Below are 54,418 nucleotides of genomic sequence, written 5' to 3' on the forward strand. Positions count from 1 at the left end.
TATCCCCGTTTTTCCTTGATCTAATTGGATTCATGATTTGTTCAAAGTCGTTCCGTGAATATTTCAGGTATAAATATATTACCGAAGGCGGGTCACAAAGTTCAGAAGAAGCGTCGGGCAGTGCAATGAAAAACATACGTTACCTGTTAACAAAACGTAAGGTGTGGGCAGTATTTATTGGATTTGCAGCCTATGGATATTCATGGTTTTTGTTCCTAACCTGGCTTCCATCATACCTCGCAACTGAGATGAACATGTCAATCTTGAAATCTGGCGGGTACGCGGCGATTCCATGGATTGTAGGTACAATCACAGAAATTGTGATCAGTGGCTGGCTCGTTGATCGTCTCATCAATAAGGGCTATAATAGAACACGTGTGTTCAAAATATTTTTAGTCACGGGCATGATTTTCGGTTTGTCAATCATTGGTGCAGCGTTCACCCATAGCCCAACTATTGCTGTATTTTGGATTTCAATGGCACTTGGTGGTCTTGTAGTTACGTCCGCGGTTGCGTATAGCATCCCAACTTTTATTGCTCCTAAGGGAAGTGTGGGAACTTTGACAGGACTTCTAACCTTTGGAAACATTCGATGGCAATCGTAGCTCCAATTGCCACAGGATTTATCGTTCAAGCCACAGGATCCTTTATGTACGCGTTCCTGGTAGCAGCGATTATTCTGGTCTTCGGGATTCTGAGTTATGCTTTCCTCCTCACAGATTTGGAACCGCTTCCACCTGCGGCTACAGAATCGTCTCAGCATGTCCAGTATGCAAACTAAATGGACAGAAAAGTCGGCTATGTTTCAGTTGGCAAAGGAAAAAGAGATAGAGGACATAAACATCCCCTTTTTTATGCCTTTAAAAAAGAACAAGGCCATCCCCTTAGGATGGCCTTGTTTGTTTTGACATTAGATTTCGAAATCTGGATAAGGTTCGAAGATTAATCATTGTGTGGCTGATAAATATCCCAGGCAAGTTTCAAGGATTCCACAATGTAATCGGCAACTTCCTCAGGATTTAAATTGTCTGTTGAGATTTTCGAATTATGGAGAGAGTATGCAGTTCTTCTCGTTCGAAATACTTGTTCAATCTCTTCTATCGTTTTATTTTGCAATACTGGACGGTTATCAATTATTAACGGAATCCTATCCTGCCAGGAATCCCAGGATAAATCCAGAAAAAAGACGATACAATGAGATAAACAAATTTTTCGAACTTCCTCTTGCAGATAAGCGCCACCTCCTAAAGAAATCACATTTAGACGTGTATTAAGGCAAGTATCAATTATTAGATCCCTTTCGATTTCACGGAATTTCTTCTCACCAAGATCTTCAAAAATTTGAGTAATTGGCATATTGCATTTGTCTTCGATTTCTTTATCTATATCAATAAAGCCTCGATATAATTTTTTAGCCACAAGTGTTCCGATTGTAGTCTTGCCCACACCCATGAAGCCGATCAATACAATGTTTTTTTCACGAATAGGTATCTCACCGATCATTTGTTAAGCTTCCCTTTCAATCCAAAAGTCGATAATACAATGTATACTTATCATAACAGCTTCACACTGAGTGGGCAAAGATTGATTATGATAGTAAAGGAAATATCCAAGCGAGTTCAATTCTATCGCTTGGCCGGTGCCGGATGTCAACGAAAGGAATGACCTTTATGGATGAACCGATTCCGCAGAAGTTTCTTGCGTATTTGCAATATATGAATGAAGAAGACTATTTTGAAGCTCACGAAGTCTTGGAGGATTTGTGGCACAGTGATCGAATCGATTTTTACAAAGGCATGATTCAGGTCGCGGTCGCGATCTTTCACTTGCGAAACGGGAACATCAAGGGGGCGAGATACCTTTTTTCCAGGGCGAAGTCACTAGTAACTCCTTACTTGCCGCATTATAGGCGAATCAACGTGCAGCAGGTGATTGCGTATATTGATGATTGTTTGAAAAAAATTCCGGACGTGATTGAAATGGAACGGGAGGAAGTGGACATGCTGGGAATTAAGGGAATTCGTTTGGAACTTATGGAGGAATCGAGGTAGATGATGAAAAAAGCAACGGTAACTATCTTGCCGAACAATAAAACAGTGAATGTACGTGTAGGTTCGATGTTTCTGACAGCTGCCATGTTGGGGAGGGTAGCAATCCAACACCGCTGTGGAGGGAAAGGAAGCTGCGGAACTTGTAAGGTCAAAGTGGAGAGCGGCACCCCTTTAATTCCACCGACAGAATCTGAACATCGTTTGCTCAGCGAGGAGGAATTATCCGGCGGGTATCGTTTGTCCTGCCAGTGTAAAGTTTCAGGTGATGCAGTGATCACCATTCCGGAATCTCCTCTTGAACGGGTGATCAGACAAAAAATTGAGAGCAGAGATTCGGATTAGCTGCTGGCAGGGATGCAGGTGCTATGATATATTTTGGTAAAATCCGGTTGGGAGACAGAGATGGCCTACGTATACATAATCGAATGCAGCGATGGATCACTTTACACCGGGTATACGGTTGACATACAAAAACGACTGGATGAGCATAACAAGGGCGAAGGGGCAAAATACACACGTGGGCGAGGGCCGGTTCGTCTTCGTTATGTTGAGACCTGCCCGGATAAGTCTGCCGCTATGCGGCGTGAACACGTGATCAAGCAGTTGACTCGTAGACAGAAAGAAGAGTTAATTCGGTCGGTCTGTCTCTTGACCCGAAATGAAGAAGGAGATGGAGTATGATTCAGAGGATTTTAACGATTATCTTGGTTGTTTTTCTCCCCTTAACTGTTATCGGGAATCTGATGCATTTTGATGAGGTTTTATTATTCGCACTGGCTTGCATTACCATTATTCCATTGGCCGGCATTATGGGCCGGGCCACAGAGAGCATTGCCATTCACAGCGGACCGCGTATCGGGGGACTGCTCAATGCAACTTTTGGCAATGCGGTGGAGTTGATCATTGCCTTTCTTGCGCTGCGGGAGGGGCTGACCCAAGTTGTGCAAGCTTCACTGACCGGATCGGTGATCGGAAATTTGCTGTTGGTGGCAGGGCTCAGTTTTCTGGTTGGAGGAATAAAGTACCCGGTCCAGAAGTTTAATCCGTCAATTGCCCGCACTAATTCTTCCATGATGATGTTGGGGGTGGTGATTGCCCTCATTATCCCGGCGATTTTCTCTGCGCAAAATCCGAATATAGCAAATAATTTAAGCATCGGTGTGGCTGTCGTGTCACTGGCTTTGTATTTGTTGGGATTGTACTTTGCTTTGATTACGCATAGGCACGTGTTTCACTTTGCGGGGGATATGGAAGAGGAAGTGGCTGAGTGGTCGATGAAGAAAGCCTCCATCATATTGGCTCTGGCCACTTTGGCGGTCGCCTATGTTTCCGAAACGTTGGTTCACACGATAGAAACCGTTTCCCATACATTGGGCTGGTCAGAAGTGTTTATCGGTGTGATCATTGTGGCTATTATCGGGAATGCGGCTGAACACAGCTCAGCGATATTGATGGCTTGGAAAAACCGAATGGATTTATCCATGGAAATCGCTGTCGGCAGCTCCCTGCAGATCGCTATGTTTGTGGCACCTCTTCTCGTATTTGCCGGCTGGTTTTTAGGTAACCCTTTACCTTTGGTATTCTCCTGGCCGGAGCTTGCGGCGATGAGTTTGGCCGTTTTACTGACAGCCTTTATTGCTAATGACGGGGAGTCACACTGGCTTGAAGGTGCCATGGCGCTAGGTGCTTATTTGATTATCGGAATCGGGTTTTACTTTTTGTAGAGCGAACTTGAAGAAGCAGTTTCTTTTGTACAAGGAAACTGCTTTTTTTATTTTTTTCAAAATGTGTTCAGGCTTACAATTCCAGAAGGATCGGTTGACATTCGTCCCGGAGTTCTATAAAGTAAGTATCATATTAGAATTATTCTAAAGCAAATAAGGTAATGGAGATTCGGGATTATATAGTACGAATCAAAGGAGGAAGCACGCGTTATGAAAAAAGCGATTGTATATTCCAGCACTGGCTGTCCTTATTGTGAGAAGATCAAAAACGATCTCAAGAATTGGGGTATTGAATACGAAGAACGGAACGTTACGGAAAATCCGGATTACTTCAACGACTTGCACGAAAAAGGCATGTTCTCGACACCTGTTACGTTTATTGACGGGGAAGCGTTTATCGGATACCGCCCGAATAAGATGAAGGCATATCTGGGGGTTGAGGAAACAGCAACTCCAAAGAAAAATGATCCCAACCAGGATACGGATGAAATTTTCTCCGTTCTCTCCGATGACATGTTTAAAGAAGTATACGATCTGGCCATCATAGGCTCCGGTCCGGCGGGTGCATCAGCTGCGGTATATGCGGCACGCGGCCGAATGAAGACCATTGTTCTGGACAAAGCGCCGGGAGCGGGGGCACTCGCGATTACACACAAGATTGCCAACTATCCGGGAGTGAATGAAGAAGTAACCGGCTTGGAGCTTGTGGATCGGATCCGCCGTCAGGCGAAAGGATTTGGGGCCACTTTCGTAAGAACATCGGTGCTTTCGACCAACTTGAAAGACGACATTAAAGAATTGAAAACTCCGGAAGGAGTAATCAAGGCAAAGACGGTGTTCATTGCAGTCGGAGCACGAGGAACCAACAAGAAACTAAAAGGCGAGGAAGAGTTTACAGGTCGGGGAGTCAGCTATTGTTCAACCTGTGACGGGGCATTTTTCCAAGATCGGGTTGTCGGTGTATCCGGTGATAATGAGGAAGCTCTGACGGAAGCGATTGCTCTTGCCAAATTTGCAAAGCAGGTGTATTTCTTTATTCCGACCAAGAAATTGCAGGGCGAAGCGGATATTAAAGCGGTCGAAGGCTACAACAACATTGAGGTTCTTTGGCAGCACCGGGTTCGTGAAGTTGTGGGAACCGATAAGTTTGAAGGAGTACTGGTGCAAAAGCCGGATGGCGAACAGGTAACGTATGAGCTTGACGGTGTGTTCTTCTACATGGCGGGGAATAAGCCTAACACCGAGTTTCTCGGCGATGAAATAAAAAGGGACGCAGACGGATATATTGAAGTGGATGAGTTCTTGAAAACAAATATTGACGGTGTATTTGCAGGCGGAGACGCTCGCCGGACACCAGTCAAGCAAGCCGTTGTGGCGGCCGCAGACGGTGCAATCGTTGCGATGGGTGCAGATGCGTATGTGAATAACAGAAACAAACTGCTTCCGCAATACAGCTAAATTATCTGGACTGAACAGACCCCCTGTTTTAGACTCATTGTCTGAAAAAGGGGGTTTCTTTTATGCCAACCCGTGATAATTCTTGAGTATGTTCGCAACATAATTGCGGGTTTCGGTAAACGGCGGGATCCCGTTATACTTGTCCACGTTTCCGGCACCGGCATTATAGGCAGCCAGGGCGAGCGAGACGTTTCCGTTATAGCGGTCCAGCATTTTTTTCAGGTAGCGGGTACCTGCATCAATATTCTGTGCAGGATCATAGGCGTTTGTTACCCCGAGCTCCTTGGCGGTCGACGGCATGAGCTGCATCAGGCCCATTGCGCCGACGGGGGAGGTGGCATCCGGGCGAAAATTGGACTCCTGCCGGATGACCGCTCGGACCAACTTGGGATCAACCCCGTGCTTGGTGGCCGTTTTCTCAATTAAAGCATCGATGTCGCCATGGGTTTGTGAGAACGGCTGCACACGCTTCGAGGAAGCAACTGCCGGAAGCTGTTTCACCATCGATTTCGGGCTCTGTGGAAGTTGAGAAGAGGGGATGCTTGTCTGGGACAGCGCCTGGTCAGCAAGCAAAGTGGTCAGATATTCACTGAATAGCTCTGCGTACCCGGATGGCTGTTCAGAAGAGAGAGGCATTACTTGCAATGCTCGAAGTTGTATGTATGCGCTGATGGTTTTTGGATCCATTGCCTCGTTCGCTCCTTCGTCGGAATCATTACCAACAGTTTACTAGAGAAGCGGATACAAGGTAAACTGAATAGAGTCATAGGTCTTTTGGTATAGGAGGTTCCGGATGAAGCGATTCATGAAGTATTTTGCGAACGGTATTATTACGACCGCGCCGATTGCCCTGGTGTTGTATGTGGTGATTGAGGTGTTCACTTTCCTGGATAACCTGTTGGGGCAATTTTTGAGAGAGCGTTACAAGGGATACATACCGGGGATCGGCTTGTTGATCAGCGTTATCCTCATTACATTGGTGGGATGGTTGGCCACTCGATATATTTCGAAGTCCGTTCTGGGCTTGTTTGAACGTTTTCTCAGCCGGATTCCTGTGGTGAAAAGTTTGTATTCGATCGTGAAGGAGACGATTCAGTCATTCTTTGGAGAGAAGCGTTCTTTTTCAAAGGTTGCGTCAGTACGACTTGCCAACACGTCTATGCGGATGGTTGGCTTTGTTACTTCGGAAGAATTGGAAAAACTGTCCCGTGATTTGGAAGGGCATATCGCTGTCTATGTACCGCAATCGTTTCAGATAGCCGGTTTCACGGTACTGGTTCCGAAAGAGGATGTAGAGATTCTCGATCTGGCTCCGGAGGATGCGATGCGATTTATTCTGTCAGCAGGAGTGAGCGGCCATGATGGAAGCAGGGGAACAGCGTAAAATTTCACTGATTTTGTCTGCGCTGCCGTTTGTCGTGTCCATCGTATCTTTATTTGCCGCACTCTTTCTCTTTCACGATGTCCCGATTTATTTGGCGCTTTTGGCCGGGTGGTTTACAGCCCTGATTATCGCTGTGGCTCATAAATGGAAGCTGCCATCTCTTCTGCTCGCGAGTTATGCGGGGATGAGAAACACTTTTATTGTGGTTACGATTTTACTGTTAATTGGTGGAGTCATTGCGGTTTGGATGGCCAGCGGCACTGTCGCAGGCCTGATCGTCTATGGGATGGGGTTGGTGGTTCCCCAATTTCTGGTGGTGATTGCTTTTCTCCTTACCTTTGGGATGTCCATGCTGCTTGGAACATCTATCGGTACCCTTTCCACTATGGGGATCGCACTCGCGGGATTGGCTCATGTGGTTGGGATTCCAAGTGGCCTAATCGGAGGGGCTCTCATTTCCGGGGCAATGGTGGGGGATCGTACATCTCCGTTGTCCGGCACGTTGCACTTATTGGCTGCCACTGCGAACATCAAGTCAGATGAGACATTTCGCCATATCGTAAGGTCTGCGGTGCCGGTATTTCTGATCTGCCTTGTACTTTATACTTGGCTTGGGTATCAAGCGGTTGACTCCGGTGTTTCTGTGGACGGGAGCGAGCGGGAGATTGCAGGACTGCAGTCTGTTTTCCATCTCCCGTGGGTTGTTTTAATCCCGCCCCTGTTGGTTTTGCTGCTTGCAGGATTGCGAGTGCCGATTCGAACCAATTTGATCTTGGGAATCTTGTTGGGGGGCAGGATTGGCATACTATGTTCAGGGGCGATCACTGGCTGAAATTGCGCTTTTGCTTTGGAACGGATTTTCGATTCGGGCGTCAGATGGAAGTGTGTTACTGCAAGGCGGAGGCATCTGGAACATGTTTCACGTGGTGCTGATCATCTTGTCTGCCGGGGCATTAAACGGAATTTTGGAAGCTTCCGGCATGATGCAGCGCTTGATAGGTGGATTGCTGGAACGAATCGAACGGGAAGGAAGCTTGCTTGTAGCAACCGCGTTGACTTCAATAACCGCAGGTCTGATTTTCTGCAATCAAACGTTGATGGTTCTAATTCCAGGTCGAATGCTGCAGACGAAGTATGAAGAATTACGGGTGAAACCGAAAAATCTGGTCCGCACTCTGGCGGATTCCGGCGTTGTGGTATCTGCGCTAATTCCCTGGAATTTGCATGCGATCCTTTGCTCGACAGCAATGGGGATTGCCACGTTGACGTACTGGCCGTATGCTTATTTTCTCTGGATGCTGCCTGTTTTGACGATTGCCATGGGGTTATTGCGAAGAACTCAATCCAGCCCGGAAGTTCCGGGCACGTATTAAGCAGTTTGACATTGGAACAATAAAAAGATTAGAATTATGTTAAGATATTAAGAAGGGCAGGTGAAGACGATGCAACGGATGGGATTTGAAGAAACAATCGCGGAGCTTCGTGCAAATGGTGTTCGATTAACTCCTCAACGGCAGTGGATTCTGCGGTACCTGAAAGAAACCCACAGTCATCCGACGGCCGAACAGGTTCACCACGAAGTTTCCAAAGCATTGGGCGGCATATCCCTTGCTACCGTCTATAACACCCTGCATACTTTGACCAAAATGGGAGTCATCCGGGAACTGTCCTACGGAGATGGTTCAAGTCGTTTCGACGGGAATGAAACGGAACATGCACACTTGGTTTGTGATCAGTGCGGAACTGTCATTGATATAGAGTCACCCGAGGTAGAACAGATTCTTTCCCCGGAGGCCACAAGAAATGGATTTAACATACGAGCTTACCGGCTCGAGTTCTATGGAGTATGTGAAGATTGTCAAAAGGAACAAGCTGTCGAAAACTAACTGATGTTGATCGCCTGCCTGACAAGACGTGTACCGATGGTGCATGTCTTTTTTGGTGCATTCTGCATATTTGTTTCCTGTATAGTCTATATTGTTTGATAGCCGTGATGGTGGAAATTGTTCGATCACCTGCATGAAGGAGGCATCTGATCATGAAGCAGAGACGCAAAATGAGACCTCGTGATAAGATGATCCTATGGGTCTCGCTATTGTTTGGATTGAGCGGCGCCGGGTATATGCTGTATCTCCAATATCTATATTCAACAGGCAGTATATAAAAAGCTGAATCCCTGATGGTGATTCAGCTTTTGTTTTGGAAACGAACCATTTTAATTCGGCAGCGATCCGGGTAGATCTGCCAGGTGACCCCAGTTTCCATCGATCCCATATAGTTCCCGGCTATATCATTCACATTTCTAGTCGTTACGACTAGTGAGTGTAATTCGCAAATTAAAAATATGGCCGTCAAGGATCTGGAGGAAGGAGATTTTTTGTAAAGTAGGGAACTTTTTCTTATACTGAAACAGGGGAGGGTGTTCAAATGAAGATTCACCATTCGTGATCCGGATGGGAATCAATTGGGTTTTGTGAAAGGGTAATAAATGAAGGAGGGACGATTTATGTTCAAAGACACAGGAAAAACCCCCTGTGAATTGCTTGAAGGGGGTCAACTTCCTAGAACAATTTTTTGGTTCCCTGTTCGTCTTTCAGGATTTCGACCGCCTCGCGGAATCGTTGAGAGTGAATGACCTCCCTTTCACGAAGGAACTTCAAAGCGTCCTGCAGATCCACATCATCGGTCATATCGATCAGCCATTGATATGTGGCCCGGGCTTTTTCTTCTGCCGCAATATCTTCATAGAGATCGGCGATTGGATCACCTTTTGCCTGAATGTAAGCGGCGGTCCATGGCACTCCTGCTGCATTGCTGTAAAAGAGGGCTTTGTCATGAACTGCAAAATGGGCCCCCAATCCGGCAGCTTCCATTTGTTCCGGAGTGGCGTCTTTCGTCAGTTTGTAGATCATCGTTGCAATCATCTCAAGATGAGCAAATTCCTCTGTTCCGATATCCGTCAGAAGGCCGATTACCTTTGGGGGGATTGTGTAACGCTGGTTCAGGTACCGGAGGGCGGCTGCCAGCTCCCCGTCCGCTCCGCCGTATTGCTCCATCAGAAATTTGGCCATCATCGGATCGCATTTGCTGACTCGAACGGGGTATTGAAGCTTCTTTTCATAAATCCACATGTTCGTTCCTCCTTAGACCCTAAACCTCCCAAGGCCATGGGGAATTATTCCACTGCCACGGAGTACCGGAATAGCTGTGACCAAAATGGGTTAACGGGCCATAGTGAGCTTCAAACTCTTGTGCAACTTTCCAACGATCCTGAACGTGTCGGTTATACTGCTGGATGGCATCTCGATCCAGCGGATGGGTATCCAAATACAGGTTGAGTTCAACAAGTACAAAGTCCAAGGCTTGCAATTGCTGAAGAAGTTGATAGTACCGGGGATCCATTGTGCGCTGTTCACTCATTTTTCTCCCTCACTTCCAGAGCATCTCCCCGTCCTTCATAGGGACTGTACAAAATCGGCCACAGAACGCCATGCTTTAACGCTTCCATCGGGGGAAACTGCGGCAAATTCGGCGGTTGGAAACCCAAGAACAGATTGGGAGGCACAATGTAGGTCTTAATGAGTAGGGGAGGGCACGGATCAAACGGACTGACGTAGGGGTGGTAAGCCCGTATCTGGGAATACATAGGATGCAACATCGAAACCTCCTTGCGGGTCAGAGTAGACACTTTACCCTATGTCAAACACCTATGTTCCGGTGATGGGCAGATGCCCAATTTTGTGAACTTACTCTCTTATTGGCTTCCTGTGCTTGCTTCCCCACCGGCAAACCGGGAAGCATGCTTGCTGAGTAGACCGGAGTTTCTTGGTGAGGTCGCCGGTTTCATCCGCTGGATTCCTTGGGAAAGAAACCATGCTATAAATAATTTTATTTTTCATTTTTCTTTTCACCCTCCACTTGAACCTTTGGATTGTACAAATTATTTGTTCGACAAGTATCGGGAATAAAGATCGAAGGTATCGAGTACTTTCTTCATGTTAGCCCGTCTTTGTTCGGTTGAAAGGTCCGAAGCGTACATACCCGCGTTAGCTGCGAGTTCGTCTATATATGCCACGAATGGGATAACGTCTAAATGCCTAATTTTTTCGTAAGTTTCCGTTTCTTTGTCACCGAATGGGAATGCGGGCGCGGGGTCTGGAAGTCCTTTTTCACGCGCTTTTCCTTGCAAAAGAATACGTTGATTCTCAAACTTTGCTTCGGGTACTACTTGCATTAGACTATCAATTTTACTCATCATGTTCGGGGTATCTGCTTCGCCTTTGTCAATAAGATCGCGCATTTCGGCAAGAATCCGCGATACTTCCGATTTCCGAGATACTTCCGATTTCCTACCCAGCTCTGAAACAACCTTGTCCATATCTATAGTCCGTCCGTAAAATGGTTCAGTTTATTCTCGGACTCTTTTTTATAGTTTGAGCGTTTTGCAGAATTAGCAATTCTACAAAAAGCTAAAAGAAAGAGCCGTTTGTAATGGATAGTGTCGCTTTCGTTCTTTAAAGGGTGACAGTCAAAAGGGCATACCTACAGAATTTTAGATTTTGGATGTTTGTTTTTGGTTTAAGCAGCCTGATTTTTAGTTTTTGCCTTAGCAATGGCTAACACCGTTGCCAGCAAAACAATCGCATTGAGATACACATGGGTTTTCACTTTCTCAATGCCTCCAACATGCACATCGTTCGCTGTGAGATACTCTTTCAACCGTGAATTGCAACGCTCTACAGCGGTTCGTTCATTGTAAAGAAGTTTCCAATTCGTTGTATCCCGGTGAGGATTGCAAAACCTACGGATATCCTCCTTAACGTTGACCTTCAAGACCATTCCGTAGTTGGAAGGTGAGCACCAAGTAGTGCCGTGCGGACAGTCGACTTTACCGACCGCATGCGGACAACGGAACTTCAACCAATCACCGTGTGCTCCCCAATAGGTCATCTCGTATCCCATGGAACAACGGGGAGTTCCGTTTGAGGAGAAACCGGCTGGCGGTTCCTTCTCATTCCGAAGATTCAGTGGAATGACCGCTTGAGCTTTATGCTTACGAGCGGCTTCATAATTCTTGAGCTGGTCATACCCGGCATCCATGATGAAGTATTTGACCGTTTTGCCTACCTGTGCAACCACTTTGCTCATCAGCGACGGCGCCATATCTCCGTCATTGACATGGGCGGGCGTCACTTCCAATGCGATGGGCAATTCACTTTTCGTGTCCACGGCAAGATGAATTTTATAGCCAAACCATGTGATCTTATTCCCAAATGAGTCAAATTTGGCATCCCATGAAGCATTTCCGGTTAGTTGACATCGGGATTTCGGCTGTTTTCGCTCAAACGCTCCGATGCCAGCCGCATCGATGGCCGTATGATTCCCGTCGATGATTCCTTCCAATCGACACTGTTGAACAAGATCGTTGAACAGTTTTTCTGCGAGTCCTTTTTGAACAATCCGCAGAAACACACGGCTAAGTGTCGAGACAGAGGGGGCTTCCTGGTCCAAACGAAACCCACATTGGTAGCGAAACCGCAGATCGGAAACAAGTCGGTTCCGAAGGGCAGTAAAAGTAGAAATGCCTTCTAGCGGAGCCACCAGGAGGGCTCGTAATATCGCTTCTCGGTTACAACCTTTGGCTCCTCGGGGTGATGGACTTCTCAATTCCTTGGCATACGGTCGAAGATCTAAAGCAGCAAAAGAATAGGTTTAATCGCTCATGTGACTCAAGTTTTAACAAATCTTCGAAGGAAAATAAGGATTCTTGGAGAATATACAAGTGACTTCCCTCCATGGTGAAAGTGGATGGTTTGCTCACTTGAAACTTTCTCCAAATTGGGGGTGAAGTCCTTTTTTATTCCTCTGAAAACCTTGTGTCACAAGGGCTTAGAATTATGCAAAACTCTCAGTTTAATAACCCATCTTTTGATGTGTTTATTTTTTTTTTTTTGTATGATTGAATTGGATTAAAGGTAGGCTTATTTTCTTGAGAGGCGTTAGCTATTCCAAATCCTATTCCGGATACTAACAGTAATGTTGCTAGTAAAGATTTGTATTTCATAATCCCAAATTTCGAAAGCCCATTATAGAGAGCCTCGATTCGAATGGGAGTTTGTGGGTTGGTCTGGAAATTGGAAGCGTTTTTACATGATATGGTAATTATTTCTCGTTTTTGGGCACACTTCCCCCCTCCCCACCGATACGGGCTCTCGTAGTTTCCATTAAGTTTTTCCCAATTCACTCCAATTGGGCTACCCTTACCATCATCTGCTCCAAGATCCAACGATTGCTGAAAGAATCGGCGATTTTGAGGATCACGGTTCTGCTGTGACTCACCAATATCCCTGCAACTTGTAGAAAGTCCTGACGGAACCGTTGTATCGTAAACCCTTGGTGGATGGGATCACAACAGTCTTTCTTGAAGCGTTGAAACAGGTTATAGGTGAAAAGCTTGATGAGCATGTCGACTTCATTGGCTTCAAAATCGGAACTTGCAATAGCATGTATGGAGAACCCGTTCTTGGCTTCTTTGATCGAATTCTCTACACATGCCCGTTGGTTGTAGAACCGCCAGACATCAATCGGTGACCAATCCAGGTTGGTCACAATCGCTTCGTATTCCCAAAGAAAATCGTACAGTTGCAATTGATCCAAATCATAGCGTTCGGCTTTCCGGATTATCGCAACACGCCGGGGTTTCTTCCATGTGGTAGCCTGATAAATCAGGGCGACTCCTTCAATGACTACATCCTCGTCGACATAGCGCTTCCAATGGTTACAAGTAGAAATCGCATCTTGCAAACGATTTGTCCATTTAAGCTTTCCTACATAGCCGATTCGTTTCTGTTCTCAAAACCGGTAAAACTCTTTGTGAATTTTCACATTGATCCAGCATTGTATTTGCAAAATAAAGCAGCATGAAAGTGGTGTTTTTATGCTCTGTTTTGCAGTTTATTCGAGTATGATTGAAATGGGATTTTCACATTATCACGGTAGTTCGGCTCAGGTTTTTTTCCATAAATAAGCAATCAGGAAATATCCTGACTGCTCGTTTGTCCTTATAGCCCTTGTTTATTGAACAAGATCGCTGTATACTCGCTCTATTCTACTCGAATCCAGTAGCTGACCTCCGGATGCAGATGAAATCGGGTGTTGAAGAAGTAAATCACCCAATCGTGATCTAACTCGATTCGACAAGGAAGAAAAACCGTTCCGACTTTCATCTCAAACGACTCCCCGCAATGCAGAGGAACGGGGTTGGCATAGACGTCATGGATTTCCCAGCGGTCTGTCCGGGTACAGTACAATATTCGGGCCGTCTCTATGGGTTCGCATCCTGCGCGTCACATCCCGTTCTCTTGCGCTGCGATGCGGATCATGTCGGCATCGATTTGTTCGGCCTTACGCAAATACCCGTGCAGGAGGGCGTGTGTGCCAAGTTTGTTGATGAGTCGGGGATACCCTTGCGTTGCAGCCGCAATGGCTTCCATGGCAGAATCGGTGAAGATCGGGTGTTTGGCTCCCGCAGCGTTCATATGGTGTGTGATGTAGCCTTTCACTTCCTCCTTGCTCAGCGGTTCGACATGGTGACTCACAAGCAGCCGCTGGGCAAGCGGGCGGTTGTGGTTCAGCGTCAGCCGATCCCGTAAATACGGTAAGCCGCAAAGCAAAAGCACAAAGGGGTTCGACGAATCCATCTGAAAATTAAACAGCAGGTTCAAATCGCTGAGAAACTGATCCCTGGCCATTTGCATTTCGTCCAGAATGAGCACGGGCGTGATCTTTCGATCTTGATACAAGGTCGTAATCGCCTGTTGAATTTGACGGAACAGATCCACCTTGCAACCAGCCGACTACAAGATAGAGAAGAATCTTCCAGAAAGGAAAGATGGAGTTACCACCTTTGGCACAGTCGAGTTGTCGAAACGCAGCTTCCAACTTTATTTTCTCAAGGAAATCCAAGACAACCTTGCCACCAGCGTAAGAAGTGGCGTTTTTTAGGGTAAATTCAGTTTTAATTTGGGAGGTATTTGTGGTAGACTTCACCTAAAGGGTGCTCCTTTCTTTGGGTGATGTTGTTCTCTCAAACACCATTCTACCAAAGATTAGGGCACTTTTTTAGCAATTTAAAGCTATGTCACTTTCGAAATTCGGGATAAAGCTAACCAAAAAAGCAACAAGTCCAAACATAAACTTTGAAACGTGAATCGTGAAAAATAGGCGAGCCGGACAAATGAATAATTCGTAAGGTATAGAGTGAATTTTGAAGGGAGGAAGATAGATGTATTGGTATCAGCAGTATAGTTATTATCCGGTTGAAGATTTTCGTCAGGTGAGCATGCCAGATATGGAACGAATGCGCCAGATCATGGAAAGACATTTTGTTGTGACAAATGAAATTCTGGGTGTTGTTCGTGACAATAACCGAATGTTGAGGGCAATCCAGGCTCACTTAACCGGTCTTCCTCCCCGGGAACCTGAAGCGCGAGATTCATCCACGGAAGAAGGTGACATTGCTAACTAAGTTAGAAGCGTTAAGATGATGTTACCCCTGTCAAGTTAGACCGTGATCAATAAGGGGTGTTACTGTGCAACCTTAGTCTGGTATTCTGCCGGGCTAAGGTTATTTAGTTTGGATTGAAATTGAACTGATTGATAGTTCCATACATCCTTCTCTGTTTCAAATGAGGTGAACATATTGCGACTTCGGAATTATTGCGATTCGTTCGGAAAGGTGGTATGATGTGTTTGAAGGAAATTCGGAATATCGGAAAGGTGGAATATACGTGTCGAAAATTGTAGGGAATATTCAATTGCAAAAGAAAAATCTTGTGAACCTTGGATTGCTCAAAAAACATCTTCCTATTGAGGAAGGAGATTTGTTTCAGGTTGAAATCGAAGAGAACGGGCGGGTGATTCTCACGCCGATGAAGACGATCCCGGCTGATCAGGTATGGTTCTGGACGAAAGAATGGCAAGAAGGGATGAGAGAAGCGCGTGAGGATTTCCAGGAAGGAAGATTTAAAACTTATGGCTCCATGGATGAATTGGTGGAAGAACTTGAGAAGGAGTCGGAATCATGAACATTGTCAGCTCCAACCGATTCGTAAAAGATTTTAAAAAACTAGATTCTAAAGAGGAACAAAAACGAATTATTCGTGCGTTGGAACTGATGGGACACGATATTCGCCACCCGTCGTTACGAGTCAAACGAATCCAAGGGACAGAATCGTTATGGGAGGCCTCTGCATCGATGGATCTTCGAATTGTGTTTGAGATGACGGAGGATGCCATCTATTTATACCGATGCGGGCATCATGACATATTGAATCGTCTGTGATTAATAAAGAGGCCATAGCTGGTCTCTTTATTGGTTATCATTGATAACTATAGTGTTCCAATTCTTCGGTTCCTATATCTGTTAGAAGGCCGATTACTTTTGGGGGGATTGTGCAACGCTGATTGAGGTACCGGAGGGCGGCCGCCAGTTCCCCGTCAGCACCGCCGTACTGCTCCATCAAGAATTTAAGGACAAAGTCTAACGCTTGGAGTTGATGCAGGAGATTGTAGTAGCGTTGATCCATCGTTCGTTGTTCACTCATTTTTCTCCCTCGCTTCGTGACGTACTACCTGACCGTCATAGGGACTATACAAAATCGGCCACAGTACGCCGTGCTTTAACGCTTCCATCAGGGAAAATTGCGGCAAATTCGGCGGTTGGAAATCCAGGAATGGAAGCGGTTTCTCACTTGTTTTGCTAAAGGATTCGACAAGTCGCAGATAAGAGTCTGGGGGGCATGGCTTGGGATCGAATCAGGATTGGAAGTGTTGGGGAATCGATAGACGAAGTGACAAAGCGAGAAAGGGAGTTACTTTCACGGCACTTTACGATGCTGCCGGGAGGGGGCCACGGCTCAATTGGAGTCGATCGACAGAAGAAACGTCACCCGGACTTCCCCAAAAAGTTCAAGGGTGACCTACTTCTTTTTATTCTGAGACAGCATCGTCGCAACCAATATCCCAAATGCAATCATCAGGGACAATGCTTCGTATACCGTCATGGCATCACCCCCTTTCAAAGGGGATTAGCCTTGGTCACCCTTGAGAGCCGATTCTATTGTACGCAGATAGTATACCAAATATTGGGCCATTGTTGGCCCTTTTATTTTTTACCGGGCCATCATATAATACCGGCCTCTTTATTTGATCATCTGCGGTAAATTCGGCGTTTGAAAACCCAACAGTAGGTTGGGGGGACAATACGTTTTCAAACACGCACGTTCCTGTGATGGGCAGATGCCCAATTTTGTAAACTATTCTGTTCTTCGCATCCTGTGCTTGCTTCCCCAACGGGACATAACATCAAGAACCTCGCGTAGGGTTTTCCCGTATTCAGTCAAAGAATATTCCACTTTTGGAGGCACTTGGATGTAGGCTTTGCGATGGATAATCCCATCCTGCTCCAATTCACGCAATTGCTCGGTTAACATTTTTTCCGTAATCTCAGGCATTTCCCGCTTTAATTCGCCGAATCGTTTGGTGCCTTCCTGCAGATGACAGAGGATCATGGGTTTCCATTTGCCTCCAATCACCTTTAATGTAGCTTCTACCGAATTCTTAAAATCTTGATCTCCCATTCACGTCAAACTCCCTAAAAGTATGTTGTAGGATACTCCCTTACGGAAAAGTATGTACTTTACCAAACGAATAATAAAATCAATAATAATCGTATCATAACTTCTATTGAGTCACTCGCAAAAAGGAGGAGCCCATGAAAATAAGAGTGTCGGCAGTCCAATACCATCTGCATACAATCCGGTCCTTTGAGGATTTTGCGAGGCAGGCGGAGCATTATGTCAAAACAGCTGAAGAATTTGGAGCGGAGTTTGTCCTGTTTCCTGAATTTTTCACAACGCAACTGATGTCGATTGGAAATGACCAGGGACATGCCTTGAGCATTGAGGACCTCCCGGATTTTACGGAGCAATACCGTTCTCTGTTTTCGAATTTTGCCAAGCAAAGAAAACTGCATATTATCGGGGGGACCCATGTCATCCGTAAAGGCGGCAATTTATATAATGTAGCCCATTTGTTCTATCCGGATGGAAGAATTGCGGAACAACCCAAGCTTCATATTACGCCAACCGAGGTTAAGGAATGGAACATGTCGCCCGGTGAAAGCCTGGAAGTGTTTGAGACGGAGAAGGGCACGATTGCCATGTTGACTTGCTATGATATTGAATTCCCTGAAATCGTCCGGATGGCAAAGGCAAAGGGAGCGGATGTCATTTTCTGTCCTTCGTGTACAGATGATCGCCATGGTTTTTACCGGGTCCGCTACACAAGCCATGCCCGGGCTGTGGAAAATCAAGTGTATGTGGTAACTACAGGTACGGTGGGGTCTTTGCCAACGGTCGATTTTATGCGGGCGAATTATGGGCAGGCGGCTGTGATTACGCCTAACGATATTCCATTCCCGCCCCGCGGGATTATGGTGGAAGGTGAAATCAATCAGGATATGGTGGTTACGGCGGACCTTGATCTCGAATTGTTATATCAGGTTCGCGAGAGCGGTTCGGTTACCACTTGGCGTGATCGACGTACCGATCTTTATACGGACTGGAAATAACAAAAGGAGACCACTTGGTATCCACAGTTAGGAGGTAGCGGAATGTATCGAAAGGAGTTATTTGTTTTCGATCGTGATCGTGATCACCCTATGCCAGCGGTCATTCGAAACTATAAGGAAGAGGATTTTGCAAGTCTGATCGGTGTTCAGCAGGAGTGCTTTCCTCCGCCTTTCCCATCTGAACTATGGTGGACAAGGGAACAGCTGCATAACCATGTCACTCTGTTTCCGGAAGGTGCCTTATGTGTCGAGATCAACGGAGAAGTTGTTGGATCCATGACGGGGCTGCTGGTGGATTTTGATCCTGATCATCCGGAACACACATGGGAAGAGATCACGGACAGAGGGTATATCCGCAACCATAACCCGAATGGAAATACGCTTTACGTTGTTGACATCAGTATACGACCTTCCTTCCGAAAATTGGGATTGGGCAAATGGGTAATGCTCTCCATGTATGAGGTGGTTGTGCACAAGAATTTGCACCGCTTGTTAGGGGGAGGCCGAATGCCCGGCTATCATAAAAAAGCTGAGGAAATGACAGCAGAACAATATCTCCAAGCAGTGGTGAAAGGCGAACTGAAGGACCCTGTCATCACTTTTCTGCTTCGCTGCGGCCGCACTCCAGTAAAAGTTGTGGCTAACTATTTGGAGGATGAAGAATCCTGCAATTACGGGACTCTTATGGAATGGAAAAATCCCTTTTATGGCTAAATCTTTCTACGGGGAGAGTGTTGAAATGGAATATCGCCGGATTACAAGTATTGACGATCCTTTGTTTAAAAAAATGCACCAATTGATGCAAGAAGTGTTTCCCCCGGAGGAAGTGTTGGAATTTGACCTTTGGAAAGAGCCTTTGGAGGATCCGGGTATCCGTGTGTTTGTTGCCGTCAAAGATGGAGATGTGGTAGGTGCCACTGAGTACCGGTATTATGAAGATTTTAATGTTGCGATGACTGATTTCACCATTATCGGAAAGCCCGGCTTGGGAATCGGTCGCTTCTTATACCAGAAGAGGCAGGACGACCTGCTCGATTTGGCTGCCAAAAACGGAAAGCAGTTATACGGCGTGTTTGCTGAAATCTATGATCCCTATAGGGTCGAAGGTTTTGAATTTGGAGGAATCATGCCGATGAATCCATTTGTTCGTCGGGAGGTCTTGTCTCATCTCGGGTATAGACGTTTGGACTTCCCTTATGTCCATCCATCATGGAACAATGACGGGGAGGCTGTCACAGGATTAGACTTCTGTTTTCTCGCTATGGACGACAACGTGGAAGCACTGCAAACAGATCTGGTGGTACAATTTCTCAAACGATATTATTCCGTTCTTTCGAACAAACCCAACTCTTGGTTTGACATGATTGAAAATCTGGAGGCAAAGGATTCCGTGCAGCTGCTGCCGATTTAAATGTTATCGGGCGTCAGACGTTAAGTCTCCGCCCGGAATGTTTTTCCCTATTGGATCTCCACTTCAAATTCCTTTACATACACCGCTGTCCCCGCAATTTCAACATGAAATTGATCGCCTGGTCGGGTGACGTGAACTTGAACTCGACCTTCCCGCCCGATCTCTTGCCCTTGTTCCACGATCAGTTGTTGTTGGAACTCATCCCTTTTTATGTACTTCGCATAGTAGGCGCCCATTACTCCCGAAGCCGTTCCGGTTACCGCATCTTCTACCGTCACGGAGAAGGGAGAGGAGAAGTGGCGACCGTGCATATCAGCTGTCGGATCAAAGGTTTCCAGACAAAAAGGGTGAACGGATGCACGGGGCATCTCGTTTAACAAGGAAGGGAACCGCTGGTTGTCGGGAACCATCTTTTTAAAGGCGTCGAGTTTCCTGATCGGAACCAGTAGGGTCCAGATTCCGGTGCTGCCGTATACAACCGGGAGGGAAAGATCCAGATCGTCCATTGTCAGGCCGATTGATTGCGCAAGGTGATCGAGTGAACCTTCGAATGGGATGAATTCTGCCGGAGTTTGTTTCATCCAAACAAGCGTCGTTTCATCTGCAGACGTCTCAATTCGGATTGGCAGGGTTCCCGCTTTTGTCTCTTGCGAGAATTCAGCAGAAGAACCATTCCCATGCAAAAAACCTCTTGTTTTTAAAGCGTACCAAGTTGCGATGGTTGCATGACCGCAGAGATTCATCTCATGTCCTGGCGTGAAAAAACGGATTCTGTAATCCCCAACTTCAGATTCCAGAACGAACGATGTTTCATTGAAACCGACCTTCCGGGCGATCTCTACCATTTGTTGATCCGTCAAATCTTCCGCCTCAAAGACAATTCCTGCCGGATTGCCTTTATTGGGAACGGTGGTGAATGCATCGTAATGATAGACTTTGATTTTTTGCATGTACAGGCCCCTTTTCCAGGAAACTGGTCTTTTTCCGATGGAATATAATAGCAACATCTTACCATAGGTACTATAAGAATAAAAGAATAGGGGATTTACCGTTGTTCGGCAAATCCCTGTCAGAATTGAGATAATCTTATGTTTAGGTTTTCCTTGGTTGAAGAGTCGCTATGATCACTCCGGCCACAATCAAGACCCCACCGGCAAAAAAGTTCCAGTCCAAATGTTCGTTGAGCAGGAGCCACCCCAAAAACGAACCGACCACCGGCTGAAAAAAGAAGAACAGAGAACCGGTCCCCGCGTCCATTAACTTCATTCCCTTATTCCACAAAAAGAAGGCACCCGCGGTGGATACAATCCCAAGATAAAGGATACCCCACCATACCAACGGACTTGAGAGGAAATCCGCAGGCTGTGTCTCAAGTTCCCACATCATCACCGGCGTGGTGAACACGATCGCAAAAAGCAGGGAGTAGGTCGTAATCGACAAAGGGGAGTACCTTTCCGATCCTTTTTTGGCAAAGACGGACAATAGCGCCCACGTAACGGCGGCAATCACCAGGGAGATGTTCCCCCAGAAATTGCTGTCGCCCTTTATACCCCAGCCGATCACCGTAACCACTCCTACGGTGGACAAGAGAAGGGAGATCAGTTTCCGGGCGGTCAACGACTCTTTTAATAACAGGCGGGCAAAAAACAGAATAAATGCCGGAGCAGCCGAGGTAATCAAGGCCCCGGTGTGTGCGTCCGAATACTTGGTTCCGACAAATTGGGTGCCTACGGATACGAAATAGCCGATAAATCCGATCCAGACAAAGAGCGGCCAATCCTTTTTCTCTACCTTATAGTGTCCCGTCACAAACAGAATTGCAGCCAACAGAAGGAAAGCAATCACATAACGCAGCCAAAGAAGAGTAAATGGGGGGATGAATTCCAGGACATACTTGCTTACTACGTACATTCCTCCCCAAATGCTTGCGGCTAACGATAAACATACGGTTCCAAAGACAGAACTTCTCATCGAAAAAATAACCTCCGTTCCAGTAGGGATCATGTGAATCCCCAAGACGGAGCATGACAATCAACTGTTCATCCCCGTCTTAGAGATGGGAATGAACTACGGGTTGATCGTTCTCAAACAAAGTGAGACACATGCCAGTTCCTCCCTTCGGTGAAATGTAAGTACGTGGAATCCGGTAGCAACATCTTACCAGATTACCCCACCTCTTGCGAATCTTTGAACAGCCACTCGATCAAAATAAGATCTCCATCTTTCAGCGGAGCTGAGAATTCGGCCTTTTCTCCGTTCAGTTCCATCCGCAAGTTTATGGCGTTTGCCGGGCGGTCACGGTCAATATGAACGTATTGAAATATATGTGAAAATACAGGAATCCATGGTTCCCGGCGAACGGTGAGAGTGGCAAACTCCGGTACCAAATCATCCGGGGCGGCGGGTTTTCCGTTAAGCTCCAACGACGGGGCCGGGCCAAACAATTGGACTCTGTTGCCGTTCACGATGACTTGAATACTCTGCCTCTCGTATTCTTCAGCATTGAGAACGTCACGAAGTCGAATTTCTGAACGTTTTTCTGAGATAATCGCAAGCTGATCACCGGGCCTCAGAGTTGAATGCAAGGGTACAGGAGTTCCGTTATTTAAAATTTTGCCGCCTTCCACACGTACGGTTCGAATTTCCCCATTTATAGTTACGGAGGCCGAATGGTCCCGAAAAGCTTCCGGTTCATAACCAAGCACAGGCAATACATCGATCAAAGCTTCCGGCAGGTGCATCGTAATTTGAGCCCGGTCCGCCAGCGGAGTGTCCGGTGTTACGATTTGCCCGTTCATGCGGATCACCGGATGAATCAGTCGTTCCTCGCCATTCACTGTGATCGTATAGGGTTGGCAGTCGGGAAGTACATCCGAAATAACTCCCTGCGCATCCATCCCGGGTTTCCCTTCCATAATCTCAATTTCGTCTCCATGCTGAACCGTATCGTCCAGATGAGCCGGTTGATTGTTCAAAAGGAGGGAAGCGGGAGTTCCGAGCGTTCCCTTTAAAGTTTTCATCAACCCGTGTACTTCCACGGTCAGCGCCATGCCGGGCCGTCCATGCAGTTTCCTGATTTCAATATCGGCAGCCAGCAGGGCATCTCCGATTGTGACTTGTCGGAATTCAAATAATCGGACCGCTTGTCCATTCACACGAACGGACACGGACGAGACCGGCGCATGAATGGCTGCCAACGCAATTCCAACCGGGGTAACGGCATCGGGACCGGACAATTTTTCATTCTTGGTCAGAAGCTGTCCGATTGCATCTGCACCACGGATTGCAACACGTTCTTTAGGAAGCCCGAGAACCTCGGCAAGTCGTTGGGGAAGAAGCGGGGTCTGTGAGCCGCCCCCTACCAACATAACGGCTTGTGGGAATTTTCCATTTAACTGGCGGATCTCATTGGCAATCCGCCGGGCCAGATCCGTTACTTCCGGATCAATCGATGCGATTACGTCACGGGAAGGCAGTTCGCTTTCAATCCCCAAAACATCGGTAAAAGAGACGCTGCCATTCAACAACAGCCGGCGTTTCACCGATTCTGCCACCGGAAAATCGAGCAGATATTTGTGCGACAAAGCCTCCGTAATTTCATCTCCTGCAAACGGAACCATGCCATAGGCCGTTACGGTTCCCTCAGCTGTTATTGCGATATCCGATGTTCCGGCTCCTATATCCACGAGGACAAGGTTTAATTTGCGCATCGAAGGAGGAATCAGTGCATTGATGGCAGCAATAGGCTCAAGGGTGAGTGCCGCCATCTCAAGCTCGGAACGCTCGAGAGCGAATTGTAAGGAGTCAATTACCACACGCGGCAGGAACGTTGCGATGATTTCCACGCTTGCGACAAGCCCCGACTGATCGATGAGTGACCCGATTGGCGAGTCGTCAAGGAGATAATGAATCACCGTATAACCGACACAATGGTAGCGGGCTGCATCCGGCATCGTAGCTTGCAGTTGGCGTTCAGCCTGCTGAACGGCGGATAGTTCCATCGCCAGGACAAGATCTTTGGTCATTCGTTCCCCGTTGGTTTCCCGCTCCACTTTGGAACGAACGGTCTTTAATGCGCGGCCGGCGGCGGCTACTGCAACCTTATGCAAGGGGCCGACTTGCTGTTCCAAGGATTGTTTCACCTTTGTAATAACGGAGGCAACTTGCACAACATCGTGGATCTGCCCGTCAAGCATCGCGCGGTTGGCGTGCTCCATTTGTTCAGTTGCAAGAATTTCGAGTCCGTTGTCTCCATAACGCCCCACAAGCCCCACTACAGAACGTGTTCCAATGTCCAGCGCAAAAATCAGGTCTCTGCCCGCCATCTTTTCTCCTCCCACAACAGCCCAACAAAGTGAAGTGAAGCTGAGAAGCTTAGTCCAAGTACTCTGTTGGGGGCACAGAAAGTCAAATTTAAGTACACTTACCGGATGGTGTAAGTAAAACCGGCATCACCCAGTCTCTTAAGAATTCGTTGGATGTGCTTCCGATCCCTTGTTTCCAGATTCACTTCGACCTCCGCTTGTCCAAGAACGATTCGTTCGCCCATCCGGTGATGATGAATGGAAATGACGTTTGATTTTTCCTCAGCGAAAATTTTGGCCATCGTAAGCAAAACGCCCGGCCGGTCCGGAACAGTAGTGACGAGCCGCAAGTAGCGGCCCGCTTCGACCAACCCCCGCTCGATAATCTTGGACAAGAGGTTCACATCCACATTGCCGCCCGATAGAAGCACCGTTACTTTCTTTCCTTTACCGGCAATTTTCTGATCGAGAACAGCAGCCAAACCTACGGCGCCTGCTCCCTCAACAACCAACTTGCTTCTTTCCATTAACAAAAGAATTGCTTTTGTGATTTGGTCGTCATCCACTGTGACGACATCGTCCACATATTGGCGCACCAGATCAAAGGTCAGGTCGCCGGGACGTTTTACCTGGATTCCGTCGGCAATGGTTTCTACATATTCCAGGGTATGGACTTGTCCGGCTCTGAGAGACGCCAGCATACTCGCAGCTCCCGACGCCTCCACACCGATCACTTGGATGTCCGGTTTCAGCAGTTTGGCCGCCATAGCAACCCCGGCTGCGAGCCCGCCGCCCCCGATCGGGGTTACGATCACATCCACATCAGGCAATTGTTCCATAATTTCCAAGGAAATTGTGCCTTGACCCGCAATCACGGCAGCATCGTTGAAGGCGTGAACGAATGTCATCCCGTTGGCTTCCTGAAGCTGCAGGGCGTATTGATAGGCAGCATCATAATTGGGACCGTGCAAAACGACTTTTGCCCCATAACCGGTTGTGGCTTCTACCTTGGTGAGGGGAGCTCCTTCCGGCATCACAATCGTGCATGGAATTCCCATCCGCTTCGCGCCATAGGCCACCCCTTGGGCATGATTTCCCGCCGATGCGGCAATCACTCCCCGTTTTCGTTCCTCGGGTGAAAGAGTGGCGATTTTATTGTAAGCTCCGCGAATTTTGAAGGAGCCCGTTTTTTGCAAATTCTCCATTTTCAAAAATACTTCGTTGTCAGACAGCTGGCTAAACGTGCTGGAACGTTCAAGAGAAGTTGTATGGATAACGCTTGCGAGATTCTGTCTGGCGGTCTGAAAATCCTTTAGTGTAAGCATGTTGAACCTCCTGGTTGGTTGGGCGATAGGCAGTTGCCTTTTTAACAAAAAGGTGATTGTCTGAAAACACGAATTTGTGGTACGATACGTTCAATATACCAAAAACATTCGGTTGTCGGGAGAGTGGGAGATAATGACTGATACTATTCTAAAACATGTACGTCCATCGCTGCATGATTTGAAGCCGTATATTCCCGGAAAACCGATTGCGGATGTGCAAAGAGAATTAGGGATTGACAACATCATCAAGCTCGCTTCGAATGAGAATCCGGCAGGTCCGTCAAAAAGGGCACAGGAGGCGATTCAGCAATCGCTGTTCGACCTGCATCGTTACCCGGACGGAGGGCAGGTCGTTTTAAAAAGCGAGCTGGCCGCGTATCATAATGTATCCGAGGATATGTTGTTGATCGGAAACGGATCGGATGAAGTAATTTCGTTTTTCTGCACTACTTTTCTGGAACCAGGCGATGAAATTGTAGTCCCGAGCCCCTCTTTTTCGGAATACAAATTTGCATCTACATTAATGGCCGGCAGAACAGTTGAGGTTCCTTTGGGTGAAGGATTCGAGTACGATTTGAACGATTTTGCCAACGCGGTTACGGATCGGACACGAATTGTATTCCTTTGTTCCCCGAACAATCCAACCGGCACTTATATCCGTCAGTCCGACCTGGAGGCTTTCCTGCAGCGGATTTCTCCTGAGATTCTGGTTGTGATTGACGAAGCTTACAATGAATATGTCGAAGCACCCGACTACGCCCAAGGACTCGATCTTTTGAAGAAAGGGTACAATGTGGCGGTCATGCGTACATTCTCCAAGCTGTTTGGCTTGGCAGCTTTGCGGGTTGGCTATACCATAACGAAACCGGAGATCGTGAACTACGTGAACCGGGTTCGCGAGCCGTTTAACGTGAATCATTTGGCACAGGTGGCTGCTGTTGCCGCGCTGCATGATGAAGAGCATATCGAGGTAAGCCGCAAGGTGAATTCCGAAGGGAAACAAGCGCTTTATGAAGGGTTTCGCCGGTTGGGCATGAAGTACATACCGACGGAAACCAATTTTATCCTTGTGGATACCGGTGTTGACTCCAAGGAGCTCTTTCAGGCTCTCTTGAGGAAAGGAGTTATCATCCGGGATGGCGGTTTCTTCGGACTCCCAACCTGGATTCGGGTAACCATCGGGCTGCCGGAGGAAAACACTCGATTCTTAGCGGCATTGGAAGAATCGGTAAAAGAGATGAAACTTGAAGTAAAGTAAGGATGGAGGAGAAACCATGGGGAAAGAGAGATTAGCGGAACTTCGTTCCCAACTGGATGAAATTAACATTGAGATTTTGGAACTGTTGTCCCGCCGGGCTGAACTGGTACAAGAGATTGGTGAACTCAAGAAAGCAAAAGGAACTGACCGATTTGACCCGATTCGGGAGAAAGAAATGCTCGACAAGTTGGTTGCGGCAAATCCGGGGCCTTTTGACGACAATACGGTTCGTCATTTGTTCAAACAGATTTTCCAAGCATCTCTTGGCTTGATGGAAGAAGAAAAGAAGGTACTGCTTGTGTCCCGGAAAAAGCGAATGGAAGACACAGTGGTTGAAGTTAACGGCCTCCGAATCGGTGCAGGCCAGCCTGTAATCATTGCAGGTCCCTGCTCGGTGGAAACACCGGAACAGATGGATACGGTGGCAGCAGGTTTGCAACCGCATGGGATTCAGCTGCTTCGGGGCGGTGCCTATAAACCGAGAACTTCTCCTTACGACTTCCAGGGTCTTGGCAAAAAAGGTCTGGAACTGATCCGGAAAACGGCTGATAAATACGGAATGTCCGTGATTTCCGAAATCGTATCCCCGTCCGATATCGAGATGGCTCTCGACTACGTCGACGTCATTCAGATCGGTGCCAGAAACATGCAAAACTTTGAACTTCTGAAAGAAGCGGGCAACGTCCGCAAGCCTGTGCTTTTGAAGCGGGGTCTTTCCGCTACTATTGAAGAATTGCTCTTCGCTGCCGAATATATCGTATCCCGCGGAAATGATCAGGTCATTCTTTGTGAGCGGGGCATTCGGACTTATGAGAAAGCAACCCGGAACACACTTGATATTTCGGCGGTTCCGATTCTTAAACAGGAAAGCCACTTGCCGGTGATCGTGGATATTACCCATTCTACCGGACGAAAAGATATTATGTTCCCGATTGCTAAAGCCGCACTTGCTGTTGGCGCAGACGGATTGATCGTGGAAGTTCATCCGGAGCCCAGCGTGGCGCTGTCGGACGCGAAGCAGCAGATGGATTTGCCGCAGTTTGAAAAGTTCATGGAGGGGCTGCGCACGAGCGGGTATCTTCCGAAAGAAAATTTGATTCCGGTAAAGTAAATAGCTGTAAAAGGAGAGCCGGTCACAAACCGGCTCTGAACATTTTTCACACTTGTCTTGCCATGTTCGTGGGGACTCATAAAAATAGCCCCTGTAGAGAGGGGAGGAGTGAAGATGAAAGGGTGGCATTGGCTGCTTTTGGCAGCTGCGGTTGGGATTTTTATTGCAGAGCAGTTGATTTCAGCATCCCCCAATCAGGCGGGCCGTTATCTTCTGTTTCATTACATACTCGAAATCGCGTACTTCATTGTTTTGCTGATACTTGGCACCGCAATCGGCCGTCTGGTTCAACAACGTTTGCGCAAACGACAGGATAAGGCAGAATATGTGAAGAGCATCCGAACCTATCGTTTTCTTGCGTTTTTATTTGTGGTGGCTGCCGGCTTGTATATGATGACCGGCTGGATACCTGGATGGATCGGGAAGCACGTGATCTTTATCGGGGGGTATTACTACGGATTGTCCCGATTAAGAGAGCAGGAGTAATTAAGTGGAGTTTCTTGTATAGGAAAAAAAGGTGAACACCGAAGGGTTCACCTTTTCATCGAGCAGCAAACACGTGGTTCCCGATTCGTTTAATCACGCGGAGAGTACGAATCCATTGATCTGTTGCAATCGTGGGATTGTAGAAATAGAGTGCACCAGGTACCGGATTTTCTCCTTCCAGTACACGCTTTGCTGCTTCCATCGCCGAAGGAACCGGTTCTTGTTCAATGGTTCCATAGCGTACCGGGTCGAACTGCCCCTTTGCGAAAATCACGTCCTTAATGGTTTTCGGAAAGCGCGGATCATTTACCCGGTTGAGGACAACTGCCCCTACTGCAATTTGGCCTTCTAAACTTTCTCCTTTAGCTTCAGAAGAAATCTCTTTGGCCAACCAAAACAGATCTTCCTGCGAATAGGAAGGCTTTGGCGGTTCTGCCTTTCTGGCCGGAGCTTGTCCGCTTCGTGAAGCTAGTATCTCGGCGGACTGAATGTCTTCTTGAGCTTTCTCTTCCGTTTCTTTGACATTCTCGGATGCGGGCTGTTCGGTAACTGAAGCGGCCATGTTCACAGTCGAAGATGTCTCTTTCCACGGCAGAGAGAGGATGACGCGTTCCCTTTGAACACTGGCTTGACTTGGTGTCAAAACCGGGTTCAAGGTGATGGTGAGGGCGATAAGTACCGTCATCACCAGCGTCATCGCTGATGTGTTTTCCCTCATTGAATTCCCCTTTCCACATCCCCAGCAACTGCGTTCGCAGTTGAGGTGATGTCACTTTTTGCGTTCCCCCCCAGGAAGCAAAAAGTAGTGTTTTCGGTAAAACCATTCCGCGTGACCGGAGTCCTACGACACCTTTACCAAAATAAACTAAAATAAACCTCTTGTCAAATTGACAAGAGGAAAAGTTAAATACACGCATAATATTAAGGGTTGAAGAAGTTTAAAATCATTCCACTCTTAATCTTGAACCGCGATATGATCGGCTCCAAAGTCACTGAAAATTTTTTTTACATTTTCTGCGTCATGTTCTGAAACTTCCGCTGATACAAGGAACTTTCCCGATTCTATAGCTTCCGTGAGTGTTTTGGCAGAAGTTGGATTGACTCCGATATCGATCAACCCTCCCAAAATACCTCCAGACATTCCCCCATATAGCAGACCGAAAAGAGGTCCCCACCCAGCCATTAAGGGAGTTCCACCTGGGAGAGCAATCGATCCTCCAACAAAGGCCAGGCCAATGGCCCCCCCTATAGCTGCACCAATCAAACCTCCGTCGACAGGCAAATCCGTTTTTGGCGTTTCATTTTTGGGAGAGAACTGTTCAGGTTTGGTAATGAGAGATATTTTTTCTTTTGGGATCTGATTCTGAAGCGCTTGGATCAGTCCTTCCGCTGTTTCCTGTTTCTCGAAAGATCCAATAACATGTTTCAAGACCGTCACCTCACTTTAATGTATCCAGGTACAGTTTCAAAGCCCTGATTTGATCATCGTTTAGACCCAGTGAGGGGGGAGCTGGCATCCCCCGTTGCGGCCTGCCGTTGTGAAGAACATTCTCCAATTCTTGATCCCCCAAACGGTCTTTGACTCCCGCCAATCCAGGGCCTACAAGCCTTTGCGTGGTAACCGCATGGCATCCGGCACAACTGGTGTTAAAGATTTCTTTTCCGGCTTCTGCCGTGACTTCCACCGGGGTTACTGCGTCTGTTCTGTCATTGATTGTGGTGGCCGTGATTGCGTAATAGGCTGCCCATCCTGCCAAAATCACATAGATGGACTTTAGAAACTTCGGAACCCTCGTGTGTTTCACTTTAATTCCTGATACTGTATCGTAGTGTTTTGAGGGGCGGTTTTCATCGTGAGCCATCAGTAGCCCTCCCGCTCATCATCTTGAAGAATTCTGTATTTAATTTCTTCAACATTCTCAAATTGACCGTTTTTTTTCGCCCAGAAAAAGACGAGACCGGCGCTGGCTGTTAAGGAAAGCATCACGAGGAGCAATGTCCATCCTTGTATGGTCATATAGGACCCTCCTATCTTCCCGCCGCCCCGGCTTTTGCAGCGGGAGCGGGTTTCAAACTCATCAGGTAAGCCACAAGATCTTTTTTATCCTGTTCGGAAAGGTAGTTGTATTTTGGCATAATCGATCCATTATAGAATTTCTGCGGATTGTTCAGATGTTCGTATTGCCATTCCGGGCTGTACCGGCTTCCTACCCAGGTTAAGTCAGGTCCTGTTCGCTGGGTCATGATTAAGGGGATTTTGTCGTAATAGTAGTCACCGGGTACCGAGACAGGTCCCAATTTCGAATCGGCTTTGACCGGTCGAACGGACTGGCTGTGACACCAATAACAGCCTTCTTTTATATACACTACACGTCCACGGGCTTCCGCCGAGTTCGGAAGGTAATTCTTAAGCTTAGCCGTCGCTGTTGGCGTATTTATCGAAGAATCGAAAAACGGCAATACACAGGTGCCAATGATTCCGATCATGAAAACGGCAATTGCTCCCCCCAATAACGCTCCAATATTCTTCTCCGACTGGTTGGCCAAATGTAGTCCCCCCTTGAACTAATGTTGTTGGAGCCCAACTATTGCAGTACAGGCATCGGTTCTTCCGCTTCCGCTTGTTTGCCGGCTGTAGCCGTTTTGTAAATGTTCCAAGCAAATGCAATCTGCCCAAGGAACATGAATGTTCCCCCAATCGCACGAGCAATCAGGTACATATGCAGAGATTCCAATACCTTCACAAAAGCGGCCCCTACCTGATTGCCGTCCATCCAGCCAAATCCTTGCAGGATCCCGGCTAACCACATGGCAAAACCAAAAATTAAGAATCCGACGACCGAAAACCAATAATGCCAGTTCATTAGGGACCGACTATAGATTTGGCGCCCGATGATACGGGGAAGTGCATAGTAATAACCGGCAAAGGCAACGAGTGAGAATCCGGCAAATAAGGGCAAGTGGGCATGTCCGACGGTCCAGTATGTAAAATGCAGGATCGCATTCGGTCCCATTAGTGCCTGAAAAGGTCCTTGAATGCATGCCAGGAAGTAAAAGAGAGTTCCAGTCATCATGAACTTGAGTTCAATGTTTTCCGAGATTTTGTGCCAAGCGCCCTTCATAGTCCCAATCACATTGGCCAGAACGGTCCAAACCGGAATAATCAGCAAAACACTTGGTATGATGCCTGCTTTCATCAGCCAAAGCGGGATCGGTCCGTTGACCAAGTGATGAGGTCCGTTCCAAATATAGAAGGCACCGATTGTCCAAAATCCGATCAGAGACAATTTATGACTGTAAATCGGTTTACCCGAAAGCTTGGGCATTAAGAAATAAATCGTTCCAACACCCGCTGGGGTAAACCACATGCCGATAATATTATGCACCCAAGTGTACGCAATGGAGGCTTGACCGATCCCTGACAGATACGCTCCAGGTATGTTCCCCACGATATAAATCATCGGGAGCCACACCATCGTTCCGAGAAAATACCAGAGAGTGACGTACAAAATCCGTTCTTTACGGTTCATAATGGTTCGAGCCAGGTTGTATACCATCAGTCCGGTAATGAGGATAATGGGAATGTCAATAACGAGAGGCATCTCCGAATATTCGACCGGTACTTGTCGGCCCAGAAACAGCATCACCATGCCGATTGCATAGACAACGTTCCATGCCCAAACCGTGAATACACCGAGTCGTTCACTGTATAAGGGTGCTTTTGTCAATACGGGGACTATGTAAAACCACATGGCGAAAAAAGCAGGGGTTAACCACCCGAAAAGGACTGTATTCGTATGAATCGGCCGCAGTCTTCCGTATGTGAAGTATTCTTGCCACCAGCGGTTGATGGCTAAAAAATCGGGATTGACCGACTTGACTGCAACCAGAAGAGCAACCACCATTCCAATCAATAACCAGACAATGGATGTGTACATAAACAGTTTCGAGGTTGTATAGGGGCGTATTGTGGCAGTGGACATTCGAAAATCTCCCTTCAGTTCCAAAGTCAACGTCCAGTGGGTTTCCATCAAAGTTTTTCCTGAATGGGAGAAATTATGTACCTCGCCACAAGCGATTGCCGGTCTGTTTTGAATAAGAAAAAGCACGGGGTTTCCGTGCTTTTTCCTTATTTACAGTGCCTACAACAAAAACGGTGTTCCCATCATCGCCCGCCGCACAGTGATTTGATTCTTCTCTTCGATTTCCGACCGCCGGGGAATCGGGGGAAACAGATCTGGCGGGTCAAGAAATTTGGTTGGCAAAGGAACCGGAGATTCGGACTGCCAACGGTTGATCCACGCCTGCGGGATTTCATCAGGAAGCGGTTGGCCCGATAATTCGGCCCACAGCATTGTCCACGCACGCGGAACCACACGCCAAATGTCATAACCGCCGCCGCCGACCGCAATCCATCTGCCATCGCAAACTTCATGAGCCAATTCGTGAACCATTTTCGGGATCTCCCGGTAGATCCGGGTGGTGGCCGAGAGATGAGTCAGAGGATCGTATTGGTGAGCATCGCAACCATTTTGTGAGATCACCACATCAGGATTAAATTTGCGAAAGACATTCGGTAAAACCGAACGGAGTGAAGCGATCCAAGAGTCGTCCTCAGTAAAAGGTTCGAGCGGGATATTCAGAGAATAACCGTAGCCGCGTCCGTTGCCCCGCTCATCTATCTCCCCCGTCCCGGGGTACAGATATTTGCCCGTCTCATGAAATGAAATGGTGAGTACCTCGGGATCATCATAGAACATCCATTGCACTCCGTCTCCATGATGAGCATCGGTATCAAGATACAGAACCCGGGCATTGAAACGTTCACGTATGTAGGCGATTGCTGCTCCGATATCGTTATAAACGCAAAAGCCGGATGCTTCGTTCCGACGGGAATGGTGCAGACCACCGGCCAGATTGAGCGCATGTTCCACAGCCCCTGACATGACCAGCTCAGCCGCCAGGACGGTTCCTCCCACAATTAAACTGGTGGCTTCATGCATATTCGGAAAAATAGGGGTGTCTTCCGTTCCAAGTCCGAAACCAATTACGGAAGAATCGGCGTCACGAGACAATGTGGATGCTTTTTTTACAGCCTCAATAAATTCCCGGTCATGAACCCGGAACAACTCTTCCGGCGTAGCCGGTCTTGGGGGAACTATATACGATTCATCCAACAATCCCAATTCTTGAATCAAATCCCAGGTCATTTGCAGACGTTTCGGATTAAACGGGTGTTCTTCACCGAATTTATAATTCAAAAAAGACTCGCTATGAATGAAAGCTGCCCGGTGCTTCATACTCTACCCCTGTTTCCATGCAGGCGGCTGGATCACTGTATAGCCCGCATTCTCCACGTCGTGAATAAACCGGCGCGGATCCATCGTTTTCAACCACAAAATCAGGGTTTTCTGCCCTTCGGTTGGACTCGGGAAGACCATCACGCTTGCTACATTTGTTTTTCTTGCTCGAAGAAAGTCTGCAACTTCGGCGAGCATTCCGGGACGGTCTGGGACTTGGATTTCAATCCGGGATGTTGGAGTGGAGACGCCCATCATTTCGACCAAGGTATGCAAGATGTCCCGTTCGGTTATGATTCCAACCAATTTTCCACGGGAGACTACCGGCAAACACCCAATCCGTTTATGGTAGAGAGTGCTTGCGGCATCTTCCACAAAATCCAGGGGATGTGCGGTTATAACGTTTGTGATCATGATGGAACTGACCGGTGTCCCTTCGACAGGAAGGCTGTCAGCTTCAACCAAACAGGAAGGCATCGCATTGCGCAGGTCGCGGTCAGAAAGAATTCCAACCAGTTCTCCGTCCTTGACGACCGGCAGATGTCTTATCCGCTTGGCGGTTGTAATCGCAATCGCTTCCGAGATCGGAGTATCAGGCGAAACGCAGATGACGTCGGAAGTCATGGCTTGTTCGACTAGCATTCTACCCCTCCTTTGCGTACTAAAACATGAATCGATTTTTAAAGCGAATATCGTGAAAACGCTCAATTGACTCTCGTGGAACTCGACTGCCGATTCGCCCCATCAGCATATTGGCCGGGTGACAGGTAATCTCGGGATCATCGGTTGTAAACACCTCCATCCCGACAGACCCCATGACCTTTTTCATCACTTCCTTATAATCCCAAACCGACAGCCCGGTTCCGTTGAGGTCCCAATGCCAGTAATACTCGGTTGAAATTACGATATAATCGTTCATTGCATCATCCATAAACGAAACTTCGAGCAGCGCTTTGGCTGCTCCGCCGTGCCGAAACTCCGGAATGACTTCGATCGCGCCTAGCTCCAATAAATTATCGAGATGCGCTTCCGACCAACGTTCCAGGGGATCCGGATAGACATATGTGACATATCCAACGACTGTTTGGTTGTGCCGTGCAATTATAATGCGCCCCTCAGGTAACCCGGCAATCTCCACCAATGCCCGGTGCTGCCGGGGGGCAGGGCGAAACGCTTTTAACCCTTCATGAAAATGAAGGGAAGCGAGCGTCTCGGGTGAAACCGGACCTTCTATATGAAGTTCTCCGTTTGGAGCAGACAGGGTTTTCGAATAATACGTTTTTTTATGTTCAAAGGCTGGCATTCCTACCACCTCCACTTGTTATTGTTATTATACAGCATGGTTTTCAAACTTGAGCAGTTGGAATATGAAAAAAAGGTGAATTGTAGTGGAAAATTCAGTGTGCTAAAATAGACACAGAAATTTCAATAAACTAAATTTTGATAGTTTGGGTGAGGAGGCTGGGATTCAATGGCAGAACAAGTTCGTGAACAAGAATTGATTCCGGTAATGACATCTGGGAACAACTTGAAGGATTACGAGGAAGCCTATGCCAATTTTAAATGGGAAGATGTTGAAAAAGAGTTTACCTGGTCAAAAACAGGAAAAGTAAATATCGCCTATGAGGCGGTGGACCGTCACGTGGACGAAGGGCGCGGGGATAAACTGGCTCTTCTGTTTAGTGATCCGACGCGTGATGAATCTTATACATTCTCCCAAATGAAAACCCTTTCAAACAAGTTTGGAAACGTATTGCGTTCACTTGGTATTCAAAAGGGAGATCGTGTTTTCGTATTTATGCCTCGCACCCCGGAACTCTATGCCTCTTACGTTGGTGCCGTAAAAATCGGGGCAATCGTCGGACCGCTTTTTGAAGCTTTCATGGAAGCGGCTGTCAAAGATCGTTTGCAGGATTCCGAAGCGGTTGCAATCATCACCACACCCAAACTGAAAGATCGGGTGCCCGTTGCTGAACTTCCTGCCCTGAAGCATGTGATTCTGGTTGGGGCGGAAGGCGAATTGGGAGAACGCGAATTAAGCTTTGAGCAATTAATGGCGGAAGCTTCCGACCAATTGGATATCGAATGGGTTGACCGGGAAGACGGTCTGCAGCTGCACTATACATCCGGTTCCACAGGCAAGCCGAAAGGTGTCCTGCACGTTCACAATGCGATGATTCAACACCTGCAGACAGGGAAATGGATTCTTGACCTGCAGGAAAACGATATTTACTGGTGCACAGCTGACCCCGGTTGGGTTACAGGGACTGTGTACGGCATGTGGTCACCCTGGTTGAACGGTGTGACATCCGTAATTCGCGGCGGACGATTTTCTCCGGAAGATTGGTATCAAACGATTGAGAAATACAAAGTTACGGTGTGGTACTCCGCACCCACGGCGTTCCGAATGCTGATGGGAGCCGGGGATGATCTGGTGAAGAAATTTGATCTTTCTTCTCTCCGCCATGTATTGTCCGTAGGAGAACCCCTGAACGCGGAAGTAGTTCGCTGGGGATTGAAAGTGTATGGAAAACGGATCCATGACAACTGGTGGATGACGGAGACCGGCGGGCAGTTAATCAGCAACTATCCGTCCATGCCGATTAAGCCGGGGTCTATGGGAAAACCGTTCCCGGGCATCTATGCGGCGATTGTGGATGATCAAGGCAATGAACTGCCGCCAAATCGGATGGGGAATCTTGCCATTCGTGCTCCCTGGCCGTCCATGATGCGTCAGATTTGGAAGAATCCGGCGAAATACGAAGAATATTTCCGTATGGAACCTTGGTACATTTCAGGGGATTCCGCCTATAAGGACGAGGATGGATACTTCTGGTTCCAAGGCCGTGTGGACGATGTGATTAACACATCCGGTGAGCGGGTGGGACCATTTGAAGTTGAAAGCAAATTGGTGGAACATCCGGCGGTAGCGGAAGCCGGGGTTATTGGCAAGCCGGATCCGCTTCGCGGCGAGATTATCAAAGCATTTATCTCACTGCGTGAAGGGTACAAACCGTCTGATGAGTTAATCAAAGAGATTCAGGAATTTGTGAAAAAAGGGCTGGCTGCTCATGCGGCACCCCGTGAAATTGAGTTCCGAGACAAGCTGCCGAAAACCCGCTCCGGAAAGATCATGCGGCGCGTTCTGAAAGCATGGGAATTGGGGCTGCCGACCGGCGACCTGTCGACGATGGAAGATTAAAAATTGCAAAAAGGGAAGACCATGAGGGTGGTCTTCCTTTTGGCATTTGAAAGGAGAATAAACATGTGGCCTAAGACGCGAGTAACGGATCGCTTGGAAATTGATTTTCCCATTGTGCAGGCTGGAATGGCAGGGGGAGCCACTACCCCGGAGTTGGTGGCAGCTGTATCGAACGCCGGAGGACTTGGAACGTTAGGGGCCGGATATATGTCACCCGAGCAGATTCGTACGGCTGTAGGAGAAATACGTAAGCTGACCGACCGGCGATTTGCCGTCAATCTCTTCGTTCCGGAACCTATTCCTGAAGTTGATAACGAAATCGAGAATATGAATGGAATTCTGCAGCCTTTTCGCAGCGAATTGGGAATCGACTCTACAGCTACTGTTACAAAATATGCGGAGTCATTTCAGGAGCAATTGGCAGTTGTAATCGAAGAACGGGTGCCTGTGTTCAGTTTTGCTTTCGGTATTCCGACCGTTGAACAGCTGAAAGCGTTAAAAGAAAACAAGATCACTGTCATCGGTACGGCCACAACTGTAAGAGAAGCGGTGGAGCTGGAGGAAAAAGGGATCGATCTCATCGTGGGGCAGGGAAGCGAGGCGGGGGGCCATCGCGGAACGTTCCTTGGTTCTTTTGACCAGGCACTGGTTGGAACTATGGCGTTAATCCCCCAGATTGTAGATCACGTACATATACCTGTCCTTGCTGCGGGTGGAATTATGGATGGACGGGGAATCGCAGCCGCCTTGGCTCTGGGAGCTGAAGGTGTGCAGATGGGTACCGCATTTTTGACTTGTTCCGAAAGCGGAGCACATCAGAAATACAAAGAAGCGCTTCGCGAAAGTACGGATGAAAGTACGGTCGTCACCCGAGCGTTTTCAGGCAAACCGGCAAGGGGCATTAAAAACCGGTTTATCTCGGAAATGGAACCCCACCGGGACAAAGTGCCGGCTTACCCAATACAAAACGCCTTGACTCGAGATATCCGGCAGGCAGCTGCCAAACAAAACCGTCCGGAGTATATGTCTCTCTGGGCAGGTCAAGCTTCCCGTTTGTGCGATACAAAGTCGGCAAGTGAACTCGTAGCAGATGCGGCAGATCATACTGCTCGGGTGCTGCGGCAATTCAGTCAGTGAAAGAGGGAAAGGCGCTCCTAAATCTGTAAGATTAAATGGAACAGAACTACATTACAACCAATAAAAATAAAACTATTATATAGAAAAATGGATAGAGAAGCAGACTCTTGCTGACGACTCTATCCATACTTCTTAGGGAGATAATATTTGGTAGTATTTAATCTTTATCTCCTGTTTTACATCAAGATGCTAGGAAGAAGCGACTTAAAGAATGAAAAACCAAGCTTCTTCATGAAAGAGTGGGGCTGTCCAAATCAGATTGAATTACTTTTGGAACAGACTTACTTAATTTTTGTAAAAAAAGTTGCAATTAAACCAGTTACTAAGGATGCAATGAAAAATGGGAGTGCATAAAAGTTTCCCCTAAACAATTGGTCCTTTATTTGCCAATACAAAACTATCCAAAACGGCTCTGATGGATAATCATAGGGTATAAATTGAGTACTCAAGAAAGTTAAAAGAACAAAAGTTAGAGTAAATACAAACAAGAATTTTTTCATAGATTTCATTTTGGTTGAACCTCAATAGCAGGGGTTATTATTGTAACTGCTTTGTTTTCATCGGTGGTGCCTTCAAAGATATAAACTGGAATCACATCTTTTTGGAACTCAGGTGCTGGAGCAGTCCAGTATGCAATGGAACTCTTATTTATTACCGCATGTTTTGCTGAACTTTCAGTATATACTGCGCCATTCCCTTTCCTTGCTCGATCAAATGCTTCTTGGGGAGAAATTGTCTTTTCCAGATTACTTTCTTCATAATCCCGAGTTAAGAAGAAAGCTTTTGTAATCTCACCGTTTGAACCAAAATCAATTTCGATACGGTCTCCGCCGTATATTTCCATGTTTTTTAATTTTTTACTAAAGAAAACGTTAATCCCTACTGTGACTTCGTTCTCTTTGCCCTTTGATATAGGATTGTATCTCTTTTCTTCTGCTACCTTAGATACTGCATAGTCATTGTAACCCAAAGACTTTACAAAGGAATTGGCTAGAGACTTAGCCTGTTCTAAGGAGGGTAAATTCGATGGATCTTCAGGTTTGACTTTCTTTAAGTAGACAAAGCTGCCAGAGTTTTTAAAAAATTCAATACTACTATCCTCACTAACAAGTGAAATAGATCTCTCATTCTCTGATGTTTTGTAATCCTTTAAATTAAATCTTGTTGCAAGGGTTTTTGCTTTTTCGGTCGGATTGATTACTGGTTTTGTCTTAAATACAGGAACTTCGGTGGTGTCCGATGACAAACCAGTTGGCTCTATATGTTCTATATGTGTTTCATTTCCCATCGCTGGAAAGAAGGGATATTCATAACTATTTTTACTTCTGGTCAAATATACCCCTCCGACAATCATTGATATCATTAAAATTCCAATTGAAACCTTTTTCAAGGTAATCACCCCTTTAATTTATTGAGCTGAAGCAACTAGATAGCTATAAAGGTAAAATTCATTGGCGTTTTCATCCAAGAATCCAGGGGGATCATTAGAGTCGCCGCTAGACATTTTATCGTAAATAGTACTTTTGTGAGCGGTTACAACGGCATAGACATCAACGTTTGGTGCTGCTTTGGGTTGATATACTTTAGCTGCATTCACCCAAGCATCTTTTACATATTCACCATTCTTAAGACGTGTAGCATAATCCTGCATCTGACCGGGATACATCCACATTGTACTTCCATACCCTAGTTGCATATGTGTACCGTCCATCATAGCTAGAATTGACCATCTCTCATTCCAGTCGAGAGCCCGGAGAAAATTACATGTATGAAAGTTAACGTAATCGACATCTCCCCCGGCAGTAGATCCCCAAGGACCCAATTGCAAATCCGATCTCCAAATATTATTGGCGGAATCATCTTCAGCCCACGGATGATTAGCTCCAAAATGCAATCTATAGTTGTCTTTTAATCCATGGCCAAGGTAGAAAACGAAGTCCCCATACCCCACATTATTTAAGAAATCACTTCGGGTAACACTATTGTCCATAGTTTTCCTTTTTGTCCATGTTGAGGGGAATGTATTGATTATTTCATTGCTAAGATCATTTACGCGGCTGAGATCTGAATAGTTACAGTTCCAAGGGTAATCAGAAACCCCCCAAACAAACACTTCTTTTGTAGAGTCATCAGAGCCTGAAGCCCATGACGTTCCGGGAGATGTTAGAAGTGTCAGAGCAAACAGAGAAATTAAAGCCTTTTGGAATTTCATACACCAACCTCCTGTTAATAATGATTCGACAACACCATGATGTGCCCAAAAGTTTGTTACGGACCGTATGATATATGGATACGACATTTGGTTAATTATTCCTTCCAAAAAATATAAAATTTTTAAGGTTTTGGATAAAGCGCTCGCACAGCGAAATAAAAAAGACTTCACCCCAAATCCAAAAGGGTGAAGTCTTCAAAAGATTTCTTTTTATAAATCGGGCAACTCTGCGTCGGTCGGAACTTTAAAATCATGGAAGGCGGGATTCTCATCCTGATACCGGGATACTACCTGCTGTCCCGGTTCCCATTCAGACGATTTTCCAATCGGCTGATCCAGATAGATTGTAGAGCCGTAAGCGCCCTCCGGGAATTCTTCCGGCAGGAGATCTTTCTGCCAGGCTTGAACGATTTCAAGTTCCTGGTTTCCCTGCATCCGTTTATTCTGATCGGCCGGTTCCCTGCTGAGTTTATAGTACCCCATTTCAATTCCCCTTTTCTTTAAGTTCTTTTATGTGTTTCCCATTTTGTCAACAACCATTCATTCCTGAAGCGATATTTTAACCTGAAGCCCCCCACGTTTGACGGGGGCTTTTTTTTCCCATACTGATTGATTGAGATAGATAAAAGGGGGGGGCAGCATGCAGGAGATTCGAGAAATGAAGCATCTGGAGTCTGATTTGGACGCCAATGTGGAGTATTTGAACGAACTGTTGGGCGTTAATGAAAGTTTCGATATCCTCCATAACCGTTTGCGTTATGCGGGAAAAGAGTTTGCTTTTTATTGCATAGACGGGTTTGTGAAAGACGACATCATGAACCGGATCATGGAGCATTTGGCTGAACTGAACCAGGGGGCGTTGTCCGCCAGGGAAATCCAACGCTTATTGCAAACCCACATCACCTATGTCGAAATAAGCACGGAGTCCGATCTCGACCAGATCGTCGTTAATTTATTGGCTGGACCGCTTGTTTTATTGATTGACGGAGAAACGGAAGCGATCCTGATTGATGCCCGCACGTATCCCGCCAGGAGTCCGGAAGAACCGGATTTGGAACGAGTGGTGCGTGGTGCGAGAGACGGCTTTACTGAGACAATTATATTTAATACCGCTTTGACCCGCCGACGGATCCGGGACCCTAGGTTGCGGTTTGAGGTTATGCGCGTCGGAGCCCGTTCAAAAACTGATATCTCCATTGGTTATATCAAGGATGTTGCCAATCCGGATTTGGTGGACACTCTTCGGAACGAACTGAAGAAAGTGGACATTGACGGACTCCCGATGGCGGAAAAAACAATTGAAGAATTGGTCTTCAAACAAATTTGGAATCCCTACCCGATGATCCGCTATACGGAACGTCCTGATGTGGCAGCCGTTCATCTGTTGGAGGGGCACGTTTTGATTTATGTGGATACATCCCCGTCGGTGATGATCACACCCACGACATTCTTTCATCATGTGCAGCATGCGGAAGAGTACCGCCAAAAACCGATCGTAGGAGCTTATCTTCGCATCATTCGCTTGGTGGCCATCCTGGCTTCTTTATTGGTTCCTCCTCTTTGGTTGGCGCTTATCCTAAATCCTTCGATCGTTCCCGATGCTCTCAAATTCGTGATCCCGGAAAATGCGGGAAAGATTCATTTGTTCTGGCAGTTGTTGATTGCCGAACTCGGGATCGACATCCTGCGGATGGCTGCCATCCATACGCCCTCTTCGTTGGCAACCGCTATGGGGTTGGTAGCAGCGGTCATATTGGGGGAAGTTGCAGTGGATGTCGGATTTTTCATCAAAGAAGTGGTGCTGTATATTGCCATCGCTGCGGTAGGAAATTACGCGACGCCGAGCTACGAGTTTGCCCTTGCCAACCGGATTAGCCGACTGGGTCTTATTGTCATTACGGCTGTCTTTGGAATGTTGGGCATGGCCCTTTGGGGATTTGCTCTGGGTATGGCTCTCTGGATTCTGCTGTTAACTCGGACAAAGTCTCTTGGGACACCCTACTTATGGCCATTGCTGCCGTTTAACGGAAAGGCCTTTCTGCACGTAACGATGCGAACGCCATTGAAGTGGAACGAGAAACGGCCCGGCATTCTGCGGACGATCGATAAAACAAGGCGATGATTGCATAAGAATATCTGATTTTCCACATATTGTAGTTGATCTGGAGGTGCGCAATGTCTAAAAACGAACAGGTCTTATCCAAATATGAACAATACATCAATCCGGGATTGGCCCGGCTGCTTCGATTCATGGGACTGTCTGCTGTTGAACGGGAAGCGGAAGGCTCTGTCGTAACCGACTGGGAAGGCAAGCGGATGATTGATTGTGTAGGCGGTTATGGGACATTTGCTTTTGGTCACAAGCATCCGCGCATCGTACAAGCTGTAGAGGAGCAGCTCAGAAAGATGCCGCTTTCCAGTAAAATTATGCTTTGCGAACCGATGGCCGATTTTGCGGAGCGCTTGTGCCGCATTACGCCCGGCGACCTTACCTACACATTCGTCTGCAATTCGGGTACCGAAGCGGTGGAGGGAGCGATCAAGCTCGCCCGGATTGCAACAGGCAGGACCAAAATCATCTCAATGTTCAATTCCTTTCACGGTAAAACATTGGGGTCTTTGTCCGCTTCAGGGAAAGACGTTTATCGAGAACCGTTTGAGCCGCTTCTCTCCGGTTTTGTCCATGTCCCCTTTGGCAATCTGGAGCGCTTGGAAGCAGCCATTGACTCCGATACGGCAGCGGTAATTCTGGAACCGATTCAGGGAGAAGCAGGTATTATTGTTCCCCCTTACGGTTACCTGAGGGAAGTGAGAGAACTGTGTAATCGCAAAGGGGTGCTGTTGATCGCGGATGAAGTCCAGACAGGCATGGGACGCACCGGCCAGATTTTTGCATGTGAAGAGGAGGGTGTGGTACCCGACATCATGTGCCTCGCCAAGGCGCTAGGCGGAGGTGTCATGCCAATTGGGGCATTTATTGCCAGACCTCATCTGTATGAGGCCTACAAGGATGCCCCGCTGCTCCATACATCGACATTCGGCGGAAATCCGCTGGCTTGTGCGGCAGCGAATGCTGCAATTGATGTGCTGCTTGAAGAAAGGCTGTATCAGGAGGCGGCCGTCAAAGGATCCTATCTGATGACCGGTTTGCGCAGGTTGGCCGATCAATATCCCGGGACCGTAACGGAAATTCGCGGCAGGGGACTGATGATTGGGGTTGAGTTTGCCAATGAGGCAATTGGCGGTCTGGCTATGGCCGAACTGATCGAACAGGGGGTTCTGACCGCATTTGCACTGAACAACCTGAGGGTTACCCGGATTGAGCCTCCGCTCACAATATCCAAACAAGAGATGGATCGGGTCATCGCCGCATTTCATAAAGCTCTGGAAGGAGGCTTTTCCTATGCCGTTAGTTGAAGTTCATCAGACGATTCGGGGCCAGGCAGATGAAGTTTTTCAATTGATCAAGGATATGGAGTCCTATCCCCGGTTCATGCCGTCCTTAAACGAAGTCCGGGTTTTGGAACGGGGCGAGAATTGGACCATTACTGCATGGGACAGCACATTAAACGGCATGTCTTTCAGATGGCGGGAGAGGGATGAGTTCGATGACGTGGAGACCCGGATCAAGTATTCCCAGATTGAAGGCGATCTCGAAAAGTTCGAAGGAGAATGGATTGTAAAGCAGGACGGTGACCATACACGGGTGACTTTAACTGTTGATTTTGATTTCGGAGTTCCTATGTTGTCCTCTATATTGAATCCGGTTGCCAAAGTGAAACTCCGACAGAATGGGGAGTCCATGTTAAAAGCCATTAAAGAAAGGTTTGAAGGAAGATCCACAACCAATAGCCAGTTTGGGAGTTGACCTTATGGACACGTTTGGATTTCTTGTACACCCGGAAGATGTTACGGATGTAGCAAAAAAATTTCCATCCCTGCAAAATTGGCCGCCTGCCTTATTGGAGCGGATTATGCGATTTGCCCCGCCACTCCAGGTGGATCATTTACGCGCGATTCGGTCGGAGCATAACGAAGTGGAAGGGTGGTTCGTAGCCACTACGCTAACTGCCAAACAAATGCTTGAACTTCCGCTGCCTACCGTATTGAACAAGATTATTCGGGCAGGAAAGCGGGCGGAACGTGCGGGTGCCAAAATACTGGGTCTGGGAGCGTTCACATCGGTGGTTGGGGATGCGGGAATTACAATTGCCAAGCATCTGCGTATACCGGTTACCACGGGGAACAGCTATACGGTGGCCACCGCGATCCAAGCGATTCGTCAGGCGGCTGTATTAATGGACATTGAGCCGAAAGAGTCACACTTGACAGTGATCGGCGCAACCGGAGCGATCGGTTCGATCTGCGCAAGATTGTTGGCCCCTCACGTGGGAAGTTTAACAATTGCTGCCAGGGACGAATCCAAGCTGGAGCATCTTGCGGGAATCATTATGAGCGAGTCGGGCAAGATGGTTGATATTTCAACGGATGTCCGTCATGCGGTGCGGAAATCGGAATTGGTGGTAACTGTATCGGGAAGTGCGGACACGATTTTGTATCCGGAAGATTTGAAGGCAGGAGCGGTGGTTTGTGATGTTGCCCGTCCGCGCGATGTGGCGAAGGCAGTAGCGGAGAAACGGCCCGATGTGCTGGTGATAGAAGGCGGCCTTGTGGAAATTCCGGGTGAATATCAATCAGGGTTTCGATTTGGTCTGCCAAAAGGTGTTGTCTATGCATGCATGGCAGAAACAATGCTGCTCGCACTCGAGAAGCGGTATGAATGTTTTACTCTGGGACGCAACATAAGGGTCGAACAAGTGCGGCAAATCGACGAAATGGCTCGAAAACACGGGTTTAAACTGGCAGGCTTCCGTTCGTTTGACAAGCAATTGACACCGGACATGATTCGTACCATTCGTAAAGTATCAACATCTTTTTTACCGAAGAAGGAGGAAGTCAGACCGATAACCAACTTATAACAATCTTTGAAGAAAATAATTGACATGAAATAATAATTAAGATATATTGTTGAGGCGGGATTCGGGGAAAATTTTCAAGGAACTTTTCGATGAGGAACCTACTATGGGTGTGAGCTCATTTTCATTAGTAAGTCATGGCTTAAGTCATGGCCGGTTAAGTAAGCACAGTGCAACAGGTAGGACGGCGCTATTGGCCGTCACGCTCGATGGCGTAGGTGGGGCTGTCGGGTTCAATAAAAAGCATCCGTCTGCTGAGGGTAGACGGATGCTTTTTGATCTTGTGGGACAAACATTGATTGACATTCTGCTCTTTAGTTGGTATGATTTCAGCAATAATCTGATTTAATCGGAAAAATTGCATAAAGCTCTTATCCAGAGAGGTGGAGGGACTGGCCCTGCGAAACCTCGGCAACCGGTATCACATCATTTGTGATACAAGGTGCTAACTCCAGCAAAACGCTTCGGAACGGGCGTTTTGGCAGATAAGAGAGGAATCGTGAGCGAATCTAAATTTGCAATCCATCCTCTTCTTGGTGCCGAGAAGAGGTTTTTTATTTCCTGAGCGTTAGAACAAAGGAAAGGCGGTAAGGCGATGAATCGGCAGGCAGAATTTAAAGCGCGTTTGCGTTCGGATGTTTTGGTGGGTGACGGGGCGATCGCAACGCTTTTTTACCAACAAGGGTATACGGCGGGTTCCTCAACGGAACTGTTGTGTCTGTCCAATCCGGAATGGGTTCGACAGGTTCATCAGGCATACTTGGAGGCGGGGGCCCGAGTGATCGAGACCAACTCTTATGCCGCGAACCGGGAGGCCTTATCACGGTATGGGCTGGAGAGCAAAACGTCCGAAATCAATCGGGCTGCGGTTAAGATTGCGCGGGAAGCTTTGGAGCAATCGGAAAAAGACGCTTTTGTAATCGGCAGCATTGGTTCTATAACGGCCGGGCGGGTACTCAGTAAACCCTTGGATCAGTATCGGGACGTGTTTGAGGAGCAGGCAGCAGCTCTGTTGGACGAAGGTGTGGATGGCATCATGCTGGAAACCTTCTATGATGTGGAAGAACTGCTGCTGGCTTTAGATGTGATCCGTCCCTTAACACAAGTTTCCGGCACGCCGATTCTCACTCAATTAGCGCTGTTGGAAGTCGGACGCACGCGAGACGGGTACGACCTTTCCAACGCATTCTTACAATTACAAAAAGCCGGCGCGGACGTAGTGGGTTTAAACTGCAGGTTAGGTCCTATTGAGATTCTGCGTTCCCTGGAAAAAACTGTAGTGCCGGACGGTCTGTCTCTGTCAGCATATCCGAACGCGGGGCGACCGGCTTTAGTGGATGGCGAATATGCGTTTAAGTCGAATGCGCAATATTTTGGTGAAACCGCAGTAAAGCTTTTGCAGCAAGGCGTAGGGCTAATCGGCGGGTGCTGCGGCACAACGCCCGAACATATTCGAGCGATTGCAAAAGCTGTCGCGGGCCGTCAGCGGGTCAACCGGCAAAATCCAACTCCCGAAGTTCATGTAACTGTTTTGGAAAAGGAACCAAACTTAACCCCGCCAAACGAGCCGACGGTTGTGGATTTGGTAAAGCAGCGTCATACTGTGATTGTCGAATATGACACGCCTCGCGATCTTGATATCGAAAAGTTTATCCAAGGCAGTATTGCTCTGCGAAAGGCGGGAGCCGACGCAATCACGATGGCAGATAACTCGCTGGCTACCGCGAGAATGAGCAACATGGCACTTGGAGCGATCATCAAGCGTGAACTGGGTATCGAACCACTCGTGCATGTGGCGTGTCGGGACCGGAACTTGATCGGTCAGCAGTCCCATCTAATGGGCTTGCATGCACTCGGGATGAATCAAATTCTCGTTATTACGGGGGATCCGGCGCGAGTAGGAGACTTGCCGGGAGCGAGTTCGGTTTTTGATGTCTCTTCCTTTGAGCTGATTCGAATGGTGAAGCAATTAAATGAGGGGATCGCCTTTTCGGGACGACGGATGAAAAATAAGGCTCAGTTTGTAGTAGGGGCGGCATTTAATCCACACGTTCGTCATCTGGATAAAGCTGTGGAACGTCTCGAGCGGAAAGTTGAGGCAGGAGCCGATTTCATCATGACCCAACCGGTATATGACGTGGAGACCTTGGTAGCGATTCACGATGCGACCCGCCACATCCCGGTTCCAATATTTATCGGTATCATGCCGCTGACAGGGCCGCGGAATGCAGAATTCTTGCATAATGAAGTCCCGGGCATCAAAATTGCACAATCTACGTTGGATCGCATTAAACGGTTTGATGGGGCTCGGGCAAGAGCGGAAGGCGTACAGATTTCAAAAGAATTAGTGGCCGAAGCGGTTAAGTATTTCAAGGGAATCTATCTGATTACACCATTCCACTTTTATGAAATGACAGTAGAACTGACTCAGTATGTGCATCAGTTGACACAGGTATCACGAAATGTTGTGGGTGAATAAAAAAACACAAGACAGACGGTTCGTTATTTGACGGCCGTCTTTCACTGCTGTGTCCATCGCGATTGGAATCGTGGCGGAAGAATTGTTTCCGTAGTATTGGATGGTACTGATCACCTTTTCTTGTTCGAAATCAAGGTTCTTTGCCACCGCCGGGAACTTATAAACGTTCCAAATGCTCGCCGTCAGTATGAAGAGACGAAAATAGAATTCCTTTGGATTCTGAGCTTTGACTTCGTGATACGACCCATGCCCCCGTGCCGTCGCCAAACAGAATGCAAGTGGATCGATCCCTATAATCTGTGAACGCTAGAGTAAATAATAACCTCCTATCCGTCGGATGGGAGGTTATTCATTCGTATGAGCTTGTCCCGGGGTGCCCGATGGTTTCATCCAGCAGATTCTTTGAGAAAAAAACTAGATTTATCAAATTTGAAGAGAAAAATCAAAAAAATGATGCAAACTGCCGGAAAAATTCTTCCAATGGCCCGATTTCGAGCGTTGAGAGTTTCCCCGGAAGTTCACTATATTAATAGCAAGATTTAGCACTCACCTCCATAGAGTGCTAACAACATGCAAAAGAAGCTTGTTCATATTTGAGATTTTTCTTTCCTCATGCGTTACATGGTGAAAAAAGATTTCTTCTATGATCATAGCTTCTTTTTTCATTGCAAGGGCAAAACCAATTCATTGATTGGAGGAGGACGATATTCAATGAAAGCACTGTTATTGGCGGGTGGTTTGGGCACCCGGCTCCGTCCGTTAACCGAGAATTTGCCCAAGCCGATGGCTCTGGTCGGCAACCGGCCCTGGCTGGAGCACCTGATTGTCAATTTTAAAAACCAGGGCATCCAGGACTTTGTTCTCGCGGTGAAACATTATTCGAACGAAATCAGAAATCATTTTGGAGATGGAAGATCCTGGGGAGTGAACATTGAATATGCGGTGGAAGAAACGCTGTTAGGCACTGCAGGCGCGATCAAAAACGCGGAAAATCTGCTTAGTGACCGTTTTTTGGTGGTCAATGCGGATATCATTCATGAAGTCTCGATCATGCCTCTGTTGGACTATCACATTCAGCATAAGGGGATTGTCACCATTGGGTTAACGGAGGTCGAGGACCCATCGCAATACGGTGTTGTAGAACAAAACGGATCGGGAAAGATCCTGCGTTTTGTTGAAAAGCCGAAAAGAGATGAGGCACCCTCAAGACGGGTCAATGCAGGGATCTACGTGATGGAGAAACAGGTGCTGGAGTGGATTCCCAAGAATACCGAGGTGTCCATTGAACGTGAGACGTTTCCCCTGCTCATCGAAAAGAACATCGGCGTGTATGGGACAACCATTCAGGGGTACTGGATGGACATGGGAACCAAAGACCGATACCGGAAACTGCATTGGGATCTCTTGGATCGAAAGTTTTCACTGCCGCTGCAAGAGAAGGAACAAGACTATGGAATCCGGATCGGAGAAGGGACGAAGATCGGATCGGGTGTCTTGTTTGTACCGCCGGTGTTGATCGGAAACGAGGTACATATTGGCGACCGCAGCGTGATCGGTCCCTATGCGGTGATTGGGGACCGCTGTGAGATTGGTCACCATGTTCGCTGTTCGGAAACGATTATGTGGAACGACTGTAAAGTACAAGATGCCGCCCAATTGAAAAATTGCATTTTCGGGTATGGATTGGAATTGGGCTCAAGACATATTCTCCACGAAGCGGTAATGAATCGAACGGCAGGAGGGATGAAAGGATGATTCGGGCAGCTTATGTGAGTACGTATCTCCCGAAAAAATGCGGTTTGGCCACTTATACACACCATCTTAGACAGGCGGTGAAAAGCGCAAAACTTTGGAGGGGCTTGGATCCGGTGGTAGTTGTTACGGACCCAAAGGAGGCCGGGGATTCAAATGATCCGGCCCTGTGGCCTCTCATGCGCGACCAGCAAGAGGCCTATTCCCAAATGACCAGAAAATTGAATGACAGCGATGTTTCGATCGTTTCGCTGCAGCATGAGTTCGGAATCTTCGGGGGAGACGCAGGTTCCTATATTCTGGATTTTGTCCGGGAGCTGAACAAGCCGTTGATTACAACCTTCCATACGGTTTTCGAAAATCCTCGTGAACCTTACCGTTCCATCCAAGAAGAAATCGCTGCAAGAAGCGACCGCATCATTGTCATGAATCGAAAGGCGATTGCCTATTTAAGAAATTCTTTTTCGGTTCCGGAAGACAAAATCGCGTTTATCCCCCACGGAACCCCTGTCCCTAACCCGGAATTGAGAGAGCGTTATCGAGATCAACTGGAGTGGACAAACAGAAAAGTGATCATGACTTTCGGTTTGCTGAGCAGAGGAAAAGGCATCGAATTGATTCTCGAGATCCTGCCGGAGGTTGTCAAAGACTTCCCCGAAGTGCTCTATGCAATCGTGGGGCAAACCCATCCGGAAGTGAAAAAGAGCGAGGGAGAAGCATACAGAGAACATCTGCAGCAGTTGATTCGACAAAAAAACCTGGAGAAAAACGTTGTGATGATCGACCGCTACATCGAGGAAGAGGATCTGATCAAGCAGATCACGGCGTGTGACCTTTATATTACTCCCTATCCGGGAATGGAACAGATCACAAGCGGTACACTGGCTTATGCGGTCGGACTGGGACGTCCCGTGTTGAGCACTCCATACAGCTATGCACAGGATTTGCTCGGGGAATACGGCCAATTATTAATTCCATTTGATGATTGGCAGAATTGGAGTCGGCAAATCAAAATGCTTCTATCCGATCGTTCAGTTCTGAAACAGTGGGAAAGAAGAATGGAACGGATTGGAAAATTAATGCATTGGCCGCTAGTTGGGAAAAAACATGCCCTGCTTTTTGCCCGAACCGTACAACTGACACATGAGAAAAACCGTACCGGAGGAAAACAGGTTGTATCCATTTCCGGTTAGTTTTCGTCATCTGGAGAGAATGACGGACGGCACCGGACTGCTGGAACATTGTCTGGGCAGAATTCCGCGGCGAAAAGAGGGCTATACCACTGACGACAATGCAAGGGCATTATGGGTATGCGTGGAATGGTTTGAACTTGTTTCGGCGGCAGAGCAAGGAGAATTGTTCAAAGAGGGATTGGTGAAGGAAAAGCTCCTGGATTTGATCGATCGCTATCTCGCATTCCTGCTTTGGGTTCAGCGGGATGACGGATCTTTTCATAATAATATCGGCTATAACCGTACCCCGGAACCGGAGGAGCCTTCCGATGATTGTCTTGGACGGACCCTCTGGGCCTGTGCGGTCGCATCCGTCAAACTGTCGGATGCAGAGCGAAGGATTGCAGCAGAGGAAATGTTCGTGAAAGGCATCGAACAGTCAAAAACAATGAAGTTTCCGAGAGGGTGGGCGTATGCATTGGCGGCGTGCAGCCTGTTGCTGCAGAACGCTGAGGATTCCGGGCGTCCAACCGGCCGATTTTACCGTTTTATTAGGAACTTTTTGCCGGATTACGTTACTTTGTTTGAATCGAAGCTGGTTTCTCTCTATCAAAAAAACGCCGGCAGCGATTGGTCGTGGTTTGAACCGGTGATGACGTATGGCAACGGTGTATTGCCCTGGTCATTGTTTCATGCAAATAAAGTCACGGAACGGCAGGACACCTTGGAAATCGCAAAGGAATCTCTCCACTTTCTGATTGAAAAGATGACTGACGATCAGGGGGTGATCCGTCCGATCGGGAACAGAGGATGGTGTACGCAAAAGAATAGAAGCGATTGGGATCAACAGCCGTTGGAAGTAATGAAATTGGCATTGGCATCGGCTGAGGGTTACCTTGCTCTGGGTGAACCTTCGTATCTGCAGGTGCTGGAAAAATGCCGGGGGTGGTTTCATGGGGAAAACGACTTGCATATTTCCTTAGCGAATCCGGAAGAAGGAAGCTGCTGTGACGGGTTGACACCTGAAGGGCCCAATCTGAATCAGGGCGCGGAATCGACTCTATCGTATTTGCTGACAGAAGCAATCTACAGAAATATCGAGTTGGAGGCTGATTCACATGTCTGTATTGGTGAGCAATGAAATCAACGTTCCTTCCCATGTATTTCGTGAATATGATATCAGAGGCAAAGCGGGAGAAGAAATCGACCCAAAATTTGCGTATCTTCTGGGGCGAGCGGTTGGCGACAAGATCAAGTCGGCCGGTTTTCATAAAGCGGTGGTCGGCAGAGATAATCGAAAGTCGTCCCCGGATCTGCACCGGGCGTTAATCGCCGGATTGCATCACTCCATCCTGTCAGGTGGTCGATGTGGGTGAGGTGCTCAAAAGCTCTGGTTGAGGAAATTGAAAGATTGGGGGAAACCGTTTTTCCATAGAACAGGGCACTCCCATTTCAAAGCGACAATGAAAAAAATCAATACCCCGTTTACCGGTGAAATGTCCGGACATTTATTTTTCAAAGATGAATATTTTGGTTATGATGACGCGCTTTATGCGGCGGGCAGATTGCTGCGTCTCTTATCGAATGAAGACCGGAGCTTGTCAGACCTGTTCTCGGATATTCCCCGTTATCCTTCGACCCCGGAAACAAGAGTTCCTTGTGAAGAGGGGAAGAAGAAGAAAATCCTGCAGAAACTGAAGCAGCATTTTTAACACAGCTATGAAGTAATCGATGTGGACGGTGCCAGAGTCCTTTTTCCAAACGGTTGGGGACTGATGCGGGCGTCGAATACACAGCCGATCCTGGTACTGCGGGCAGAAGCCGAATCGGAAAGAGGGCTCAAGTACATTAAAAAAGAAATCGAGAAAGCTTTGAAAGCAGCCAGTCCGGAATTGACCGTCACTTGGTAGATCGGAATACGTGAACTGTGTGACTGGGGGAGAGTACCGTGAATGCGTATCCATTACTCTTTTCGCCTTCCTATCACGAAAGAATCTGGGGCGGCAAGCGGCTGGAAAGTTTCTTTGGGTACCCGATTCCCGGTGAGCGCACCGGTGAGGCTTGGGTGATATCGGATCACCCGAACGGAAAAAGCCCGGTTGCAAACGGTGTCTATCAGGGCAAAACAATTCAAGACCTTTTGGATCTGCATCCGGAGTGGTTTGCCGCGAGAAATTTGGGGCGTTTCCCGCTTCTGGTGAAACTGTTGGATGCAGATGACGATTTGTCTGTCCAGGTGCATCCGGATGATGAATTCGCGGCGGTCCATGAGAACGGCGAACTGGGCAAGGCCGAATGTTGGTATGTGGTTCATGCGGAACCCAACGCCGAAATTATTTATGGGCATACGGCCTTGACGCGCGATGAATTACGCGAAATGGTGGCAGAAGGCAGATGGGAAGATCTGCTGGTACGGGTTCCGGTGCGAGCGGGGGATTTTTTCTACATTCCGCATGGGACGATTCATGCCCTTGGAAAAGGGATTGTGGTTCTGGAGACACAACAGAGCTCGGACGTGACCTACCGGGCGTATGATTATGATCGGGTCGATGCAGCAGGCCGGAAGCGGGAACTGCATCTTGACAAGGTCCTTCAGGTTACGACCGTACCGTTCAGAAAAAAGGATGTTGCGGCTGCGGTTGTCGATCACGGCTCATTACAGGTAACACGCTTTATCCAAGAGTCCTATTTTACGGTGGAGAAATGGAACCTGCAGGGAATATTCGAAGCTCAATCGAAAGAAAGTTTCACACTTTTGTCCGTGATTTCGGGATCCGGCTCCCTGACGTGGGCCGGGGGTGAGCAGCCGCTCCAGAAAGGAGATCATCTTTTGATCCCGAGAACACTGGGGCAGTATACGATATGTGGAGAGTGGGAGGCAATCGCTTCCTGTCTTCCACAATAAAACGACCACTTTTGCAAGTGGTCGTTTTTCTCTGACTAAACAGGAAATTCGCTGGGGGTGAAGCAGGCCACCCCGACTTTCGAATCGGCCATTCCATAATATAAAAACCAGGTGTTGCGAAAATGTACGAGTCCTTCTGCAAACACCACAAAATCAACCTGTCCCTCGATTTCGTCCTGTGTGTCGGGAACAAATAAAGAATGTTTCACAAAAAACCATCCTTTTTTCTGATAGAATCCTTAGATAAAATTATATCCGAAGTCAGATGATTGTTTGCAGGTTGCCCAAGGCGCGATATTCCCGATTTAACGCAATGTCTGCAAAAAATCATCAATTCTCTCGAGCGCTTTCTGAATTTGTTCAACAGAAGTCGCGTAGGAACAGCGGACGAACCCTTCGCCGCCATCACCAAACACGTTCCCGGGCACAACCGCAACCCGGCTGTGATTCAGCAGTCCTTCGGCAAATTCTTCAGAAGTCAGGCCGGTCGAACGGATGTCGGGAAACGCATAGAATGCCCCTTTTGGTTCATGGCAGGCCAGTCCCATTTCACGGAACCCTTTCACAATCAAACGGCGGCGCTGATTGTAGCGCTCGACCATTTTCTCCTTCTCGGCACGTCCGTTTCGCAGGGCTTCGAGAGCAGCCATTTGACCCATAATCGGAGCGCAAAGAATCGTATATTGATGAATTTTCAGCATTACGTTCAAAATTTCCTGAGGAGCGACCGCATACCCGATGCGCCAGCCTGTCATCGCAAACGCTTTCGACATGCCGCTGATCAGCACCGTGCGTTCTTTCATGCCCGGCAGAGAAGCAATGCTGCAATGAGTGCCTTCATAGGTCAGCTCTGCATAGATTTCGTCGGACAGGACAAACAGATCATGTTCGATCACAACTTCTGCAATCGCCTTCAGATCTGTTTCCGACATAATCGCTCCGGTCGGATTGCTCGGATAGCAAAGAATCAGGACCTTGGAGCGCGGGGTGATTTTGGCACGAAGACTGTCGGCCGTTAGACGGAATTCATCCTCCGCATAGGTAGGAACCCCAACCGGTGTACCACCTGCTAGTATCGTACAGGGATTATAGGAAACATAGGCAGGTTCAGGGATGAGTACTTCATCTCCCGGCACCAG

The 54,418-nt window shown here is 47.5% G+C and carries 63 protein-coding genes, 6 pseudogenes and 1 riboswitch (1 of these 70 cut by a window edge); of the genes and pseudogenes, 34 read left to right on the forward strand and 35 right to left on the reverse strand.

The window, feature by feature from the left end:
* Window positions 1–68: 68 nt before the first annotated feature.
* Window positions 69–781, forward strand: a pseudogene (locus ACFO8Q_RS20915) (MFS transporter); the annotation flags it as partial.
* Window positions 782–942: 161 nt separating this feature from the next.
* Here ACFO8Q_RS20915 and ACFO8Q_RS20920 read toward each other — a convergent pair.
* The gene (locus ACFO8Q_RS20920) at window positions 943–1,503 is read right to left on the reverse strand and encodes a shikimate kinase (RefSeq protein ID WP_380028733.1); all 561 of its coding nucleotides are present in this window, start codon (window positions 1,501–1,503) and stop codon (window positions 943–945) included.
* 167 nt (window positions 1,504–1,670) lie between these two features.
* On the opposite strand from ACFO8Q_RS20920, the gene ACFO8Q_RS20925 reads away from it, so the two are divergent.
* The 5 genes from ACFO8Q_RS20925 to ACFO8Q_RS20945 all read left to right on the forward strand — a co-directional run bounded on the left by ACFO8Q_RS20925 (window position 1,671) and on the right by ACFO8Q_RS20945 (window position 5,233).
* Window positions 1,671–2,051: a DUF309 domain-containing protein gene (locus tag ACFO8Q_RS20925; RefSeq protein ID WP_380028735.1), complete on the forward strand. Its 381-nt coding sequence runs from the start codon at window positions 1,671–1,673 to the stop codon at window positions 2,049–2,051.
* Complete coding sequence (locus ACFO8Q_RS20930; RefSeq protein ID WP_380028737.1) at window positions 2,052–2,393, forward strand: 2Fe-2S iron-sulfur cluster-binding protein; 342 nt, start codon at window positions 2,052–2,054, stop codon at window positions 2,391–2,393. It abuts the gene before it with no gap.
* Window positions 2,394–2,453: 60 nt separating this feature from the next.
* Window positions 2,454–2,732, forward strand: a complete 279-nt coding sequence (locus ACFO8Q_RS20935) for a GIY-YIG nuclease family protein (RefSeq protein ID WP_380028739.1) — start codon at window positions 2,454–2,456, stop codon at window positions 2,730–2,732.
* Window positions 2,729–3,775 carry a calcium/proton exchanger gene (gene cax, locus ACFO8Q_RS20940; protein ID WP_380028742.1) on the forward strand — a complete coding sequence of 349 codons (1,047 nt, stop codon included), beginning with the start codon at window positions 2,729–2,731 and terminating at the stop codon, window positions 3,773–3,775. The genes ACFO8Q_RS20935 and cax overlap by 4 nt, the downstream gene beginning before the upstream one ends.
* Before the next feature lie 210 nt (window positions 3,776–3,985).
* A complete protein-coding gene (locus ACFO8Q_RS20945) occupies window positions 3,986–5,233 on the forward strand; it encodes an FAD-dependent oxidoreductase (protein ID WP_380028744.1) in 1,248 nt (415 codons plus the stop codon).
* Between the two features lie 60 nt (window positions 5,234–5,293).
* Here ACFO8Q_RS20945 and ACFO8Q_RS20950 read toward each other — a convergent pair whose 3' ends face one another.
* On the reverse strand, window positions 5,294–5,920 hold the full coding sequence (locus ACFO8Q_RS20950; protein WP_380028747.1) for a lytic transglycosylase domain-containing protein: 627 nt from the start codon (window positions 5,918–5,920) through the stop codon (window positions 5,294–5,296).
* 106 nt (window positions 5,921–6,026) lie between these two features.
* On the opposite strand from ACFO8Q_RS20950, the gene ACFO8Q_RS20955 reads away from it, so the two are divergent.
* The 4 genes from ACFO8Q_RS20955 to ACFO8Q_RS20970 all read left to right on the forward strand — a co-directional run bounded on the left by ACFO8Q_RS20955 (window position 6,027) and on the right by ACFO8Q_RS20970 (window position 8,503).
* Entirely contained in the window at window positions 6,027–6,617 is a 591-nt protein-coding gene (locus tag ACFO8Q_RS20955) for a DUF502 domain-containing protein (RefSeq protein ID WP_380028749.1), read from the forward strand.
* Window positions 6,592–7,449: a Na+/H+ antiporter NhaC family protein gene (locus tag ACFO8Q_RS20960; protein ID WP_380028751.1), complete on the forward strand. Its 858-nt coding sequence runs from the start codon at window positions 6,592–6,594 to the stop codon at window positions 7,447–7,449. The genes ACFO8Q_RS20955 and ACFO8Q_RS20960 overlap by 26 nt, the downstream gene beginning before the upstream one ends.
* Window positions 7,415–7,990, forward strand: a complete 576-nt coding sequence (locus ACFO8Q_RS20965) for a Na+/H+ antiporter NhaC family protein (RefSeq protein WP_380028753.1) — start codon at window positions 7,415–7,417, stop codon at window positions 7,988–7,990. Before ACFO8Q_RS20960 ends, ACFO8Q_RS20965 begins: the two co-directional genes overlap by 35 nt.
* 69 nt (window positions 7,991–8,059) lie before the next feature.
* Window positions 8,060–8,503 carry a Fur family transcriptional regulator gene (locus ACFO8Q_RS20970; protein WP_380028755.1) on the forward strand — a complete coding sequence of 148 codons (444 nt, stop codon included), beginning with the start codon at window positions 8,060–8,062 and terminating at the stop codon, window positions 8,501–8,503.
* Window positions 8,504–9,178: 675 nt separating this feature from the next.
* Here ACFO8Q_RS20970 and ACFO8Q_RS20975 read toward each other — a convergent pair.
* The 9 genes and pseudogenes from ACFO8Q_RS20975 to ACFO8Q_RS23895 all read right to left on the reverse strand — a co-directional run.
* Window positions 9,179–9,748 carry a manganese catalase family protein gene (locus ACFO8Q_RS20975; RefSeq protein ID WP_380028757.1) on the reverse strand — a complete coding sequence of 190 codons (570 nt, stop codon included), beginning with the start codon at window positions 9,746–9,748 and terminating at the stop codon, window positions 9,179–9,181.
* Window positions 9,749–9,767: 19 nt separating this feature from the next.
* On the reverse strand, window positions 9,768–10,037 hold the full coding sequence (locus tag ACFO8Q_RS20980) for a spore coat protein CotJB (protein WP_380028759.1): 270 nt from the start codon (window positions 10,035–10,037) through the stop codon (window positions 9,768–9,770).
* A complete protein-coding gene (locus ACFO8Q_RS20985) occupies window positions 10,030–10,263 on the reverse strand; it encodes a spore coat associated protein CotJA (protein ID WP_380028880.1) in 234 nt (77 codons plus the stop codon). The genes ACFO8Q_RS20980 and ACFO8Q_RS20985 overlap by 8 nt, the downstream gene beginning before the upstream one ends.
* A 294-nt stretch (window positions 10,264–10,557) precedes the next feature.
* Entirely contained in the window at window positions 10,558–10,995 is a 438-nt protein-coding gene (locus ACFO8Q_RS20990) for a hypothetical protein (RefSeq protein WP_380028761.1), read from the reverse strand.
* A gap of 200 nt (window positions 10,996–11,195) precedes the next feature.
* A pseudogene (locus tag ACFO8Q_RS20995) lies at window positions 11,196–12,399 on the reverse strand (transposase).
* Window positions 12,400–12,857: 458 nt separating this feature from the next.
* Window positions 12,858–13,469: pseudogene (locus ACFO8Q_RS21000) on the reverse strand (transposase); the annotation flags it as partial.
* Between the two features lie 251 nt (window positions 13,470–13,720).
* Window positions 13,721–13,927 (reverse strand): DUF5348 domain-containing protein, encoded by a 207-nt coding sequence (locus tag ACFO8Q_RS21005; protein WP_380028763.1) that lies wholly within the window; start codon window positions 13,925–13,927, stop codon window positions 13,721–13,723.
* Window positions 13,928–13,963: 36 nt separating this feature from the next.
* The gene (locus ACFO8Q_RS21010; protein WP_417323481.1) at window positions 13,964–14,452 is read right to left on the reverse strand and encodes an ExeA family protein; all 489 of its coding nucleotides are present in this window, start codon (window positions 14,450–14,452) and stop codon (window positions 13,964–13,966) included.
* 4 nt (window positions 14,453–14,456) lie between these two features.
* Window positions 14,457–14,666: pseudogene (locus ACFO8Q_RS23895) on the reverse strand (IS1380 family transposase); the annotation flags it as partial.
* Window positions 14,667–14,901: 235 nt separating this feature from the next.
* On the opposite strand from ACFO8Q_RS23895, the gene ACFO8Q_RS21015 reads away from it, so the two are divergent.
* From ACFO8Q_RS21015 to ACFO8Q_RS21025, 3 genes are all read left to right on the forward strand, one after another.
* Window positions 14,902–15,144 (forward strand): hypothetical protein, encoded by a 243-nt coding sequence (locus ACFO8Q_RS21015; protein ID WP_380028767.1) that lies wholly within the window; start codon window positions 14,902–14,904, stop codon window positions 15,142–15,144.
* Window positions 15,145–15,406: 262 nt separating this feature from the next.
* Window positions 15,407–15,703, forward strand: a complete 297-nt coding sequence (locus tag ACFO8Q_RS21020; protein WP_380028769.1) for a hypothetical protein — start codon at window positions 15,407–15,409, stop codon at window positions 15,701–15,703.
* Complete coding sequence (locus ACFO8Q_RS21025) at window positions 15,700–15,960, forward strand: type II toxin-antitoxin system RelE/ParE family toxin (protein ID WP_380028771.1); 261 nt, start codon at window positions 15,700–15,702, stop codon at window positions 15,958–15,960. The genes ACFO8Q_RS21020 and ACFO8Q_RS21025 overlap by 4 nt, the downstream gene beginning before the upstream one ends.
* Window positions 15,961–16,012: 52 nt before the next feature.
* On the opposite strand, the pseudogene ACFO8Q_RS21030 reads toward ACFO8Q_RS21025, so the two are convergent.
* The 4 genes and pseudogenes from ACFO8Q_RS21030 to ACFO8Q_RS21045 all read right to left on the reverse strand — a co-directional run.
* Window positions 16,013–16,147, reverse strand: a pseudogene (locus tag ACFO8Q_RS21030) (manganese catalase family protein); the annotation flags it as partial.
* A 67-nt stretch (window positions 16,148–16,214) separates the two neighbouring features.
* Window positions 16,215–16,400, reverse strand: a complete 186-nt coding sequence (locus ACFO8Q_RS21035) for a spore coat associated protein CotJA (protein ID WP_380028886.1) — start codon at window positions 16,398–16,400, stop codon at window positions 16,215–16,217.
* A gap of 197 nt (window positions 16,401–16,597) precedes the next feature.
* Window positions 16,598–16,681 carry a putative holin-like toxin gene (locus tag ACFO8Q_RS21040; RefSeq protein ID WP_380028888.1) on the reverse strand — a complete coding sequence of 28 codons (84 nt, stop codon included), beginning with the start codon at window positions 16,679–16,681 and terminating at the stop codon, window positions 16,598–16,600.
* Between the two features lie 252 nt (window positions 16,682–16,933).
* Window positions 16,934–17,257 carry a winged helix-turn-helix transcriptional regulator gene (locus ACFO8Q_RS21045; RefSeq protein WP_380028774.1) on the reverse strand — a complete coding sequence of 108 codons (324 nt, stop codon included), beginning with the start codon at window positions 17,255–17,257 and terminating at the stop codon, window positions 16,934–16,936.
* A gap of 134 nt (window positions 17,258–17,391) precedes the next feature.
* On the opposite strand from ACFO8Q_RS21045, the gene ACFO8Q_RS21050 reads away from it, so the two are divergent.
* The 3 genes from ACFO8Q_RS21050 to ACFO8Q_RS21060 are packed head-to-tail and all read left to right on the forward strand — an operon-like array spanning window position 17,392 to window position 19,660.
* Window positions 17,392–18,249, forward strand: coding sequence for a carbon-nitrogen hydrolase family protein (locus ACFO8Q_RS21050; protein ID WP_380028777.1), 858 nt, complete (start codon window positions 17,392–17,394; stop codon window positions 18,247–18,249).
* A gap of 42 nt (window positions 18,250–18,291) precedes the next feature.
* Entirely contained in the window at window positions 18,292–18,963 is a 672-nt protein-coding gene (locus ACFO8Q_RS21055) for a GNAT family N-acetyltransferase (protein ID WP_380028780.1), read from the forward strand.
* Window positions 18,964–18,988: 25 nt separating this feature from the next.
* Complete coding sequence (locus ACFO8Q_RS21060; RefSeq protein ID WP_380028782.1) at window positions 18,989–19,660, forward strand: GNAT family N-acetyltransferase; 672 nt, start codon at window positions 18,989–18,991, stop codon at window positions 19,658–19,660.
* Between the two features lie 47 nt (window positions 19,661–19,707).
* Here the strand turns inward: ACFO8Q_RS21060 and ACFO8Q_RS21065 are convergent, their stop codons facing one another.
* The 4 genes from ACFO8Q_RS21065 to ilvA form a co-directional block, all read right to left on the reverse strand.
* Complete coding sequence (locus ACFO8Q_RS21065; protein WP_380028784.1) at window positions 19,708–20,610, reverse strand: PhzF family phenazine biosynthesis protein; 903 nt, start codon at window positions 20,608–20,610, stop codon at window positions 19,708–19,710.
* 142 nt (window positions 20,611–20,752) lie between these two features.
* Window positions 20,753–21,631: a DMT family transporter gene (locus ACFO8Q_RS21070; RefSeq protein ID WP_380028786.1), complete on the reverse strand. Its 879-nt coding sequence runs from the start codon at window positions 21,629–21,631 to the stop codon at window positions 20,753–20,755.
* Window positions 21,632–21,825: 194 nt separating this feature from the next.
* A complete protein-coding gene (locus tag ACFO8Q_RS21075; protein WP_380028788.1) occupies window positions 21,826–23,985 on the reverse strand; it encodes a cell division protein FtsA in 2,160 nt (719 codons plus the stop codon).
* 98 nt (window positions 23,986–24,083) lie between these two features.
* Complete coding sequence (ilvA, locus tag ACFO8Q_RS21080; protein WP_380028790.1) at window positions 24,084–25,289, reverse strand: threonine ammonia-lyase; 1,206 nt, start codon at window positions 25,287–25,289, stop codon at window positions 24,084–24,086.
* A 133-nt stretch (window positions 25,290–25,422) separates the two neighbouring features.
* Between ilvA and hisC the strand changes: the two genes are divergently transcribed.
* The 3 genes from hisC to ACFO8Q_RS21095 all read left to right on the forward strand — a co-directional run bounded on the left by hisC (window position 25,423) and on the right by ACFO8Q_RS21095 (window position 28,144).
* Entirely contained in the window at window positions 25,423–26,547 is a 1,125-nt protein-coding gene (gene hisC, locus ACFO8Q_RS21085) for a histidinol-phosphate transaminase (RefSeq protein WP_380028792.1), read from the forward strand.
* A gap of 16 nt (window positions 26,548–26,563) precedes the next feature.
* Window positions 26,564–27,658, forward strand: coding sequence for a bifunctional 3-deoxy-7-phosphoheptulonate synthase/chorismate mutase (locus tag ACFO8Q_RS21090; protein WP_380028794.1), 1,095 nt, complete (start codon window positions 26,564–26,566; stop codon window positions 27,656–27,658).
* 114 nt (window positions 27,659–27,772) lie between these two features.
* On the forward strand, window positions 27,773–28,144 hold the full coding sequence (locus ACFO8Q_RS21095; RefSeq protein ID WP_380028797.1) for a hypothetical protein: 372 nt from the start codon (window positions 27,773–27,775) through the stop codon (window positions 28,142–28,144).
* Between the two features lie 55 nt (window positions 28,145–28,199).
* Here the strand turns inward: ACFO8Q_RS21095 and ACFO8Q_RS21100 are convergent, their stop codons facing one another.
* The 9 genes from ACFO8Q_RS21100 to ACFO8Q_RS21140 form a co-directional block, all read right to left on the reverse strand.
* Entirely contained in the window at window positions 28,200–28,862 is a 663-nt protein-coding gene (locus ACFO8Q_RS21100; RefSeq protein ID WP_380028799.1) for a cell wall hydrolase, read from the reverse strand.
* Window positions 28,863–29,099: 237 nt separating this feature from the next.
* Window positions 29,100–29,573 carry a hypothetical protein gene (locus ACFO8Q_RS21105; RefSeq protein WP_380028801.1) on the reverse strand — a complete coding sequence of 158 codons (474 nt, stop codon included), beginning with the start codon at window positions 29,571–29,573 and terminating at the stop codon, window positions 29,100–29,102.
* Between the two features lie 10 nt (window positions 29,574–29,583).
* Window positions 29,584–30,006 (reverse strand): c-type cytochrome, encoded by a 423-nt coding sequence (locus ACFO8Q_RS21110; RefSeq protein WP_380028803.1) that lies wholly within the window; start codon window positions 30,004–30,006, stop codon window positions 29,584–29,586.
* Window positions 30,006–30,161, reverse strand: a complete 156-nt coding sequence (gene ccoS, locus ACFO8Q_RS21115) for a cbb3-type cytochrome oxidase assembly protein CcoS (protein ID WP_380028806.1) — start codon at window positions 30,159–30,161, stop codon at window positions 30,006–30,008. The genes ACFO8Q_RS21110 and ccoS overlap by 1 nt, the downstream gene beginning before the upstream one ends.
* Window positions 30,162–30,172: 11 nt before the next feature.
* Window positions 30,173–30,691 carry a cbb3-type cytochrome c oxidase subunit II gene (locus ACFO8Q_RS21120; RefSeq protein ID WP_380028809.1) on the reverse strand — a complete coding sequence of 173 codons (519 nt, stop codon included), beginning with the start codon at window positions 30,689–30,691 and terminating at the stop codon, window positions 30,173–30,175.
* Window positions 30,692–30,729: 38 nt separating this feature from the next.
* Complete coding sequence (locus ACFO8Q_RS21125; protein ID WP_380028812.1) at window positions 30,730–32,127, reverse strand: cbb3-type cytochrome c oxidase subunit I; 1,398 nt, start codon at window positions 32,125–32,127, stop codon at window positions 30,730–30,732.
* A gap of 159 nt (window positions 32,128–32,286) precedes the next feature.
* Window positions 32,287–33,444 (reverse strand): acetoin utilization protein AcuC, encoded by a 1,158-nt coding sequence (locus ACFO8Q_RS21130; protein WP_380028815.1) that lies wholly within the window; start codon window positions 33,442–33,444, stop codon window positions 32,287–32,289.
* Window positions 33,445–33,447: 3 nt separating this feature from the next.
* Entirely contained in the window at window positions 33,448–34,086 is a 639-nt protein-coding gene (locus ACFO8Q_RS21135) for a CBS and ACT domain-containing protein (RefSeq protein WP_380028818.1), read from the reverse strand.
* 19 nt (window positions 34,087–34,105) lie between these two features.
* Entirely contained in the window at window positions 34,106–34,747 is a 642-nt protein-coding gene (locus ACFO8Q_RS21140; RefSeq protein ID WP_380028820.1) for a GNAT family N-acetyltransferase, read from the reverse strand.
* Between the two features lie 168 nt (window positions 34,748–34,915).
* On the opposite strand from ACFO8Q_RS21140, the gene acsA reads away from it, so the two are divergent.
* From acsA to ACFO8Q_RS21155, 3 genes are all read left to right on the forward strand, one after another.
* Window positions 34,916–36,646, forward strand: a complete 1,731-nt coding sequence (acsA, locus tag ACFO8Q_RS21145) for an acetate--CoA ligase (protein ID WP_380028822.1) — start codon at window positions 34,916–34,918, stop codon at window positions 36,644–36,646.
* Window positions 36,647–36,709: 63 nt separating this feature from the next.
* Window positions 36,710–37,783 carry an NAD(P)H-dependent flavin oxidoreductase gene (locus tag ACFO8Q_RS21150; protein ID WP_380028824.1) on the forward strand — a complete coding sequence of 358 codons (1,074 nt, stop codon included), beginning with the start codon at window positions 36,710–36,712 and terminating at the stop codon, window positions 37,781–37,783.
* A gap of 147 nt (window positions 37,784–37,930) precedes the next feature.
* Window positions 37,931–38,137 carry a hypothetical protein gene (locus ACFO8Q_RS21155; RefSeq protein WP_380028827.1) on the forward strand — a complete coding sequence of 69 codons (207 nt, stop codon included), beginning with the start codon at window positions 37,931–37,933 and terminating at the stop codon, window positions 38,135–38,137.
* Between the two features lie 151 nt (window positions 38,138–38,288).
* Here the strand turns inward: ACFO8Q_RS21155 and ACFO8Q_RS21160 are convergent, their stop codons facing one another.
* The 3 genes from ACFO8Q_RS21160 to ACFO8Q_RS21170 all read right to left on the reverse strand — a co-directional run bounded on the left by ACFO8Q_RS21160 (window position 38,289) and on the right by ACFO8Q_RS21170 (window position 40,478).
* Window positions 38,289–39,173 carry a hypothetical protein gene (locus ACFO8Q_RS21160; protein WP_380028829.1) on the reverse strand — a complete coding sequence of 295 codons (885 nt, stop codon included), beginning with the start codon at window positions 39,171–39,173 and terminating at the stop codon, window positions 38,289–38,291.
* A gap of 18 nt (window positions 39,174–39,191) precedes the next feature.
* A complete protein-coding gene (locus ACFO8Q_RS21165) occupies window positions 39,192–39,995 on the reverse strand; it encodes a DUF6345 domain-containing protein (protein ID WP_380028831.1) in 804 nt (267 codons plus the stop codon).
* A 210-nt stretch (window positions 39,996–40,205) separates the two neighbouring features.
* Window positions 40,206–40,478, reverse strand: a complete 273-nt coding sequence (locus tag ACFO8Q_RS21170) for a hypothetical protein (protein ID WP_380028833.1) — start codon at window positions 40,476–40,478, stop codon at window positions 40,206–40,208.
* A 157-nt stretch (window positions 40,479–40,635) separates the two neighbouring features.
* Between ACFO8Q_RS21170 and ACFO8Q_RS21175 the strand changes: the two genes are divergently transcribed.
* The 6 genes from ACFO8Q_RS21175 to ACFO8Q_RS21200 all read left to right on the forward strand — a co-directional run bounded on the left by ACFO8Q_RS21175 (window position 40,636) and on the right by ACFO8Q_RS21200 (window position 47,450).
* Window positions 40,636–42,117: a spore germination protein gene (locus ACFO8Q_RS21175; RefSeq protein WP_380028837.1), complete on the forward strand. Its 1,482-nt coding sequence runs from the start codon at window positions 40,636–40,638 to the stop codon at window positions 42,115–42,117.
* Window positions 42,118–42,170: 53 nt separating this feature from the next.
* Window positions 42,171–43,412, forward strand: a complete 1,242-nt coding sequence (locus ACFO8Q_RS21180) for an aspartate aminotransferase family protein (protein ID WP_380028839.1) — start codon at window positions 42,171–42,173, stop codon at window positions 43,410–43,412.
* Complete coding sequence (locus ACFO8Q_RS21185; protein ID WP_380028841.1) at window positions 43,399–43,863, forward strand: type II toxin-antitoxin system RatA family toxin; 465 nt, start codon at window positions 43,399–43,401, stop codon at window positions 43,861–43,863. Before ACFO8Q_RS21180 ends, ACFO8Q_RS21185 begins: the two co-directional genes overlap by 14 nt.
* A 4-nt stretch (window positions 43,864–43,867) precedes the next feature.
* Entirely contained in the window at window positions 43,868–44,974 is a 1,107-nt protein-coding gene (locus ACFO8Q_RS21190; protein WP_380028844.1) for a shikimate dehydrogenase, read from the forward strand.
* A gap of 190 nt (window positions 44,975–45,164) precedes the next feature.
* Window positions 45,165–45,320, forward strand: coding sequence for a hypothetical protein (locus ACFO8Q_RS21195; RefSeq protein ID WP_380028846.1), 156 nt, complete (start codon window positions 45,165–45,167; stop codon window positions 45,318–45,320).
* A 19-nt stretch (window positions 45,321–45,339) separates the two neighbouring features.
* A riboswitch (SAM riboswitch) is annotated at window positions 45,340–45,463 on the forward strand.
* A 103-nt stretch (window positions 45,464–45,566) separates the two neighbouring features.
* Complete coding sequence (locus ACFO8Q_RS21200; protein ID WP_380028848.1) at window positions 45,567–47,450, forward strand: bifunctional homocysteine S-methyltransferase/methylenetetrahydrofolate reductase; 1,884 nt, start codon at window positions 45,567–45,569, stop codon at window positions 47,448–47,450.
* Here ACFO8Q_RS21200 and ACFO8Q_RS21205 read toward each other — a convergent pair.
* Both ACFO8Q_RS21205 and ACFO8Q_RS21210 read right to left on the reverse strand, forming a co-directional pair.
* Window positions 47,427–47,597: a 3-oxoacyl-[acyl-carrier-protein] synthase III C-terminal domain-containing protein gene (locus ACFO8Q_RS21205; RefSeq protein ID WP_380028851.1), complete on the reverse strand. Its 171-nt coding sequence runs from the start codon at window positions 47,595–47,597 to the stop codon at window positions 47,427–47,429. The two genes, ACFO8Q_RS21200 and ACFO8Q_RS21205, sit on opposite strands and share 24 nt — an antisense overlap.
* 10 nt (window positions 47,598–47,607) lie before the next feature.
* Window positions 47,608–47,799, reverse strand: coding sequence for a hypothetical protein (locus ACFO8Q_RS21210; protein WP_380028891.1), 192 nt, complete (start codon window positions 47,797–47,799; stop codon window positions 47,608–47,610).
* 362 nt (window positions 47,800–48,161) lie between these two features.
* Here ACFO8Q_RS21210 and ACFO8Q_RS21215 point away from each other — a divergent pair, with 362 nt between their 5' ends.
* From ACFO8Q_RS21215 to manA, 6 genes and pseudogenes are all read left to right on the forward strand, one after another.
* Window positions 48,162–49,205 (forward strand): sugar phosphate nucleotidyltransferase, encoded by a 1,044-nt coding sequence (locus tag ACFO8Q_RS21215; RefSeq protein ID WP_380028853.1) that lies wholly within the window; start codon window positions 48,162–48,164, stop codon window positions 49,203–49,205.
* Window positions 49,202–50,395, forward strand: a complete 1,194-nt coding sequence (locus ACFO8Q_RS21220; RefSeq protein WP_380028855.1) for a glycosyltransferase family 4 protein — start codon at window positions 49,202–49,204, stop codon at window positions 50,393–50,395. The genes ACFO8Q_RS21215 and ACFO8Q_RS21220 overlap by 4 nt, the downstream gene beginning before the upstream one ends.
* Window positions 50,376–51,515, forward strand: coding sequence for a glycosyl transferase (locus tag ACFO8Q_RS21225; RefSeq protein WP_380028857.1), 1,140 nt, complete (start codon window positions 50,376–50,378; stop codon window positions 51,513–51,515). The genes ACFO8Q_RS21220 and ACFO8Q_RS21225 overlap by 20 nt, the downstream gene beginning before the upstream one ends.
* Window positions 51,493–51,750, forward strand: coding sequence for a hypothetical protein (locus ACFO8Q_RS21230; RefSeq protein WP_380028859.1), 258 nt, complete (start codon window positions 51,493–51,495; stop codon window positions 51,748–51,750). The genes ACFO8Q_RS21225 and ACFO8Q_RS21230 overlap by 23 nt, the downstream gene beginning before the upstream one ends.
* Window positions 51,747–52,284 (forward strand): annotated as a pseudogene (locus ACFO8Q_RS23965) (DUF2218 domain-containing protein); the annotation flags it as partial. The gene ACFO8Q_RS21230 and the pseudogene ACFO8Q_RS23965, both read left to right, overlap by 4 nt.
* 38 nt (window positions 52,285–52,322) lie before the next feature.
* The gene (gene manA / locus ACFO8Q_RS21245) at window positions 52,323–53,279 is read left to right on the forward strand and encodes a mannose-6-phosphate isomerase, class I (RefSeq protein WP_380028866.1); all 957 of its coding nucleotides are present in this window, start codon (window positions 52,323–52,325) and stop codon (window positions 53,277–53,279) included.
* A gap of 35 nt (window positions 53,280–53,314) precedes the next feature.
* Here manA and ACFO8Q_RS21250 read toward each other — a convergent pair whose 3' ends face one another.
* Both ACFO8Q_RS21250 and ACFO8Q_RS21255 read right to left on the reverse strand, forming a co-directional pair.
* A complete protein-coding gene (locus ACFO8Q_RS21250; protein WP_380028868.1) occupies window positions 53,315–53,488 on the reverse strand; it encodes a glycoside hydrolase family 130 protein in 174 nt (57 codons plus the stop codon).
* A 96-nt stretch (window positions 53,489–53,584) separates the two neighbouring features.
* Window positions 53,585–54,418 carry the 3' portion of an aminotransferase class I/II-fold pyridoxal phosphate-dependent enzyme gene (locus tag ACFO8Q_RS21255; protein WP_380028870.1) on the reverse strand. The gene runs 330 nt beyond the window's last position, so only the last 834 of its 1,164 coding nucleotides appear in the window; its start codon lies off the right edge, out of view; its stop codon occupies window positions 53,585–53,587.

The sequence above is a fragment of the Effusibacillus consociatus genome (genome assembly GCF_042652925.1).
Lineage (GTDB): Bacteria > Bacillota > Bacilli > Tumebacillales > Effusibacillaceae > Effusibacillus > Effusibacillus consociatus.

Bases quoted from the DNA above. Each gene is read 5' to 3' on its own strand.
- ACFO8Q_RS20920 (WP_380028733.1), bottom strand. From the start codon at position 1,503: ATGATCGGTGAGATACCTATTCGTGAAAAAAACATTGTATTGATCGGC.
- ACFO8Q_RS20925 (WP_380028735.1), top strand. From the start codon at position 1,671: ATGGATGAACCGATTCCGCAGAAGTTTCTTGCGTATTTGCAATATATG.
- ACFO8Q_RS20930 (WP_380028737.1), top strand. From the start codon at position 2,052: ATGATGAAAAAAGCAACGGTAACTATCTTGCCGAACAATAAAACAGTG.
- ACFO8Q_RS20935 (WP_380028739.1), top strand. From the start codon at position 2,454: ATGGCCTACGTATACATAATCGAATGCAGCGATGGATCACTTTACACC.
- cax (WP_380028742.1), top strand. From the start codon at position 2,729: ATGATTCAGAGGATTTTAACGATTATCTTGGTTGTTTTTCTCCCCTTA.
- ACFO8Q_RS20945 (WP_380028744.1), top strand. From the start codon at position 3,986: ATGAAAAAAGCGATTGTATATTCCAGCACTGGCTGTCCTTATTGTGAG.
- ACFO8Q_RS20950 (WP_380028747.1), bottom strand. From the start codon at position 5,920: ATGGATCCAAAAACCATCAGCGCATACATACAACTTCGAGCATTGCAA.
- ACFO8Q_RS20955 (WP_380028749.1), top strand. From the start codon at position 6,027: ATGAAGCGATTCATGAAGTATTTTGCGAACGGTATTATTACGACCGCG.
- ACFO8Q_RS20960 (WP_380028751.1), top strand. From the start codon at position 6,592: ATGATGGAAGCAGGGGAACAGCGTAAAATTTCACTGATTTTGTCTGCG.
- ACFO8Q_RS20970 (WP_380028755.1), top strand. From the start codon at position 8,060: ATGCAACGGATGGGATTTGAAGAAACAATCGCGGAGCTTCGTGCAAAT.
- ACFO8Q_RS20975 (WP_380028757.1), bottom strand. From the start codon at position 9,748: ATGTGGATTTATGAAAAGAAGCTTCAATACCCCGTTCGAGTCAGCAAA.
- ACFO8Q_RS20980 (WP_380028759.1), bottom strand. From the start codon at position 10,037: ATGAGTGAACAGCGCACAATGGATCCCCGGTACTATCAACTTCTTCAG.
- ACFO8Q_RS20985 (WP_380028880.1), bottom strand. From the start codon at position 10,263: ATGTATTCCCAGATACGGGCTTACCACCCCTACGTCAGTCCGTTTGAT.
- ACFO8Q_RS20990 (WP_380028761.1), bottom strand. From the start codon at position 10,995: ATGGACAAGGTTGTTTCAGAGCTGGGTAGGAAATCGGAAGTATCTCGG.
- ACFO8Q_RS21015 (WP_380028767.1), top strand. From the start codon at position 14,902: ATGTATTGGTATCAGCAGTATAGTTATTATCCGGTTGAAGATTTTCGT.
- ACFO8Q_RS21025 (WP_380028771.1), top strand. From the start codon at position 15,700: ATGAACATTGTCAGCTCCAACCGATTCGTAAAAGATTTTAAAAAACTA.
- ACFO8Q_RS21040 (WP_380028888.1), bottom strand. From the start codon at position 16,681: ATGACGGTATACGAAGCATTGTCCCTGATGATTGCATTTGGGATATTG.
- ACFO8Q_RS21045 (WP_380028774.1), bottom strand. From the start codon at position 17,257: ATGGGAGATCAAGATTTTAAGAATTCGGTAGAAGCTACATTAAAGGTG.
- ACFO8Q_RS21050 (WP_380028777.1), top strand. From the start codon at position 17,392: ATGAAAATAAGAGTGTCGGCAGTCCAATACCATCTGCATACAATCCGG.
- ACFO8Q_RS21055 (WP_380028780.1), top strand. From the start codon at position 18,292: ATGTATCGAAAGGAGTTATTTGTTTTCGATCGTGATCGTGATCACCCT.
- ACFO8Q_RS21060 (WP_380028782.1), top strand. From the start codon at position 18,989: ATGGAATATCGCCGGATTACAAGTATTGACGATCCTTTGTTTAAAAAA.
- ACFO8Q_RS21065 (WP_380028784.1), bottom strand. From the start codon at position 20,610: ATGCAAAAAATCAAAGTCTATCATTACGATGCATTCACCACCGTTCCC.
- ACFO8Q_RS21070 (WP_380028786.1), bottom strand. From the start codon at position 21,631: ATGAGAAGTTCTGTCTTTGGAACCGTATGTTTATCGTTAGCCGCAAGC.
- ACFO8Q_RS21075 (WP_380028788.1), bottom strand. From the start codon at position 23,985: ATGGCGGGCAGAGACCTGATTTTTGCGCTGGACATTGGAACACGTTCT.
- ilvA (WP_380028790.1), bottom strand. From the start codon at position 25,289: ATGCTTACACTAAAGGATTTTCAGACCGCCAGACAGAATCTCGCAAGC.
- hisC (WP_380028792.1), top strand. From the start codon at position 25,423: ATGACTGATACTATTCTAAAACATGTACGTCCATCGCTGCATGATTTG.
- ACFO8Q_RS21090 (WP_380028794.1), top strand. From the start codon at position 26,564: ATGGGGAAAGAGAGATTAGCGGAACTTCGTTCCCAACTGGATGAAATT.
- ACFO8Q_RS21095 (WP_380028797.1), top strand. From the start codon at position 27,773: ATGAAAGGGTGGCATTGGCTGCTTTTGGCAGCTGCGGTTGGGATTTTT.
- ACFO8Q_RS21100 (WP_380028799.1), bottom strand. From the start codon at position 28,862: ATGAGGGAAAACACATCAGCGATGACGCTGGTGATGACGGTACTTATC.
- ACFO8Q_RS21110 (WP_380028803.1), bottom strand. From the start codon at position 30,006: ATGGCTCACGATGAAAACCGCCCCTCAAAACACTACGATACAGTATCA.
- ccoS (WP_380028806.1), bottom strand. From the start codon at position 30,161: ATGACCATACAAGGATGGACATTGCTCCTCGTGATGCTTTCCTTAACA.
- ACFO8Q_RS21125 (WP_380028812.1), bottom strand. From the start codon at position 32,127: ATGTCCACTGCCACAATACGCCCCTATACAACCTCGAAACTGTTTATG.
- ACFO8Q_RS21130 (WP_380028815.1), bottom strand. From the start codon at position 33,444: ATGAAGCACCGGGCAGCTTTCATTCATAGCGAGTCTTTTTTGAATTAT.
- ACFO8Q_RS21135 (WP_380028818.1), bottom strand. From the start codon at position 34,086: ATGCTAGTCGAACAAGCCATGACTTCCGACGTCATCTGCGTTTCGCCT.
- ACFO8Q_RS21140 (WP_380028820.1), bottom strand. From the start codon at position 34,747: ATGCCAGCCTTTGAACATAAAAAAACGTATTATTCGAAAACCCTGTCT.
- acsA (WP_380028822.1), top strand. From the start codon at position 34,916: ATGGCAGAACAAGTTCGTGAACAAGAATTGATTCCGGTAATGACATCT.
- ACFO8Q_RS21150 (WP_380028824.1), top strand. From the start codon at position 36,710: ATGTGGCCTAAGACGCGAGTAACGGATCGCTTGGAAATTGATTTTCCC.
- ACFO8Q_RS21165 (WP_380028831.1), bottom strand. From the start codon at position 39,995: ATGAAATTCCAAAAGGCTTTAATTTCTCTGTTTGCTCTGACACTTCTA.
- ACFO8Q_RS21170 (WP_380028833.1), bottom strand. From the start codon at position 40,478: ATGGGGTACTATAAACTCAGCAGGGAACCGGCCGATCAGAATAAACGG.
- ACFO8Q_RS21175 (WP_380028837.1), top strand. From the start codon at position 40,636: ATGCAGGAGATTCGAGAAATGAAGCATCTGGAGTCTGATTTGGACGCC.
- ACFO8Q_RS21180 (WP_380028839.1), top strand. From the start codon at position 42,171: ATGTCTAAAAACGAACAGGTCTTATCCAAATATGAACAATACATCAAT.
- ACFO8Q_RS21185 (WP_380028841.1), top strand. From the start codon at position 43,399: ATGCCGTTAGTTGAAGTTCATCAGACGATTCGGGGCCAGGCAGATGAA.
- ACFO8Q_RS21190 (WP_380028844.1), top strand. From the start codon at position 43,868: ATGGACACGTTTGGATTTCTTGTACACCCGGAAGATGTTACGGATGTA.
- ACFO8Q_RS21200 (WP_380028848.1), top strand. From the start codon at position 45,567: ATGAATCGGCAGGCAGAATTTAAAGCGCGTTTGCGTTCGGATGTTTTG.
- ACFO8Q_RS21215 (WP_380028853.1), top strand. From the start codon at position 48,162: ATGAAAGCACTGTTATTGGCGGGTGGTTTGGGCACCCGGCTCCGTCCG.
- ACFO8Q_RS21220 (WP_380028855.1), top strand. From the start codon at position 49,202: ATGATTCGGGCAGCTTATGTGAGTACGTATCTCCCGAAAAAATGCGGT.
- ACFO8Q_RS21230 (WP_380028859.1), top strand. From the start codon at position 51,493: ATGTCTGTATTGGTGAGCAATGAAATCAACGTTCCTTCCCATGTATTT.